Annotated in this window: 64 protein-coding genes and 3 pseudogenes (1 of these 67 only partly in view); 50 read left to right on the top strand and 17 right to left on the bottom strand. The window is 34.5% G+C overall.

Annotation, left to right across the window (positions count from 1 at the left end):
- The 9 genes from moaA to AC1DMU_RS13175 all read left to right on the top strand — a co-directional run.
- On the top strand, nt 1-206 hold the final stretch of the coding sequence (gene moaA / locus AC1DMU_RS13215; RefSeq protein WP_088063157.1) for a GTP 3',8-cyclase MoaA. Its footprint begins 808 nt before the window's first position; only the last 206 of its 1,014 coding nucleotides appear in the window; the start codon falls outside the window, past its left edge; it ends in the stop codon at nt 204-206.
- Between the two features lie 17 nt (nt 207-223).
- Entirely contained in the window at nt 224-1,237 is a 1,014-nt protein-coding gene (locus AC1DMU_RS13210; RefSeq protein WP_088063158.1) for a molybdopterin-synthase adenylyltransferase MoeB, read from the top strand.
- A 44-nt stretch (nt 1,238-1,281) separates the two neighbouring features.
- Complete coding sequence (locus tag AC1DMU_RS13205; protein ID WP_088063159.1) at nt 1,282-2,571, top strand: molybdopterin molybdotransferase MoeA; 1,290 nt, start codon at nt 1,282-1,284, stop codon at nt 2,569-2,571.
- A 44-nt stretch (nt 2,572-2,615) separates the two neighbouring features.
- Complete coding sequence (locus AC1DMU_RS13200; RefSeq protein ID WP_088063160.1) at nt 2,616-3,086, top strand: molybdenum cofactor biosynthesis protein MoaE; 471 nt, start codon at nt 2,616-2,618, stop codon at nt 3,084-3,086.
- On the top strand, nt 3,083-3,316 hold the full coding sequence (gene moaD, locus AC1DMU_RS13195) for a molybdopterin converting factor subunit 1 (RefSeq protein WP_046953625.1): 234 nt from the start codon (nt 3,083-3,085) through the stop codon (nt 3,314-3,316). The genes AC1DMU_RS13200 and moaD overlap by 4 nt, the downstream gene beginning before the upstream one ends.
- 80 nt (nt 3,317-3,396) lie before the next feature.
- Nucleotides 3,397-4,566: a nitrate transporter NarK gene (gene narK / locus AC1DMU_RS13190; RefSeq protein WP_088063161.1), complete on the top strand. Its 1,170-nt coding sequence runs from the start codon at nt 3,397-3,399 to the stop codon at nt 4,564-4,566.
- 271 nt (nt 4,567-4,837) lie between these two features.
- The gene (locus tag AC1DMU_RS13185; protein ID WP_000737851.1) at nt 4,838-5,035 is read left to right on the top strand and encodes a PspC domain-containing protein; all 198 of its coding nucleotides are present in this window, start codon (nt 4,838-4,840) and stop codon (nt 5,033-5,035) included.
- 488 nt (nt 5,036-5,523) lie between these two features.
- Nucleotides 5,524-6,267 carry an amidohydrolase family protein gene (locus tag AC1DMU_RS13180; RefSeq protein WP_088063162.1) on the top strand — a complete coding sequence of 248 codons (744 nt, stop codon included), beginning with the start codon at nt 5,524-5,526 and terminating at the stop codon, nt 6,265-6,267.
- Between the two features lie 85 nt (nt 6,268-6,352).
- Complete coding sequence (locus AC1DMU_RS13175; RefSeq protein ID WP_088063163.1) at nt 6,353-7,270, top strand: AEC family transporter; 918 nt, start codon at nt 6,353-6,355, stop codon at nt 7,268-7,270.
- Nucleotides 7,271-7,493: 223 nt separating this feature from the next.
- Here AC1DMU_RS13175 and AC1DMU_RS13170 read toward each other — a convergent pair whose 3' ends face one another.
- From AC1DMU_RS13170 to AC1DMU_RS13140, 7 genes are all read right to left on the bottom strand, one after another.
- Nucleotides 7,494-7,964 carry a precorrin-2 dehydrogenase gene (locus tag AC1DMU_RS13170; protein WP_088063164.1) on the bottom strand — a complete coding sequence of 157 codons (471 nt, stop codon included), beginning with the start codon at nt 7,962-7,964 and terminating at the stop codon, nt 7,494-7,496.
- Nucleotides 7,957-8,667 carry a sirohydrochlorin chelatase gene (locus AC1DMU_RS13165; RefSeq protein ID WP_088063165.1) on the bottom strand — a complete coding sequence of 237 codons (711 nt, stop codon included), beginning with the start codon at nt 8,665-8,667 and terminating at the stop codon, nt 7,957-7,959. Before AC1DMU_RS13165 ends, AC1DMU_RS13170 begins: the two co-directional genes overlap by 8 nt.
- On the bottom strand, nt 8,664-10,088 hold the full coding sequence (locus AC1DMU_RS13160; protein WP_088063166.1) for a uroporphyrin-III C-methyltransferase: 1,425 nt from the start codon (nt 10,086-10,088) through the stop codon (nt 8,664-8,666). The genes AC1DMU_RS13165 and AC1DMU_RS13160 overlap by 4 nt, the downstream gene beginning before the upstream one ends.
- Nucleotides 10,089-10,146: 58 nt before the next feature.
- Nucleotides 10,147-10,464 (bottom strand): nitrite reductase small subunit NirD, encoded by a 318-nt coding sequence (nirD, locus tag AC1DMU_RS13155; protein ID WP_088063167.1) that lies wholly within the window; start codon nt 10,462-10,464, stop codon nt 10,147-10,149.
- 15 nt (nt 10,465-10,479) lie between these two features.
- The gene (gene nirB / locus AC1DMU_RS13150; protein ID WP_088063168.1) at nt 10,480-12,885 is read right to left on the bottom strand and encodes an NADPH-nitrite reductase large subunit; all 2,406 of its coding nucleotides are present in this window, start codon (nt 12,883-12,885) and stop codon (nt 10,480-10,482) included.
- 208 nt (nt 12,886-13,093) lie between these two features.
- Complete coding sequence (gene ric / locus AC1DMU_RS13145; protein ID WP_088063169.1) at nt 13,094-13,801, bottom strand: iron-sulfur cluster repair di-iron protein; 708 nt, start codon at nt 13,799-13,801, stop codon at nt 13,094-13,096.
- 201 nt (nt 13,802-14,002) lie between these two features.
- Nucleotides 14,003-14,857: an excalibur calcium-binding domain-containing protein gene (locus tag AC1DMU_RS13140; RefSeq protein WP_476941524.1), complete on the bottom strand. Its 855-nt coding sequence runs from the start codon at nt 14,855-14,857 to the stop codon at nt 14,003-14,005.
- 202 nt (nt 14,858-15,059) lie between these two features.
- Here AC1DMU_RS13140 and exsG point away from each other — a divergent pair, with 202 nt between their 5' ends.
- Nucleotides 15,060-15,212 carry an exosporium protein ExsG gene (exsG, locus tag AC1DMU_RS13135; protein WP_088063171.1) on the top strand — a complete coding sequence of 51 codons (153 nt, stop codon included), beginning with the start codon at nt 15,060-15,062 and terminating at the stop codon, nt 15,210-15,212.
- Between the two features lie 216 nt (nt 15,213-15,428).
- Complete coding sequence (locus tag AC1DMU_RS13130; RefSeq protein WP_000830261.1) at nt 15,429-15,638, top strand: hypothetical protein; 210 nt, start codon at nt 15,429-15,431, stop codon at nt 15,636-15,638.
- Nucleotides 15,639-15,731: 93 nt separating this feature from the next.
- Here the strand turns inward: AC1DMU_RS13130 and AC1DMU_RS13125 are convergent, their stop codons facing one another.
- On the bottom strand, nt 15,732-16,571 hold the full coding sequence (locus AC1DMU_RS13125) for an arylamine N-acetyltransferase family protein (protein WP_088063172.1): 840 nt from the start codon (nt 16,569-16,571) through the stop codon (nt 15,732-15,734).
- Nucleotides 16,572-17,121: 550 nt separating this feature from the next.
- Between AC1DMU_RS13125 and AC1DMU_RS13120 the strand changes: the two genes are divergently transcribed.
- The gene (locus AC1DMU_RS13120; protein WP_476941517.1) at nt 17,122-18,723 is read left to right on the top strand and encodes an esterase/lipase family protein; all 1,602 of its coding nucleotides are present in this window, start codon (nt 17,122-17,124) and stop codon (nt 18,721-18,723) included.
- Nucleotides 18,724-18,908: 185 nt separating this feature from the next.
- Here AC1DMU_RS13120 and AC1DMU_RS13115 read toward each other — a convergent pair whose 3' ends face one another.
- Nucleotides 18,909-19,493, bottom strand: coding sequence for a preprotein translocase (locus AC1DMU_RS13115; protein WP_088063174.1), 585 nt, complete (start codon nt 19,491-19,493; stop codon nt 18,909-18,911).
- A 474-nt stretch (nt 19,494-19,967) separates the two neighbouring features.
- Between AC1DMU_RS13115 and spoVS the strand changes: the two genes are divergently transcribed.
- A complete protein-coding gene (gene spoVS, locus AC1DMU_RS13110; RefSeq protein ID WP_000427790.1) occupies nt 19,968-20,240 on the top strand; it encodes a stage V sporulation protein SpoVS in 273 nt (90 codons plus the stop codon).
- A gap of 240 nt (nt 20,241-20,480) precedes the next feature.
- Here the strand turns inward: spoVS and AC1DMU_RS13105 are convergent, their stop codons facing one another.
- Both AC1DMU_RS13105 and AC1DMU_RS13100 read right to left on the bottom strand, forming a co-directional pair.
- Complete coding sequence (locus tag AC1DMU_RS13105; protein ID WP_476941516.1) at nt 20,481-21,617, bottom strand: site-specific integrase; 1,137 nt, start codon at nt 21,615-21,617, stop codon at nt 20,481-20,483.
- Nucleotides 21,618-21,637: 20 nt separating this feature from the next.
- On the bottom strand, nt 21,638-22,156 hold the full coding sequence (locus AC1DMU_RS13100; RefSeq protein WP_048563610.1) for an ImmA/IrrE family metallo-endopeptidase: 519 nt from the start codon (nt 22,154-22,156) through the stop codon (nt 21,638-21,640).
- A 399-nt stretch (nt 22,157-22,555) separates the two neighbouring features.
- Here AC1DMU_RS13100 and avs1a point away from each other — a divergent pair, with 399 nt between their 5' ends.
- The 4 genes from avs1a to AC1DMU_RS13080 are packed head-to-tail and all read left to right on the top strand — an operon-like array spanning nt 22,556 to nt 27,269.
- Nucleotides 22,556-23,785: an AVAST type 1 anti-phage system MBL fold metallo-hydrolase Avs1a gene (gene avs1a, locus AC1DMU_RS13095; RefSeq protein ID WP_431144255.1), complete on the top strand. Its 1,230-nt coding sequence runs from the start codon at nt 22,556-22,558 to the stop codon at nt 23,783-23,785.
- Nucleotides 23,786-23,799: 14 nt separating this feature from the next.
- The gene (locus tag AC1DMU_RS13090; RefSeq protein WP_431144254.1) at nt 23,800-24,885 is read left to right on the top strand and encodes a hypothetical protein; all 1,086 of its coding nucleotides are present in this window, start codon (nt 23,800-23,802) and stop codon (nt 24,883-24,885) included.
- Complete coding sequence (locus tag AC1DMU_RS13085) at nt 24,878-25,357, top strand: ABC-three component system middle component 2 (protein ID WP_016081862.1); 480 nt, start codon at nt 24,878-24,880, stop codon at nt 25,355-25,357. The genes AC1DMU_RS13090 and AC1DMU_RS13085 overlap by 8 nt, the downstream gene beginning before the upstream one ends.
- 13 nt (nt 25,358-25,370) lie before the next feature.
- Nucleotides 25,371-27,269, top strand: a complete 1,899-nt coding sequence (locus tag AC1DMU_RS13080) for an AAA family ATPase (RefSeq protein WP_476941515.1) — start codon at nt 25,371-25,373, stop codon at nt 27,267-27,269.
- A gap of 34 nt (nt 27,270-27,303) precedes the next feature.
- Here AC1DMU_RS13080 and AC1DMU_RS13075 read toward each other — a convergent pair.
- Both AC1DMU_RS13075 and AC1DMU_RS13070 read right to left on the bottom strand, forming a co-directional pair.
- Nucleotides 27,304-27,408: pseudogene (locus tag AC1DMU_RS13075) on the bottom strand (hypothetical protein); the annotation flags it as partial.
- Nucleotides 27,409-27,525: 117 nt separating this feature from the next.
- Nucleotides 27,526-27,894 (bottom strand): helix-turn-helix domain-containing protein, encoded by a 369-nt coding sequence (locus AC1DMU_RS13070; protein ID WP_016081860.1) that lies wholly within the window; start codon nt 27,892-27,894, stop codon nt 27,526-27,528.
- A 172-nt stretch (nt 27,895-28,066) separates the two neighbouring features.
- Here AC1DMU_RS13070 and AC1DMU_RS13065 point away from each other — a divergent pair, with 172 nt between their 5' ends.
- From AC1DMU_RS13065 to AC1DMU_RS13025, 9 genes are all read left to right on the top strand, one after another.
- Entirely contained in the window at nt 28,067-28,285 is a 219-nt protein-coding gene (locus AC1DMU_RS13065) for a helix-turn-helix transcriptional regulator (protein WP_016081859.1), read from the top strand.
- 13 nt (nt 28,286-28,298) lie between these two features.
- Nucleotides 28,299-28,598 (top strand): DNA-binding protein, encoded by a 300-nt coding sequence (locus AC1DMU_RS13060; protein ID WP_431144252.1) that lies wholly within the window; start codon nt 28,299-28,301, stop codon nt 28,596-28,598.
- A 67-nt stretch (nt 28,599-28,665) separates the two neighbouring features.
- The gene (locus tag AC1DMU_RS13055; protein ID WP_431144251.1) at nt 28,666-29,181 is read left to right on the top strand and encodes a helix-turn-helix domain-containing protein; all 516 of its coding nucleotides are present in this window, start codon (nt 28,666-28,668) and stop codon (nt 29,179-29,181) included.
- Nucleotides 29,182-29,211: 30 nt separating this feature from the next.
- Nucleotides 29,212-29,433 (top strand): RNA polymerase subunit sigma, encoded by a 222-nt coding sequence (locus tag AC1DMU_RS13050; protein WP_086392335.1) that lies wholly within the window; start codon nt 29,212-29,214, stop codon nt 29,431-29,433.
- Between the two features lie 177 nt (nt 29,434-29,610).
- The gene (locus tag AC1DMU_RS13045; protein ID WP_431144250.1) at nt 29,611-29,895 is read left to right on the top strand and encodes a hypothetical protein; all 285 of its coding nucleotides are present in this window, start codon (nt 29,611-29,613) and stop codon (nt 29,893-29,895) included.
- A 117-nt stretch (nt 29,896-30,012) separates the two neighbouring features.
- Nucleotides 30,013-30,996 (top strand): DnaD domain-containing protein, encoded by a 984-nt coding sequence (locus tag AC1DMU_RS13040; protein ID WP_088063185.1) that lies wholly within the window; start codon nt 30,013-30,015, stop codon nt 30,994-30,996.
- Between the two features lie 10 nt (nt 30,997-31,006).
- Entirely contained in the window at nt 31,007-31,369 is a 363-nt protein-coding gene (locus AC1DMU_RS13035; RefSeq protein ID WP_088063186.1) for a cell division protein SepF, read from the top strand.
- Nucleotides 31,370-31,440: 71 nt separating this feature from the next.
- Nucleotides 31,441-31,632, top strand: coding sequence for a DUF3954 domain-containing protein (locus tag AC1DMU_RS13030; RefSeq protein WP_000511363.1), 192 nt, complete (start codon nt 31,441-31,443; stop codon nt 31,630-31,632).
- 522 nt (nt 31,633-32,154) lie between these two features.
- Nucleotides 32,155-32,541, top strand: coding sequence for a hypothetical protein (locus tag AC1DMU_RS13025; RefSeq protein WP_000360785.1), 387 nt, complete (start codon nt 32,155-32,157; stop codon nt 32,539-32,541).
- A gap of 864 nt (nt 32,542-33,405) precedes the next feature.
- Here the strand turns inward: AC1DMU_RS13025 and AC1DMU_RS13020 are convergent.
- Together AC1DMU_RS13020 and AC1DMU_RS13015 are read right to left on the bottom strand one after the other, a co-directional pair.
- On the bottom strand, nt 33,406-33,975 hold the full coding sequence (locus AC1DMU_RS13020) for a cupin domain-containing protein (protein ID WP_431144249.1): 570 nt from the start codon (nt 33,973-33,975) through the stop codon (nt 33,406-33,408).
- Between the two features lie 1,119 nt (nt 33,976-35,094).
- Nucleotides 35,095-36,420 (bottom strand): BclA C-terminal domain-containing protein, encoded by a 1,326-nt coding sequence (locus AC1DMU_RS13015; RefSeq protein ID WP_088063188.1) that lies wholly within the window; start codon nt 36,418-36,420, stop codon nt 35,095-35,097.
- Between the two features lie 1,792 nt (nt 36,421-38,212).
- Here AC1DMU_RS13015 and AC1DMU_RS13010 point away from each other — a divergent pair.
- Genes AC1DMU_RS13010 through AC1DMU_RS13000 form a run of 3 tightly spaced genes read left to right on the top strand, consistent with a single transcriptional unit; the run spans nt 38,213 to nt 39,434 of the window.
- On the top strand, nt 38,213-38,383 hold the full coding sequence (locus tag AC1DMU_RS13010; RefSeq protein ID WP_088063189.1) for a hypothetical protein: 171 nt from the start codon (nt 38,213-38,215) through the stop codon (nt 38,381-38,383).
- A gap of 26 nt (nt 38,384-38,409) precedes the next feature.
- Complete coding sequence (locus AC1DMU_RS13005) at nt 38,410-38,892, top strand: ArpU family phage packaging/lysis transcriptional regulator (RefSeq protein ID WP_088063190.1); 483 nt, start codon at nt 38,410-38,412, stop codon at nt 38,890-38,892.
- Complete coding sequence (locus AC1DMU_RS13000) at nt 38,892-39,434, top strand: site-specific integrase (protein ID WP_476941514.1); 543 nt, start codon at nt 38,892-38,894, stop codon at nt 39,432-39,434. The genes AC1DMU_RS13005 and AC1DMU_RS13000 overlap by 1 nt, the downstream gene beginning before the upstream one ends.
- Nucleotides 39,435-39,688: 254 nt before the next feature.
- Here the strand turns inward: AC1DMU_RS13000 and AC1DMU_RS12995 are convergent, their stop codons facing one another.
- Nucleotides 39,689-40,315 carry a hypothetical protein gene (locus tag AC1DMU_RS12995; protein ID WP_000069270.1) on the bottom strand — a complete coding sequence of 209 codons (627 nt, stop codon included), beginning with the start codon at nt 40,313-40,315 and terminating at the stop codon, nt 39,689-39,691.
- Between the two features lie 444 nt (nt 40,316-40,759).
- Here AC1DMU_RS12995 and AC1DMU_RS12990 point away from each other — a divergent pair, with 444 nt between their 5' ends.
- Both AC1DMU_RS12990 and AC1DMU_RS12985 read left to right on the top strand, forming a co-directional pair.
- Nucleotides 40,760-40,978 (top strand): hypothetical protein, encoded by a 219-nt coding sequence (locus AC1DMU_RS12990; protein ID WP_000930974.1) that lies wholly within the window; start codon nt 40,760-40,762, stop codon nt 40,976-40,978.
- A gap of 445 nt (nt 40,979-41,423) precedes the next feature.
- A pseudogene (locus AC1DMU_RS12985) lies at nt 41,424-41,555 on the top strand (DNA translocase FtsK); the annotation flags it as partial.
- Nucleotides 41,556-41,681: 126 nt separating this feature from the next.
- Here the strand turns inward: AC1DMU_RS12985 and AC1DMU_RS12980 are convergent.
- Nucleotides 41,682-41,888 (bottom strand): hypothetical protein, encoded by a 207-nt coding sequence (locus tag AC1DMU_RS12980; protein ID WP_061139386.1) that lies wholly within the window; start codon nt 41,886-41,888, stop codon nt 41,682-41,684.
- 461 nt (nt 41,889-42,349) lie between these two features.
- On the opposite strand from AC1DMU_RS12980, the gene AC1DMU_RS12975 reads away from it, so the two are divergent.
- From AC1DMU_RS12975 to AC1DMU_RS12885, 19 genes and pseudogenes are all read left to right on the top strand, one after another.
- A complete protein-coding gene (locus AC1DMU_RS12975; RefSeq protein ID WP_078186931.1) occupies nt 42,350-42,892 on the top strand; it encodes a site-specific integrase in 543 nt (180 codons plus the stop codon).
- Nucleotides 42,893-42,963: 71 nt separating this feature from the next.
- Nucleotides 42,964-43,143, top strand: a complete 180-nt coding sequence (locus AC1DMU_RS12970) for a hypothetical protein (RefSeq protein ID WP_088063191.1) — start codon at nt 42,964-42,966, stop codon at nt 43,141-43,143.
- Nucleotides 43,144-43,164: 21 nt separating this feature from the next.
- Nucleotides 43,165-43,992 (top strand): phage terminase small subunit, encoded by an 828-nt coding sequence (terS, locus tag AC1DMU_RS12965; protein WP_088063192.1) that lies wholly within the window; start codon nt 43,165-43,167, stop codon nt 43,990-43,992.
- On the top strand, nt 43,985-45,262 hold the full coding sequence (locus AC1DMU_RS12960; RefSeq protein ID WP_088063193.1) for a PBSX family phage terminase large subunit: 1,278 nt from the start codon (nt 43,985-43,987) through the stop codon (nt 45,260-45,262). The genes terS and AC1DMU_RS12960 overlap by 8 nt, the downstream gene beginning before the upstream one ends.
- A 69-nt stretch (nt 45,263-45,331) precedes the next feature.
- Nucleotides 45,332-46,810 (top strand): phage portal protein, encoded by a 1,479-nt coding sequence (locus AC1DMU_RS12955; RefSeq protein ID WP_088063194.1) that lies wholly within the window; start codon nt 45,332-45,334, stop codon nt 46,808-46,810.
- A gap of 113 nt (nt 46,811-46,923) precedes the next feature.
- Complete coding sequence (locus AC1DMU_RS12950; protein WP_215559041.1) at nt 46,924-47,442, top strand: phage head morphogenesis protein; 519 nt, start codon at nt 46,924-46,926, stop codon at nt 47,440-47,442.
- A 114-nt stretch (nt 47,443-47,556) separates the two neighbouring features.
- Complete coding sequence (locus AC1DMU_RS12945; protein WP_476941513.1) at nt 47,557-48,759, top strand: XkdF-like putative serine protease domain-containing protein; 1,203 nt, start codon at nt 47,557-47,559, stop codon at nt 48,757-48,759.
- Nucleotides 48,760-48,779: 20 nt separating this feature from the next.
- Nucleotides 48,780-49,769 carry a major capsid protein gene (locus AC1DMU_RS12940; protein ID WP_215559043.1) on the top strand — a complete coding sequence of 330 codons (990 nt, stop codon included), beginning with the start codon at nt 48,780-48,782 and terminating at the stop codon, nt 49,767-49,769.
- A gap of 170 nt (nt 49,770-49,939) precedes the next feature.
- The gene (locus AC1DMU_RS12935; RefSeq protein ID WP_098885217.1) at nt 49,940-50,104 is read left to right on the top strand and encodes a YqbF domain-containing protein; all 165 of its coding nucleotides are present in this window, start codon (nt 49,940-49,942) and stop codon (nt 50,102-50,104) included.
- On the top strand, nt 50,104-50,640 hold the full coding sequence (locus AC1DMU_RS12930) for a hypothetical protein (protein WP_215559044.1): 537 nt from the start codon (nt 50,104-50,106) through the stop codon (nt 50,638-50,640). The genes AC1DMU_RS12935 and AC1DMU_RS12930 overlap by 1 nt, the downstream gene beginning before the upstream one ends.
- Nucleotides 50,637-51,005, top strand: coding sequence for a hypothetical protein (locus tag AC1DMU_RS12925; protein ID WP_215559045.1), 369 nt, complete (start codon nt 50,637-50,639; stop codon nt 51,003-51,005). The genes AC1DMU_RS12930 and AC1DMU_RS12925 overlap by 4 nt, the downstream gene beginning before the upstream one ends.
- A gap of 6 nt (nt 51,006-51,011) precedes the next feature.
- The gene (locus tag AC1DMU_RS12920; RefSeq protein ID WP_088063201.1) at nt 51,012-51,422 is read left to right on the top strand and encodes an HK97-gp10 family putative phage morphogenesis protein; all 411 of its coding nucleotides are present in this window, start codon (nt 51,012-51,014) and stop codon (nt 51,420-51,422) included.
- Nucleotides 51,423-51,425: 3 nt separating this feature from the next.
- On the top strand, nt 51,426-51,848 hold the full coding sequence (locus AC1DMU_RS12915) for a hypothetical protein (RefSeq protein ID WP_088063202.1): 423 nt from the start codon (nt 51,426-51,428) through the stop codon (nt 51,846-51,848).
- 12 nt (nt 51,849-51,860) lie between these two features.
- A complete protein-coding gene (locus AC1DMU_RS12910) occupies nt 51,861-52,469 on the top strand; it encodes a hypothetical protein (RefSeq protein ID WP_063223235.1) in 609 nt (202 codons plus the stop codon).
- Nucleotides 52,470-52,526: 57 nt separating this feature from the next.
- Nucleotides 52,527-53,045, top strand: a complete 519-nt coding sequence (locus AC1DMU_RS12905; protein ID WP_088063203.1) for a hypothetical protein — start codon at nt 52,527-52,529, stop codon at nt 53,043-53,045.
- Nucleotides 53,009-53,431 carry a hypothetical protein gene (locus tag AC1DMU_RS12900; protein ID WP_088063204.1) on the top strand — a complete coding sequence of 141 codons (423 nt, stop codon included), beginning with the start codon at nt 53,009-53,011 and terminating at the stop codon, nt 53,429-53,431. Before AC1DMU_RS12905 ends, AC1DMU_RS12900 begins: the two co-directional genes overlap by 37 nt.
- A 34-nt stretch (nt 53,432-53,465) precedes the next feature.
- Nucleotides 53,466-54,395, top strand: a pseudogene (locus AC1DMU_RS12895) (phage tail tape measure protein); the annotation flags it as partial.
- Nucleotides 54,396-54,623: 228 nt separating this feature from the next.
- Nucleotides 54,624-56,717, top strand: coding sequence for a phage tail protein (locus AC1DMU_RS12890; protein WP_372471004.1), 2,094 nt, complete (start codon nt 54,624-54,626; stop codon nt 56,715-56,717).
- A complete protein-coding gene (locus AC1DMU_RS12885; RefSeq protein WP_372471003.1) occupies nt 56,714-57,397 on the top strand; it encodes a hypothetical protein in 684 nt (227 codons plus the stop codon). The genes AC1DMU_RS12890 and AC1DMU_RS12885 overlap by 4 nt, the downstream gene beginning before the upstream one ends.
- Nucleotides 57,398-57,528 lie beyond the last annotated feature (131 nt).

Below are 57,528 nucleotides of genomic sequence, written 5' to 3'. Positions count from 1 at the left end.
CGGCAGACGGTAAGTTTTTTACGTGCTTATTTGGAGAAAAAGGAACGGATTTGCGAACGCTTCTTCGAGAAAATATTTCGGATGCCTCACTATTAAAAATTTTACAACATACATGGAGATATAGAACAGATCGATATTCAGATGAAAGAACGGTGGAAAGTACAAATAAACGTCCAAAAGTTGAAATGTCATACATTGGCGGATAGCGAAAGGAGGATTCTCTATGCAAGAGCGATATTCAAGGCAAGTATTGTTTTCTGGAATTGGTGAAATGGGTCAAAGAAAAATAAGAGAAAAGCAAGTGCTCCTAATCGGTGCGGGTGCACTAGGAGCTGCAAATGCGGAAGCGCTCGTTAGGATGGGAATTGGGAAATTGACAATTGCCGATCGTGACTACGTCGAATGGAGTAATTTACAGCGGCAACAGTTATATACAGAAGAAGATGCAAAGCATTGTAAACCGAAAGCAATTGCAGCGGCAGAACATGTAAGAAAGATTAATTCTGAAGTGGAAATTGTACCAGTTGTAACAGATGTCACAATGCAAGAAATAGAAGAGTTAACAAAAGATGTGGACCTTATCATAGATGCGACTGACAATTTCGATACGCGTTTACTTATAAATGACATTTCACAAAAAGAGAATATACCTTGGATATACGGCGGATGCATCGGGAGTTACGGTGTAACGTATACAATTCTTCCTGGGAAAACACCATGTTTTCGCTGCCTAATGGACCATCCTATGAGCGGTGCAACATGCGATATAGCCGGAATCATTCAGCCAGCTGTACAAATGGTTGTTGCTCACCAAGTAACAGAGGCGATGAAAATATTGGTGGATGATTATGAGTCGTTAAGAGGGACGATGTTATCATTTGATATTTGGAACAATCAATATCTCTCATTAAAAGTAAATAGACAGAAAAAAAGTACATGTCCATCTTGCGGAAAATCACGAACGTATCCAAGTTTAACATTTGAAACGCAAATGAAAACGGAAGTGTTATGCGGACGGAATACAGTTCAAATCCGTTCAGGAATAAAGAAAAATCTTAATTTAAACGAAATTCAAAAACGATTACAAAAGAGTGTACATGTCAAAAAAACGCCATACTTACTATCATTTCTAATTGATGAATATCGTTTCGTTTTATTTACAGACGGTAGGGCATTTATTCATGGGACAAATGATGTGAAAATAGCAAAACGATTATACGCAACATATATAGGGTGAACAGAAAAGTGAGTGGCACCTTATTGGAAAGAGGTGAAAAAAGAATGTTAGAAAAACGTATACCAATTCCAGTGGTAGAAGCAGTTGCGCGTGTAATGGAATATGCCTACCAAGGTGAAATAGAAAAGGTTTCTCTTATAGAAAGCTACGGTAGAACGCTTGGAGAAGCTGTTATTGCAGATCATGATGTCCCTCATTTTGATCGCTCTCCATATGACGGGTTTGCGATTCGAGCAGAAGATACAAAAGAAGCAAGTAGCAGTAATCCCATTCTGTTTGAAGTGATTGGTGAAATTGGAGCCGGTTTTGTTTTTACAGAAGAAGTGAAAGCATTTCAAGCTGTCCGTATTATGACAGGAGCCGCAATTCCGAAAGGGTGTAATGCGGTTGTTATGTTAGAGCTAACGGAAGGATTTGAAGAAAAAGAAAAGACGTATATGAAATTAAAACGCTCCTTCGCCGCTGGTGATAACATTTCTTTTAAAGGTGAAGATGTAAAACAAAATACCATCCTTGTGAAAAAAGGGACTGTTATTAACCCTGGAGTAGTGGTGCTTCTTTCAACGTTTGGTTATAGTACCGTTCACGTTGTAAAACAGCCGGTTATTGGAATTGTAACGACAGGAAGTGAACTGCTTGAAGTACATGAACAATTAAAGCCAGGGAAGATTCGAAATAGTAACTCCTATATGATAGCTGCTCAAGTTGAACGAGCGGGCGGAGTTGTACAGTATTATGGACAATTTGCTGACGATTTTGAGACATGTTATAACACTGTGAAAAAAGCGATAAAAGAAGTCAATATTTTAATTACAACTGGTGGTGTTTCGGTAGGAGACTATGACTATTTACCTGCTATTTATGAGAGAGTACGAGCTAATGTACTTTTTAACAAAATAGCGATGCGACCAGGAAGTGTGACAACTGTAGCTGAGCTAGAGGGGAAACTATTATTTGGTCTATCTGGTAATCCTTCTGCTTGTTATGTCGGTTGTGAATTATATGTTCGGCCAGTCATTGGAACATATTTGCATAGAAAAGATTCGCACATATATCGTGCAGAGGCAATATTACAGAAAGACTTTCTGAAAGCAAACCCATTTACTCGTTTTGTACGAGGGAAAGTGGAAATTGTAGATGGAACATTGCAAGCTACACCAGTTGGTTTAGACAAATCTAGTGCAATTTCTTCACTTGCAGAGGCCAACGCATTTATCGTCCTGCCGGGAGGAACGAGAGGATTTGAAGCAGGAATAACTGTTTCGGTACTGTTATTAGAATCAAGCGCCGGAAGTGAGTGGCCGTGGGAAGAACCACTTCGATCATACAAATAATAGAAAAATAGATTGCTAACTTATACAAAGATAAGAGGTGCGAGATGACACATACGTATTATGAAGTAATTGATACACCTATTTCAATTGAAGAAGTTACAAACAAAGTAATTCTTCGTGAATGTGGCGCAGTTGCAACTTTCATTGGTACTGTTAGAGAATTTACGAAAGGCCGTCGTACGCTATATTTAGAGTATGTAGCATATAAGTCAATGGCGGAGAAACAGCTTAAGAAAATTGGCACCGAAGTAGGAGAGAAGTGGCCTGGGACAAATGTCGCCATTACACATCGCATTGGTACATTACAAATTTCTGATCTTGCTGTTGTCATCTCTGTTTCTACACCACACCGGAAAGCAGCCTATGAGGCGAACGAATATATTATGGAGCGTATAAAACAAATCGTTCCAATTTGGAAGAAAGAATTTTGGGAAGATGGTGAATCATGGATAGGTGATCAGTTAGAAAAGGTAGCATATGAGAATGATGAGCCTGGAAAGGGGATGAGAATATGATTGAAGTACTATTATTTGCACATTTACAAGAAGAAGTAAGCAAGCCAGCATTACACATAGATTATGAAAATATTACAGTTGCTGAACTAAAGGAAGTCCTTATCACGAAATACAACGTAGCAATTTCAAATGAGATAATGGTCGCTATAAATGAAGAGTATGCAAATGAGGATGACATCATTCAAACTGGCGATGTCATAGCGATAATTCCGCCAGTAAGTGGTGGTTGATTCTTTTCAGCCTAATCATGTAAGGACGTGATTAGGCTGGAGGGAATGAATATAACTATGCATACATAGGAGGGAACAGGATGAAAAGTCCTAATTTTCAATTAAGTTTACAAACTTCTAATCTAGTTATCGGTTTTATGGTATGGGTCATTTTATCATCATTAATGCCTTATATTAAAGCGGATATTCCATTAACTGCGGGACAAATTTCTATGGTAACGGCAGTACCGGTTATTTTAGGTTCTGTTCTTCGCATTCCGATTGGTTATTGGACAAATCGTTTCGGCGCAAGAAAATTATTCTTTATTAGTTTTATTCTATTATTATTTCCTGTCTTTTATATTAGTGTTGCCAATTCAATGATGGATTTAATTATTGGTGGATTATTTGTAGGGATCGGTGGAGCTGTATTCTCCGTAGGCGTAACTTCTTTACCGAAATACTTTCCGAAAGAGAGTCACGGTTTTGTAAATGGTATTTACGGTGTCGGTAACGCCGGAACAGCAATTACTTCGTTTTTAGCACCTGTCATTGCAACTTCAGTTGGCTGGCGAACGACAGTACAGTGTTATTTAGTTTTACTTGCAGCGTTTGCACTTATGAACTTTTTATTAGGCGATCGTAAGGAGAAAAAGGTGAATACGCCACTAATGGAACAAATAAAAGGTGTATATAAAAATGAAAAACTTTGGTTTCTATGTATCTTTTATTTTTTAACATTCGGATCGTTTGTTGCATTTACCGTATACTTACCAAACTTCTTAGTATCTCACTTCGGATTAGAGAAAGTGGATGCAGGTATGCGGACAGCTGGATTCATCGTATTAGCAACAATTATGCGTCCGATTGGTGGTTGGCTTGGTGATAAGTTTAACCCGTTTAAAATATTAATCTTCGTATTTATCGGTTTAACACTTTCAGGTATTATTTTATCATTTATGCCTAGTATGAACGTGTATACATTTGGTTGCCTACTAGTCGCATTTTGTGCAGGGATTGGTAATGGTACAATCTTCAAACTTGCTCCCATGTACTTCTCAGAACAAGCTGGTATTGTAAATGGACTCGTTTCAGCTTTAGGCGGACTAGGAGGGTTCTTCCCGCCCCTAATTTTAACTTTACTATTCCAACTAACAGGCCATTATGCAATTGGATTTATGGCATTATCAGAAGTCGCACTTGCTTGTTTAATCATTACAGTGTGGATGTATAGTCAAGAAAAGCTGTTAGTGATGTTAAAAAATCATTAATAAAGAAAAAGAACCATCCTAAAGTAATCTAGGATGGTTCTTTTAGTAATAGGCTTCGATATGTTTTTTATTGCTAGCTTAACAAACACTTGTATTCTAAAATAATGTGGTTTAAAAATGAAAAACAGAAGTTTTATGGAATTTTATGTTAAAATATAGATATCAGATGTTATTCAATTAAAGGGCAAGTTAGTTAAAGGGATGTTAAATCTATTCCAAAGATTGAGCTAATTTTTAGAATACAAATATTTAATCGGATCGGGGTGTTTAGATGAAAAAATTATATAAGTCTACTCAAGATAAACAAGTTTCAGGTGTACTAGGTGGCTTAAGTGATAAGTATGGAATTGATGTAAGTATCCTTCGCATAGTAACTGCATTATCCGCTTTTTTTTCTAGCGGATTTACAGTGTTACTTTATATAATAGCTGCAATTGTTTTGCCTACAGATAAAGATATTAAGAGATAAATGTATGAACTTAAATCTAATTCTACAATCGAGAACGCTGTTTTTTGTCTATTGAAAGTTTCCAAAGTAAAAGCTACAGTACGATTGTTATAAGACTGAAATGAACAAACGAAAAATCCTCATAAAACATTCGGAATATATCGAGAACGAAAATAATAACTTTTGAATGAAACGATGACTATTGATCGCTAACGAATCGATAAATAGTCGCTCCTTTCTAAAAACTATATATTAATATATAAAAATTAATATAAATGTATAGGAATATCCCGAAAATTTAAAAATATATGACGGTATTTATAACAAGAAAAAACTTCATATTTTTTAGGGCCAGATTTTTTGGTAAGGCTAATGGATATTATGAAAAAGTACACTTAAAATAAAGTTTAGGTCGATAAGATAAAATTATGAATTTGTATAAATAATCCATAATTTTCTTTATGAGTCATATTTGATATGTTAAAGAAAAGAGAGGGGAGGGAAATGAAATGAGAATTTTTGATGCACATTTTCATATTATTGATTTTAATTTTCCGATTATTGAGAACCAAGGGTATTTTCCACCCAACTTTGTTGTAGAAGATTATCAGAATGAATCTCCTAATTTGAATGTAATTGGTGGAGCGATCGTATCTGGTTCTTTCCAAGGGTTTGATCAAGAATATTTATTAAAGGCACTAAAACAGTTGGGTTCAACATTTTGTGGCGTAACACAATTACCTTTTACAGTGACGGATGAAGAAATACTAAATTTAAATGAAAATGGGGTAAAAGCATTACGCTTTAATATTAAAAGAGGTGGTTCAGAAGATTTATCGAAGCTGGATTACTTTGCTAGAAGAGTTCATGATTTAGTAGGATGGCATAGTGAGCTTTATATGGATGCAAAAGAGTTGCCCGAAATTGCATCCACTATAGAAAAATTACCAGCTATATCAATTGACCATTTAGGGTTATCAGAAGAAGGTTTACCACATTTATTAAAACTAGTTGATAAAGGGGTACATGTGAAAGCTACTGGTTTTGGTCGTGTCGAATTAGATGTTGAGAATGCCTTAAAGTCGATTTATGAAGTTAACCCATATGCACTTATGTTTGGAACAGATTTACCATCTACAAGAGCAAAAAGACCTTTTGAGTATGGAGATATCAAATTGATTCAACAGCTATTTGATGAACAAGCTACCGATAACATCCTGTATACGAATGCTTTTAAATGGTATTTTGGGTAGCGTCATGGTCTACATTTGAATTAAATGTGTCCAAATTTAGTAAAGCGTTTAATCAAACTAAAATATATGTAGAATGAGGTTTTAAATGTTTGTTTTTATTATATTAGACGTAATATTACCAATATTAATATTGATGCTAATTGGTGCAACCTTACAAAGGAAGTTCCAATTTAACTTAAAGCAGCTATCAACACTTATTAATTATTGCTTGATGCCAGCGGCTGTATTTGTGAATATATATGATATTAGTATAGAAACAGGTTTGTTGCTCCAGATAATATACTATTTAATGCTTTACAGTCTGAGTGTGACGATAGTAAGTCATTTCATTTCAAAAACATTAAAGTTAGAAAAAGGAGAAAGTGCAGCTCTAAAAAATAGCATTTCTTTAATGAATTCCGGTAATTATGGATTACCAGTAAGTCAATTGATTTTCAGTCACAATCCAGTGGGGGTTTCCATTCAGATTTTCATTGTTATTTCTCAGAATATTTTAACTTATTCATATGGGATATATAACTTACTATCAGCAACAAAAACAATCGGAAGTATTATTCAATCATTTCTAAGATTGCCTGTATTTCATGCACTCATATTAGGGGTTCTCTTTCAATCTTTTACAATTCCAATACCTAATTCTATCTTTCTACCTCTTAATCAGCTTGCGAATAGTTTTGTTGCAATAGCACTCATATTGCTAGGAGCGCAATTATCCAACATTAAGCTTAATTTTTTCCATCGAGTCATAACATGGGCTTTAATTGGAAGATTATTGATGGGACCATTATTAGCACTTGCCATGATCTACCTACTAAACATTGATGGTATTGTTGCACAATCATTATTTATTGCAAGTTCTTTTCCTACTTCAAGAAATACATCAACGATTGCTATGGAGTATCAAATAGAGCCTGAATTACATGCACAAATCGTTCTATTTTCAACACTTTTTAGCATTATTACAGTAACTGTCGTTATTTATTTGTCATATATTTTGTTTTGAATATACATGCAAAAACGATTAGATTTGAGGCGGTAAATGATGGACAGAAATCCCATCAATATGAGAAGAAAACAGTCTTTGATATATTAGGTGTCGTTTACAATTGTACCATGCCTAATAATCAAGCGGCTTAATTCAAAAAAGGAACCAAAACAAAAAGAACAAACGCTTCTAAAAAACGTTTGTCCAAAGGTAATTACTATTTTAGCTAAGAAATAGATTATTATTTGTGAGTACGAGAAAGCTTTTTTATAAGTTTAGGAAATATAGATGTTAGTGCCTGCTTCAAACGCTTTGTATATGATGGATTTTTACCTGAAGTTGAAATAGTGACAACATATTCATCATGTCGGATGACACCAGGTGTGTGAAACGATGATTTTGTACCATCACTTACAACATTAACCCACTGGAAATCATGGGCGGCCTGTTTGACCATCATATTTACAGCATGTTGATTTGTAGCTGCATAAATAAGATGAGCATCTTTAATATCATCATTACTAAAAGTTTTTTGCTTCCAAGTAATATAAGGTAGTTCCTTCATTTCCTCGCAAATTTCTGGGCTGATAATGGTGACAAAAGCGCCTGTATCTTTTAATCCAGACGCTTTTCGATATGCAATTTTACCTCCACCAACTATAACAACTACTTTTTTATTTAGATTAAGCATAAGAGGGTACATGTTATACATACACACATTCCTCCATTCGTTCTAATAATGTCAATTTCATATATGTATCAAACTGAAGACAGTTACAAGTCGTGATGTGAGCATGTTTTTTTGTATGCAACTTAATTTTTTGAAGCAACAGTCCGGTAAAGAGAAGATAGGGCATGACATATACATGGGAGGCAGTCGATGTTATAGCCTTGAGCTCAGCAGTAAAAGAGGGTGCTCCTTTCGTTAAAAAGGAGCACGATACTGGCATACCGAGTTTTCGTTCGACAGCTGCTCCGATTTGTTGTAACTCATGTATCGGCTGTGGATCACTGCTACCTCTTCCTACGAGTAAAATACTACTATCTTGCATTGGCATAGTTTCACGTATTCTTTTCACTACAAGTTCCACCATATGTGGATGCGTACTAAAGGGTGGTACAACTGAAAATGTTATTTGTGGATATTTCTTTTGTAGTTGCTCTATTTCAAAAGGAATATCAAGTTTATAGTGAGCTGCTGCAAATAATAAAACAGGTACAATCATTATTTCAGTTGCGCCCTCTAGTATCGTTTCTGTAACTGCATCCGAAATGGTAGGTGTTGTTAGTTCTAGAAAAGCCATTTTTTGAATTCTTTCGTTACGTTCTTTCATAACAGATTGAATAAAGTGAATGAATTGCTCATTACCTTCTTGCAGGCGACTCCCGTGTCCAACATATACAATTCCTTTCATCGTACCACCAAATCTTTCTTCATAACCATGTCTTGTAATTGCTCATCTACATGATGAAGTCCGACTTTATTCGCATAGTGTAAAGTTGGAACATCGGTATATGAGAAGGGAAGAGTAAGAATATCGCTAAAGCCAAGGCGTTTTATTTCTGATAGAAATGTATCAATTGAGGCACGCCCTTCAAATACAATACTATCCCATGAGAATTCAGAAAGCATACGAGAATGGACTTCATCGAAGCGATGATCAATTGTATATTCATGAGTCATCATATATGACCCAGCACCAATTGTCTCTTGAATAAAAGCAATTCGGTTAATATTTCGTCCTAAATAAACAGTTGTATCGGAAGAGAACTCTGCTTGTTTACTTAGTAGTCCATATTGTATAAGTTTTTCTTGAGTGGCAACGTTCATATGTTGTAGTTGCGCCTGTAAAGAACGAATATCTTTTTGGTGTTTACTACATGATCGCATCAATATTTCTACACTTTCAGCTGAACAAAATACAAGGCGATCAACGTTAAAAATTTCATTGATTTGTTCAAGTTTTAATGTGTATTCTGCTTTTTTGAAAGTAGGAATTTGATATATTTCTGCACCGGCTTCTTGTAACTTTTGCTTCATTGAACTTGTTTTATTCGTTGCGGATGCAAATAAAACTTTTTTACCATGTAATGGTTTACGTTCTTTCCAAGCGATTTGATTACGTAAGGAAACGACATCACCAACAATTGTCATGGATGGATTTGAAATATTCTCGTTTTTGACGATAGGAACAATGGTTGAAAGTGTTCCTGTGACAACGCGCTGCTTTCCGGTTGTACCCCATTCAATGACGGCTACTGGCGTATCTTTTTTCTTTCCTGCTTGTAGTAAGTTTTCACAAATTGTAGGTAAGTTTTTTATACCCATGTAGTAGGCAATTGTGTCGCTATTGTGGGATGAATTATATTTTCCATGATCGGTTAAAGGGCCTTTCGCATGCCCAGTTAGTAAAGTGACGCTATTACTGTAGTTACGGTGGGTGAGGGGGATACCTGCATAGCTACTAGCGGCGATGCTAGATGTAATACCTGGTACGATTTCATATGGAACGTTCGCTGCTGCTAAAGTTTCTGCTTCTTCACCAACACGGCCGAAAATAGATGGATCTCCGCCCTTTAAGCGGACAACGATTTTTCCTTCTTTCGCAAATTGAAGGAGGTGGGCGTTAATCATTTCTTGTCGCATAGTATGATTCTTTGGTATTTTTCCGCAATAAATAAGTTCACATGTTTCTTTTGTATAACTAAGAAAGAAAGGGTTTAATAAACGGTCATATAAAACGATATCTGCACGCTTTAAACAATCTATTGCTTTCTTTGTAATAAGCCCTTCATCACCTGGTCCTGCACCAACTAAATATACATATCCGTTCATCATCGCACCTCATCAATTTTTATTTAAAAGGAAGCCAGAGGAGGCTTCCTTTCGAAAATTACATGTATAAATAAATGTCACCATCAATAACTTCTACTTCGTATGTTTGAATACAGCCGTCATCAGGTTTTTGAACTTCACCTGTTAGTAATGAAATTTTCCAATCATGCAGTGGACAAAAAACGAATTCACCAGATACAATTCCTTCGGCTAATGGTCCGTTTTTATGAGGACAATGATTTTCTACAGCTTGAATATCGCCATTTGAAAGGCGGAATAGGGCGATAGACATACCTTTCATTTGTACCTCTTTACCGATTTGAATAGGAAGATCTTCTGCACGCATAACTTTTATTTTTTCTTTCGTTTGTATCATATAGATCACAGCTCCTTATTTCACAGTTTCTACTTCATACATCGCTTTTAATGATTTCGTTTCCAGTGCTTGTCCCCAAGCTTCTTTATATGTGCCACGAGCTGTTTGGAAACGTTCATTTAACTTAGTGACCATATTTACATCTTGCAGTATTTCTTTTATGTGATCGAAGCCTAATCGTTCTGTCCAGTAGGCAGTACGCTCTCCGTAAATACCAGTTTCACGATAATATTGCATGTAAGCTGTAGCGATGCGAAGGACATCATCTTCAGTAGAGACAATCATTACAAAATCAGCTTCACGTACTTCTGTACCACCATTTCCGCCAATATAAAGTTGGTATCCATTTTCGACACAAACAACTCCAAAATCTTTCGTCAGTACTTCCGCACAGTTACGCGGACAACCCGTTACACCCATCTTCATTTTATGGGGTGTATCTACCATTTCTAATGATTGTTCAAGGAGCATACCAAGTCCTAATGAATCTTTCGTACCGAAACGGCAGAAGCGAGAACCAACACATGATTTTACATTACGAAGTGATTTTGAATACGCATACCCCGAAGTCATATGTAAGTCAGCCCATACGTTAGGTAAATCTTGTTTCTTAACACCGTATAAGCCAATTCGGCTCGCACCTGTAATTTTCACAAGAGGAACATCATATTTTTTCGCAACTTCAGCAATTTTCATTAAATCATCTGCTGTTGTAACGCCTCCGTACATACGTGGAATAACAGAGAATGTACCATCGTGCTGAATGTTACCGTTCATTCTTTCATTAACGAAGCGGGACGCTTTATCATCTTCATATTCTTCTGGAATCGCCATACGTAAATAGTAGTTCAAAGCAGGACGACATTTCGAACAGCCATCTTCATGTACAAAACCAAGAACATTTCGTACTTCTTTTGGAGATTTTAAACCTTTCTCGTGAATGGCTGCTACGACTTCATCACGTGATAAAGTTGTACATCCGCACATACCAGCAGACTGCGCAGAAGCATCAAAAGCATCTCCGAGTGTATGAGATAAAACTTGTTCCACAAGCGGACGACATTTACCACAAGATCCTGCTGCTTTCGTGCAGCCTTTTACTTCTTCAAAAGTAGTTAACTCTTGTTCTAAAATGGCATGAACGATTGTACCTTTCGTAACACCATTACATCCACAAATCGTGTCATCCGCACTCATTGTAGCAATGTCAAGTTCACTTTCTTCACCAGCTTTGTGAAGAATGGAAGCTGGTGTATATTCTTGTATATCTTCTTCTTTCTTTAACATGCTAAAGAGGCGTGTACCATCAGCTGTGTCACCATATAAAACGATACCAACGACTTTATTGTCGCGAATTAATACTTTTTTATAGGAACGTTTACATTCATCAAAGATCGATATTGCTTTCGTCTGATCATCTTCATATATTTGACCAGCAGAGAATAAATCACAACCAGCAACTTTTAATTGTGTACCGACGATACTGCCCGTATATCCATTCGTTTGTAAATTCGTTATATGTTTCGCTAATATTGCCCCTTGTTCATAAAGAGGAGCAACAAGTCCATAAGCGATACCGTTATGCTCTGCACATTCGCCAACTGCATAAATGGATTCATCATTTGTTAGCATATAGTCATTGACTACAATGCCGCGATTGACAATGAGACCAGCATCTCTTGCTATTTTCGTATTTGGTCGTATTCCGACAGCCATTACGATTAAATCACAATCTACAACTTCACCATCTTCAAATTGAATGCCCTCAACATAGTCTGTACCAAGAATTTTTACAGTTTTCTTTTCCATTAAAAACTTCATGCCTTGTGCTTCTAAATCTTCACGCAGAAGAGAAGCTGCTTTCGTATCTAGTTGTTGCTCCATTAAGTTAGGCATTAAATGAACAACATGTACGTCCATTCCTAAGTCAATTAGACCTCTTGCGGCTTCTAAACCGAGTAACCCGCCACCAATGACAACGGCCTTTTTCTTTTCTTTAGCGGTATCTATCATAAATTGTGTATCTTCAATAGTTCGAAATCCTGTTACACCGGGAAGTGTGGAACCTTCAACAGGTAAAATAAAAGCACTAGAACCTGTTGCAATAATGAGCTTGTCATATGTAAGAGTACGATTCTTTTCTGTAATAATAATTTTTTCTTCTCGGTTAATACTTTGAACTCTTTCGTTTGTATACAAAGTTATTTCGTTTTCATCGTACCAACTATATTCATTCATAATGATATCTTGCATATTTGTTTTGCCTTGTAAAACATGAGAGAGCATAATACGGTTGTAGTTTGGATGCGGTTCATCTCCAAAAATAGTAATCTCATAGGAATCACTATCATGTTTTAATATTTCTTCCATACAGCGTATGCCAGCCATACCATTTCCGATCATAACTAAATGTTTTTTCATTTTTGTTTCCCCTTTTTATGTGAAATGTTGAACAAAGAATTATATTTTTATTATAGAAAATTAAAAAAGGGGGAGATGTGATATTTATCACACTTATATAATGATTCACAAATTGTTAAAATTCGGATTTGTTTGAGGGGGGCGTGGATATTTTTCGCAAAATGAAAAAGCAGGACATAAGTATTTACACTCATGTCCTGCACTTGATTTATGCTCTTGTAATGGCACGCGGAAATAAAATATTATTTTCTAAATGAATATGCTCAAATAAATCAGACTCTAGCGCTTCAAGGCGTTGATAAACAAGTCGATAAGTGCCGCAAGCTCCTTCTGGAGGAGTAAAGTCATTTGTCACTTTACGAAGTTCTTTTATAATATTTCCGGCGTGGCTATGTTCATTTTCCAACTCATCTACTACCTTGCTTAACTTTTCATAGTTTTCATTAGTTGGATTTTGTTCAAATTCTAAAATTAAGGGAAAATCTTCCGTTTCTTCTTTAATTAAATGCTGTTCTAATTCCATTTTAAGTTCATGAAATAGCTTATGAATTTGAGCTAAATGAGGCTGATTTACTCCATGAACACGTAATACTTTCGTCACATATGGACTTAACTGCGGTAATTCTTCATTTAAATAACGATGATGCTTATTAATTACATAATCAATCAATTCACGATAAGAAGCATTTTTCCAATCAATTTCAGATTCATTTAATCGTTTCGTATTATGATAAAGTGTATTTAACTTTGTAATTACTTCAGAAGCCGGTAAATTTCTTTCATGAATTGCATCAATAAGCGGCTTATTACCACCACAACAAAAATCTATTCTATACGATTTAAAAAGATCACTAGCTTTCGGAAATTGCGTAACAATCTCACCAACAATTGAAGTTTCAGTAAATGTATGTTCCATATGAATGCCTCCATAAAGTTTAAATGTAATATCTAAATTAAGAATAGCGATAAATGAAAAACAATGTGGTGATTGAAATCACTTATTATGTGTCTGATTTGAGAATAATAGGAGTGTTATAAATGGAAGAGAGAGAGAAGGTAATTAATCGCAATACTATTTGATAAAAAAAGAAGCTTACTAGAAGCTTCTTTTTTTATACTATTTTTCACATGCAACTCCATCACCATCACGATCAAGTTTAGAGCTATAACCTGGTTGGTCTCTATATAAAGGAGCTTTCCCAGCACTTCTAACTGCGGCACAATTTGCGTAAGTTACATTACTATTGTTACTTGCAGCAGGTTGTGTTTGAGCTTGCTGTGCTTTTTTCTGTTCCTCTTGTTGTTTACGAGCTTGCTCATCAGCTATGCGTTTTTGCTCTTCTTGTTGCTTACGAGCTTGTTCATCAGCGAGACGTTTTTGCTCTTCTTGTTGTTTGCGAGCTTGCTCATCAGCCTGGCGTTTTTGCTCTTCTTGTTGTTTGCGAGCTTGTTCATCGGCTAGACGTTTTTCATCCTCTTGCTTACGAGCTTGTTCATCGGCTAGACGCTTCTCATCTTCTTGCTTTTGAGTTTTCTCATCCGCTTCTTTCTTTTTATCACCTTTTTTCTCTTCATTATTAGAAGCGACTTGTTTATTTGTTGCTGTCGTCTTTTCGGAAGAAGGAGCTGAAATACTTGATAATGCAACAAAAATGACAAATAAAATAGCAGTGATAATAAATTGTTTTTTTGCTACACCTGTCTTTTTAATTACGGATAAGATTGCTAGAACAAGGAAAAAAATAAATAAAATTAAACTTAAAGTAGCAAAAAAATCGATGACTGGGTGTTCAGATTTTGTAGTGCCCATTCCTATTAAGAGAATTGAAATCATAAAAAGAATAACAGTAGGACGACCATATTGTTTTGCTTTTCCATTTTTCTTAAAGAATGAAATGATACATAGTATTAAAAGAATAAAAGCAATGAAAAATAAAGCTACACCAATATTACTCAAAATCGCCATTTTTATACCTCCATTTGTAAGATTTTCACTATTGATTATATAGGAACTTATTGGATATTACACGATTTATATAAATTTAGAAAATTAGTATTTTTAATAGATTTATAAATATTTATTTCGTATATAAGGAAAAACGGATACAATCCCTATTACATTTTCGGATAGAATTCATAAAGTGTAATATAACGATTGAAAGGAGGGGGTTTAAATGGAATTTCAATTATTGGTAACTTGTATATTACAAGAAAGTAATGCTTTCTTTTTAGTAACGAAAGTAGACGATGTTATTACGTTAAAAGTACCGATTACTGCGGGAGTAGCAGGTTTATTCTTAGCTTTAGGTGTACCAAGATGTTCTTAATTTAAGTTTCTAGAGTAAAAGGGAAGGGATATACCTTTCTCTTCTACTTTTACATAATATGATTATGTAAACTGAAATATTGTTTTGTAATAGCACGTTTAAAATGGACATGCATATACTATAATGTTTCATTGGATGTTAGTGATGAAAGGTAGTTTTCACACGTGCATGTAGTGATGTTCATTAAGTTATGAAATTAAAGAGGTGCTATTATATATGAAAAGAAGAACATTGGATATTCCAGTTACATTGCGAAGAGAGTGGTTTTTAATAGAATTAGCCCATTTAACGAAAAAATATGGAATTGAAATTGCAACTAGCAAAATGGAAGCTGCACCGTTTTTAAGAGATCAAGTTACGGAATCAAAAATAGGATCAGGCCTCCAATATGATAAATATGATGATGAGTATATCATTGAAAATTAAAGGATACCAGCAAAAAAATTCTTTATAACAAAATATAAAATAAAGCAGATTCTAAATATGGAATCTGCTTTATTATGAAATACTTCTAGTCAACTATCCTCTTTCTAGTGTTTTTCCTACATATTTTTCTTGTGTTATTCCAAAAGATTCACGAAGAATGCGAGCATAATCTTTTGATTCTATTGGTCGTTTATTTTTTGTGCCTTTAAAGGTTTCTGTATAATTTTTATTTGTTAATGATACGTGACCATAATCAGTTAATTTACAAGTAATAGCCCCTTTATTAAAAGGCGATTCTTTATGCTCTACAATCACTTTTTGAATGTTATTCACTTTTTTCTCATCTATTGGATGTAAAGTGAAAGCATAGCCTATTTTCCATTCGTGTGAAGGTTCAGATTGCAAGAAATTTGTAGATTCCCCGTTAGCTCCTTTTCTCATTTCTAAAATGTGTGTACCTTTTCGGGTAGTTTGTTTGCGAATTCGATATTCTCCCGTTTGAGAAGAAATCACTTCTCCGTTAAAAGGGACGGGATGTAGAGGTAGATGAGATGCAAAACCTGCGTCTATAACATAATCTTTAAAATTATGATTTAATATGATAATGACATGACCATCATCGGGTTTCCATTTATTATCGTAAAGATCATAAACAGTACCAGCTACTTTATATACTTGAAACCCACAATCCATTAAAAAGTAATACAATAAGGAGTTTAATTCATAACAAAGACCGCCTCGTTTTTGAATTAGTAACTTTTCTACTAAGTTATTTTTTGAGATGTTTTTAATAGTACCAGCCATAATATCGAGATTTTCATAGGGGAGAATCAAGCCCATTTTCAAGAGAATTTCATCTAAATCATTAAATGTTATTTCTTTTGCAGGAATTTTTAGTCGTTTAAAAAACTCCTTTTGTAAATTGGTCATCATAAAGCATTCTCCTTTCTTTTTACAGAATTTTCTTCTGCTCACCGATAGGTTAGTACTTATAAAAGTTTAATTCAAGTCTGCGAAAATTATCATAATATATGTTTCTCGAAATATTATTTTCTATTCGGAAATTTCAGTTTAAAATTTAATGGTAGGAAAGTCTTACAGTATAAGCCTCTATTCGTTTGTTTTGTATAAAATTAAATAAAAGTACATATCTTCATTAATCTTTTTTATAACTAGGTGGTAATAAAGTGTTTTTTTCCTAAAGTTTTTTCAAGATTTGTATACTTTATATAGACAATAATGATTTAGAGATATTTGGATTTAGTACGGTTAACAATTATTGAGAAACTTTTTTATAGTGTTCTCTCAAAAGGAAGAGATAGAAACAAAGAGAATAACGTGAGTTAAGAAAGAAGGTGTACTAGTAATCTCTTGCAAATAGGGACAAGATTTTGTTTAAGTAAAAAGATTATCTAGTATTAAGAGAGAAGATAAAAAAATATTACAAAGAGCACCTTCTTTCAAAAAAAGTGGGGGGAGTAACATGCGATTGATGAGAAGATGTGTTGCCTTACTGATTGTATTTTTAATTATGGCTCCAATGATTAGCACAAATGTACGGGCAGAAGTTGTAAAAGAGCTTGGAAAGGGATTTCCTGATACAGAAGTATTTACACCTGGAGAATGGTTTTTAGGTCAAAAACCTGCTAATTATGATGAGAATAAGCCTCCAATTCTTTTTGTACAAGGAAGGAATGGGAATGCTGATAGTTGGTATGGAAAGACAGTGTATCACGATATAAATGATATGTATGACTATGCTTTGAAAGCAGGCTATCAAACAGTATTTATACAATTATATGATGCTGCTGGGAAAGGGTCAGCTAGTCAGTGGGACAACGGAAAATTGTTAGCACAAAAGTTAGAAGAAATATATAATCATTTCGGTAAAAAAGTTAATATTGTAGCACATAGTAAAGGCGGTATCGATACACAGGCTGCATTAGTAGGATATGGTGCAAATCGATTTGTAGGAAATGTTATTACGCTTGCGACGCCACATCATGGCTCAAATTTAGCGGACTTATCATATAGTTGGTGGGCAGGATGGCTTGCTTCTATTTTAGGTCAAAAAGATGATGGTACGTACTCATTACAAATGGGCGAAATGGCAAAATTTCGTTCAACGATTGATAATAATCCAGCAGCTAAATTAAACCGTTACTATACGGCTACTGGGACTAGCTGGGGACCAGTATTTTCTGCGCTATCTATGGGCGGGTTCTATTTGTCATCATACGGTTCAAATGATGGACTAGTAAATGAGTGGAGTGCTAAGTTACCGTATGGAACGCATTTATTTACAGATTCCAGATTTGATCATGATAATATACGAAAAGGATCTGCTGTTTTCTCTCGAATTGAACCATATTTACGTACATCAAATGTAGCTGTACCAGCTTTAGTAGTATCCAGCACTAGTTCAAATGAAAATATAGAACAACTAAATACAACTTCAAATCAAAACATTTTAGGAGGAGAATTGCCACAAAATCAATGGATAGAGCAAACTGTTATGGTTGATAAAAAAGCTGAAGGAATAGTTTCTATCTTAAYAGCGTCTTCTGATGTAGAAGTACAAATGATGTCTCCAAAAGGAAAAATGTATACAAATAAGGATAGCGTTATTACTACTGGTGAAGGTGAATCTTTCTTTGGTGGTGCGACAATTAGAACATTTAAATTTGATAAAATGGATGTAGGAGAATGGAAAGTTAAAATGATGGCGAAGCAGTCGAAAGATGCATTTTTAATTGTAAGCGATTACAATGGTGGTGCACCATTTGTTCTCCAAATGCCTACAAAAGTTAAAGTGAATAAATCTGAGTATAAACTGAAAAAATCACCTGTGGCACCTGAAATGAAAGGGGATCTTTCTATAACAGTAAGAGTAGTTAATAAAGAAGGGAAACTAGTCTCTGAATACAATGAATTACAAAAGGGTAATAACAATACGTTTACTGGTGCTTTGAAGGACATAAAGCAACCAGGAGTATATAACGTTACGATGGATATAAAAGGGACGAATAAAGAAGGACAACCGTATAATCGTACAATTGTTAAGTCGGTTTATGTGGAGAAGTAAGAAAGAATGAGAAGTTTTTAATATAAAAAGTACCGAACTTTTGTAGTAGAAGAGTTCGGTACTTTTTTCATGTTTATTAGATTAACAGAAACGTACAATGAAATTTATGTTTGATTATAGGAATCAAAAGAGCGTTATTCAATAAAAAAAGATGCTGAAATAGCATCTGAATGTGAAGAGGATTATTAACTTAGTTTTATAACTGTTAATTCAACTGAATTAATACCATTATCACAAGTTGCAATACTTTGACGATTAAAACCACTATTATTTTTCAGTTGAAGAGTGGAATTAGCTGTCACTGTAACAATTGTTTCGCCAGCTAGTTGAAGACATTCGTTATTTGATGAAGTATTCATTTGGAAAGCGAAATCACCTTGACTATTAGCAAGTGGATTATTATTTAAAAATATAGTCATGACTGGAATATGTGGAAATACAGGATTTGAAGTAGTGTTAATCGTTGAAATGAAAGAAACTCTATAATCACCAGCTTGGCTAAATTGTATAGTGGTAGGATTTAGTAAGGAAACTCCTCCTGCTATAGGGCCAACGTGATTAAATGGAAAAGGATTTCCAAAAGGAACAGTTATAAACTCAGTTTGCCAAAAAGTGCCGTATGCTGGACAGCTTTTTTTATGTGAATGGTCGTATGAACATTTTTTATAGGAACTAGAAGAGGAGTTGCATGAACATTTTTTATATGAACTGGAAGAAGAGTTACATGAACATTTTTTATTTGAATTTGAAGAATGATAGTATGAACCCAATATATTACCTCCTATTATGAATGAAGTGTATACTCATAGTATTTTATGCTTGTCTTATATAAAAGGTGATAGATTTGGAGTATAAAGTGCTAATACGATGAAATATAGTAATAGAATAGTAGCTGTAACGATTTTGAAGAAGAAAAGGTTGATGTTTTGGTGGAAATATCAGTGGAATATCTTGAAAGATTGAAGTAAAGCGGGCACGCATATTTTACATGTGAAAGTAAAACCATTATCCTCAGTTGTAATGATGTGATCGTTTAAGTGAATGTCTATTTTGTCGTGTTTGTATATTAGAGTTTATGGTTATTATCTTTTATTTACGTAGTGGGGCAGGAAGAAGACGAAAAGTATCGAATGAATGTACATATGTAGCATTGTTTGCTTTTGGTGTGAATAGTAATAAAAGATACGTTGAAATATTTTAAACCGTAACAAAAGAGCGATTAAATAATAGAGGGAGCAACTTACATGGAAAATATATTAAAGGTATCTTCAAAATCAAAACCAAATTCAGTAGCAGGTGCAATAGCTGGTGTACTAAGAACAAGTGGCAATGTGGAAATTCAAGCGATTGGGGCAGGTTCTATAAATCAAGCGATTAAAGCAATTGCAATTGCAAGAGGATTTGTTGCTCCAAGTGGTATTGATTTGGCCTTTGTTCCAGCATTTCAAGAGGTTACTATTAATGATCAAGAAAGAACGGCGATTAAATTAATTGTAGGTCCTAGAAGGAAAAGGTAACTGCAGTAATTCAGTATTGAAATGACATTTAACATAACAAACAAAAAGTGTCACAAATGCTTATGAAATAGGCATTTGTGACACTTTTATAGTTTTGTGAGAATAAAAACCTCTAAAACTGCTCATTCTTCTCCCAAGATTCAACGAGATAGTATGAGAAACCTTATTATAACAGGGTTTCTAAGTGGTGATTTTCCATGATGCTCACATTTTGCTCACATTAATTTTTTTCATTTGTTATCAGGTGTTTTCACTAGATTTTATTATGCTCTCGAAGTTTTCTGCTGCTTGTTGCTGCATGTTCTGTGTGATGTGACTATACTTGTCTAAAGTCATTTGAATAGAGGAATGCCCTAAGCGATCTTGTACGATTTTAGGGTGTTCTCCAGCCTGAAGCATGAGTGTAGCGTGAGTATGTCGTAAGTCGTGTATACGAATTCGAGGAACACCAGCTTTTTTATAGTGATCATTCAAAAAGCGATGAGGAGCATCTATATGTAAGGGCGAATGTATCGTATTGCCAGTGAAAATAAAGGCCTCTTCATTCAAGTGTATACCCCAGCGGAAAAATTCTTTCTTTTTATAGGAGTAGTAGGATTGTAACTTCCGTATAACAAAAGAAGAGATACTAATGCTTCTATTTGAAGACTTAGTTTTTGTAGCAGCTTTAAATAGTCCCTTTTCTGTTTTTACAAGCGATTTATTAACCAGGATACGTTTATTATCAAAGTCAATATCTTTCCACGTTAGTGCAAGCAACTCTCCACGTCTCATACCTGTATAGATCGCAAGTAAAAAGAACATATAGTACTTTTTATTTTTTTCTTTTAAATATTGGAGGAATCGATTACATTCCTCGCTAGACCATGTTTTCATCTCACCTTGCTCTTCGCGTGGTTTTTTTACTTTATTCATTATATTATCATGTAGGATTTCCCATTCTACAGCATGTTTGAATATGCATCTGAAGCAGCGATGGATATTGCTGATTGTACCATTGGACAGACCTTTTTCTTTAAGTTCAGCATAATAGCTTTGAATCATTACAGGCTTAATGCTTTTAATTTTTTTATAGCCAAAAGGGGGAAGGATATAGAGTCTAATTAAGCTCATGTCTTTTTCATAAGATGTAATTTTTAATTCAGCTTTTCGAAGTGGTTTTAGCTTTTCCCATACATCTAAAACAGTTAATTGTTTGTCATCAAAATACATTCCTTTTTCTATCTCTATAATCATAGTTGCAGCAGCATTTTGGGCTTCTTTTTTTGTTCTAAATCCACCCTTACTTTTTTGCTGGCGTTTTCCTGTGGCCGGATCTATACCGATATCTATTGTAAAAGACCACGTATTTCCACGTTTACGAAAACTTCCTTTCATATTCAATACCTCCTAAATCGTTATTTTTGAAAATTACAGTATTGTGATATTTGATTCTGTAATTTACTTGCTAATAATTGATTTTCATAATGTAAAAGCCTTTTTTCAGCAAACTGTATTGTTACATTGAATTTTTCTGAGATTATATATGCTTTTAACTGTAGGGGAGGAAGCTTTCTTAACATAAAAGTAGGTACACAAAATTGTTGTGCGAAGTTTTTAGCCTTTGCTTCTTGATAATCTAGAAACATTTGATGCATTAATAATTGATTACCAGAATGAAATAGAATGTGACAGGTCTCATGGCCAAAATCCTCCCATTGTTCTTGCTGAGAGATACGATTATCAATAACTAAGTTAGCTATTTGATTTCTTTCTATTGCATGGCTTCCAAATGGAGCAAAATACAGCCAAATGTTTAACTTTTTCGCAATCTCCATCATATCAATTTGTTCAGGAACAATTATAGATAAGGATTGGTACAAGTGCTGGATATAGTCTTCAAGTTGTGTTGTGTAGTAGGGTTGCGATTGAAACATATTTTCACTCCATTCGTATTATAGGAACGCACGTTCTTTTTATTATAATATAATAAAAAAGTAAAAGTTGGAAGGTGTGATTCGGAAGTAATAATTCAATCTCTTGTCAGAAATCAAATGTTAAGATACGGTAATAGATGAATGAAATATATGGTAAAATGAAGTGGTAGCAATTGGAATCGAAAAAAATCATAAAAGCCAAAGAGATTATGGAAATATTTTAAGATATCGAGAGAAACCTTTCGAGCTATGGAGAAAAACAGACTTCCAATAGTGAAGAAGGGGGATATGAATTACAACAAGTAATGGACGTTTTTTAACGTGAAAATAATTAGTGTATGAGAAGATTTCATGCAACTAATTCATTAGTTCTATTTACTAAGAAAGTAGGAATTAAATTTGAGTAGTATTAAAGTAGAAATGTTTCCTGCCTTGCAAGGAGATTGTTTTTTAATTAGCTTTAACGATGAAAAAAAGACGCATATTTTAATTGATGGTGGATTTGAAGAAACATACCATCAATTTCTCAAGAATAGATTGATAGAGATTGCGGAAAAAGGAGAAGAAATAGCATTACTTGTAGTTACACATATTGATGCTGATCATATTGAAGGAATAATAGAATTATTTAAGGAAAATCAAACATCTGAAGAGTCACATGTAATTAAAATTAAAGAGGTCTGGCATAATAGTTTTAGGCATTTACAATTAAAAAAACAAGAGAATGTACAAATTAATTCAGTGGAAAAAAATATCTTAAATGGAATAGTTGCTGGTGGAAAAACGATTAGAGAGGTTCAAGAAATTAAACAAAGTAAAGATATTAGTGCTAAACAAGGTTCTACATTAGCGGCATTACTATATCACGGAGAATATAATTGGAATAATTGTTTCAATCAAAGAGCAATTAATTGTGATACCTATAATCAGATCAATTTAACTTCAAATATAAGATTAAGAATCTTGTCTCCAAATTCAGATAAGTTAAAAAAACTAGGGAAATACTGGATGAAAGAATTGAAAAAGAAAAAATATGATTTTACCATAACAGATGATCGATTATTTGATGACGCTTTTGAATTTTTTATGTTAAATCAACAAGAATTATTCGATATAATTCCAAATAAAGATGTATCTGATTCAAAAGTTGAACTAGATTTTGAGGAGTTACTAAAGAAAAAAATGGTTAATGATTATGCAGCGCCAAATGGTTCTTCTATATCGTTCATTATAGAATATAAAGATAAAAAGTTACTGTTTCTTGGGGATTCACACTCAAGTTTAATATATGACGAGTTAAAAAAGCTTGTTAATGACTTGAATTATGATACTAAATTTGATGTTATTAAAGTTTCTCATCATGGTAGTCATAAAAATAATCATTTGAAATTACTAGAACTGATTGATGCACCTCAGTATTTAATATCGACTAATGGTGAAGATTATAACCATCCAGATTTAGAAACTATTGCAAGAATTGTTTGTAGAAAGAGGAATAAAGAATGTAAATTAGTTTTTAATTACAATACTAAAAATACAAGTTTAATAGATAATCATAAATTAAAAGAAAAATATAAGTATGAAGTACAAATTCCATCAGGTATAAATTCTACAATAGTTGAAATTTAGAGGGGTACAATATTATGGTATTTAGTTATGATAATGACTTAGAAAAAATTACTTGTCGTTTAATGTGTGGAGACCAAGATGAAGTTGATCGTGCTACTGCTTTTTTAATTGCTCCTAATAAAGTTATTACAGCTAGGCATGCAATTAAAGATTATTTTGATGAAAATAAGGAAATTACATTAGAATTTTTAAATGTTACTCAACAAAGTAGGATTATACGTGCAAATCCCATTGGAGATATAGCATGTGCAATAAGTATTCTAGAGTTAGAAGAAGTAGTAGAGTGTAATGGTTATCCAAAATTTTATAATTATGAAGTGAGAAAAGATGACTTTTATGAAACATATGGGTATCCAACTGTAAAATGGGATGTAGGACAAAGAATAAAAAGTAACGTGTCTAGGAGGATTTCTGACACGATGACAATGCCTTTTGATTGGGATATTGATTTAAATCATGATTCACCGATTTCTGATTTTAAGGGGCTCTCAGGGTCACCGTTAATAGTTAATGGAATGTTAGTTGGGGTAATATTAACAGAAGCTACAGATGGAAGAAGAGCACTATCTCTCGGATCAATAAGTGTTCAGAGAATTAGAGAGGTTTTAAATAGTTGTGGAATAGTTGTTGAAGAGCCGCCTTTAGATTATATTTTGGATGAAATCTATGAAGTAGACGAAGTTGATTATTCAGATTCTATTTTCATTTCAATGTTAGAATCAGCACAAATATATGATCATGAAGATTGTCAACAAGATTTTTTTAATGCAGAAATAGCGAAGAGTTCTATAGAGAGTCGAAATATTGCTTCAGAAGTAAAAGATTTTAGAATGCTAGTACATGATGTTAAAGGTATATGGAAAACACAACATAGGGGATATAGCGATGAAGAAGATGGAAATTTATTGTTAGCAAATGTTTATCAACGAGTGGAAGATTTAAGTTCAACCACTTTACAGAGTAGTTGCAACTTACCTTTGATGGTAAAAAAGGGTATATTACATCAACTATCAGATGAACGCAAATTAGGATGGGTGAAGGGGTTTGAAAAAAGGTTAGAAGCATATCTAGTAGCAAAAGGGAGGATAGATAATGATTAAAGAAATAAATATCATAAATAGTGACATAGTTTTAAATTCTTTACGTATTTTAATTATGATGGCTAAGTTTGAAACAAAAAAATCTACGAAAATGAATGTAGATACTATAATGCTATATGATTTTTATATGAAATTTCCTCAAACAATGATTAACTCTATGAATATAGATAAACATAAAGAAGAAATGGACTTTAATGAATATTATTCTTACTATCATTGGCATCCAGATAGAGATGAATATTATTTGTTTTTAAAATATTTGCTAGGGAAAGAACTAATTAATAAAAGAAATACAGGAAATGAATTCTGCTATGAGATTAATTCTAGAGGGAAAAATGTAATTAGTAAACTAAGCACTAATTATGCCAAGAAACTTAATCAAAGTGCTGATTATATTAGAAAAGAATTGTCAAAAAAAAGTAATAAACAAATCGAGGAAGCTATTTTAATTTATTGTTTAAATAAAGGGTAGGGATTGATTACATATGAGTAAAAGAATAGTTCTAGAGAAACTTACACTTATAGGATTTAGAAAAGATTATGTGATTAAGTTTAAAAAAGGGTTGAATTACATATCTGGTCCAATGTCCACGGGGAAATCTTCCATAGTAGAAATGATTAATTATGCCTTTGGAAGTGAAAAACATAAAAATTATATTGAGATTAAAAATAGCTGTAGTGATGTTCAATTAGAGTTTTATATTGGAGATGAGAAGTTTAAAATTATTAGGCCATTATTTGATTTTGAACGGCCTATAAAATTATTTTGTTGGGAGAAAGATAAACAAGAATACAAAAAGGAATTTAAGCTTTTAGAAATAGATTCACCCAAAAATGAAAAATCATTATCAGCTTTTTTATTAAAGCAATTGAGTCTGACAAATATTATTGTAGCAAATCAGCCTTTTAGTTTTCGAGATTTGTTTAAATATAGTTATATAAGCCAATCACAAATTGATTCCGAGAATCTTCTGCAAGAAAAAACTTGGGGGCCAAATATTAAAAGAAAACCAACCTTTGAAATAATATTTAACATTTATGACGAATTATTAGGTGCATTAAAGCAAAATGAGAAAGACAAAATAAAAGAGATTAACTTATTAAAGACTAAAGAAAGCGGAGTTTATGAGTTTTTAAAAGAATTAAAGTTTTTAGATTTAGAAGAACCGTATGAAAAAAAAAGGATACTTAAAAATTTATTATCTTCCAAGAAAGAAGAGCTGCAAAAAATAAAAAATGAAGGTAAGTTTGATGATAGTTTTACAATGGAATTGGAGAAGGATATTATAGGATGTAAAGAAAAAATAAGTAAACTAGAAATAAATACCAACGAAAAAACATTATATATTAATAAATTAATTTTACTAAGAAATCAATATACTAGTGAAATTGATAAAATTGAGTTCATTATAGAGGGTGGTATAGCTTTAAGAGGTTATACTTTTCAAGCGTGCCCTTCTTGTCTTAATGAATTGGTAGAAAAAGAAGGCTGTAGTTTATGTGGCAGTGAATTGGATAGTTTATCAGATCAGGAAATAAAGGTTTTTAAAAGTGAACTAAGAAGGTTAAAAATAAAATTTAAAAATATAGTTCACTTCATAGAAAAGCAAAATATTCAATTGGAAAACCTTATTACAGAAAAGGAAAATACAGAGTTAGAATTAAATCGTATGCAAAGAAGGATTGACGATCTTAGAAACCAATATATTAGTCCTTTTGTTGAACAAATTGAATATATTAATTTTCAAATAGGAGATATTAATAATGAGATTGAACAATTAGAAAAGAATCTAATTGTTTATGGGCATTTGGCTAATTTAAGGAAAAAAATATTTGATGAGGGAATTAATTTAGAAAAGATAGGAGATGAAATTGCAAAAAAAGAAGAAGCTTTAGTGACAAAAGAAGATATTATTAAAAGTTTGAACACAAAATTCAATGGAATTTTAGAAGGGTTTTGCTTTCCAAAACTTAGTAATGCTTATATAAAAGAATCGAATTATCTTCCGTATGTTAGAGGTGTAAAATATGATCAAATCGGAAGTCTTGGGGCTGTAACGATGATTACAATAGCTTATTTTCTTGCAATTGTATTACAAGAAACAAATAATAAAAATCATACAGGATTATTAATTATTGATTCACCGAGAAAAAATTTAGGAGCCGATGCTAAAAATGATGATGAATTTAAAGATGAATCAATATTTAATTCAATAATAAAATATTTTATCCAAGTTGGTAAGGATAATGAAGAAGAAATTCAATTAATAGTTATTAATAATGGTTACCCAAAATTTTTAAATAAAAAAGATTTGATAATAGAATTTGATGGTGTGGGTACAGGAAAGCTACCATACGGTTTAATAGATGATATAAAAGGATAAATTGAATTAACGTCAAACGTACCTAATGCTTTTTTTATAAAATATATATAAATGCACCAAATAATAGTGTTTTTCCCGAACCGGCATAGCCAGTTACTAAGTTTAAACCTGTTGATTTAAAAGCCAAAGTACATTCGTTAAAGGACCGAAATTTTTAAAATCTATTTTTTTATAAACATTTTGTTATGCTCTCTTTATTTGGTAAAAGTAATATAAAACCAAACAAATACACGCCGAAGCGTGTTCTTGTTTGGTTTTATTTATTTTCCTTTTGCATTATAAACTCCCAAAAACGTTGTAGCTCCTCACGTTTTTCAGGGGAGGCCTCTTTAATATCTTTGAACCAGAGACCCAGTTCAGGGTCATTTATCATGTTATCTATATCAAATGACTTAGTTTGCTTACAATCAGATACTCTGCCTAATAAAAAATCAGTAGAAACAGAAAAAAGATTAGCTATCTTTAAGATAGTCTCCATAGGTGGTTGTTTTGTGTCATTTTCATATGCAGTATATGTAGTACGAGCGACACCTAGTTGATTAGCTACATATGTTTGGGTCCATTCAACGTTTTCTTTCTTTTTTTCTTCTCGTAAACACTTCAGTTTTTTACCAAATGTATTCAAAGTAGTCACCACCATAATATTTAAATCTTCCTTTTTATTATAAACGAATTTTTGTGTTACTAATAGTAACTAAATTAATTGTTCCTTTTAGTAACTTTTTTGTTGATTTGTTCCTTTGGGTAACTTATAATCTTGTTAAGATGTTCTTTAAAGTAACAAGGAGGTTATAATCTTGAGAGAATGGTTAAAAGAATTTAGATATGTAAAAGGTTACACACAAGAGGATATTGCAAATAAATGCAAAATATCTAGAAGTTATTACACTCACATTGAAAATGGAAGAAAAACACCTTCAGTAGAAATAGCTAAAAAAATAGGTGGGAGTTTAAATTTCAATTGGACAATTTTTTTTGGGAATTTATGTTCCTTAGAGGAACATAAAATTAAGTAACGAGGTGATATGCATGATAAACTTTGACATCGAATCATTCCGACAAATTATCCGGGAAGAAGTACAAAACGCAACTGAACATCTTCAACCAATGAAAGAATTACCACCATTTTTAACTATTACAGAATTAATGGACCTGTTACATATTAAACGCACCAAAGCATCTGAGCTATTAAACCGTTCTGATTTTCCAGTATGTCGTGAAGCGGGAGTTCTTATTCCTACACACCTTCTTTTTAAGTGGATGGAGAATCACACTGAATGGGTAGAAAACAATACGGAGTATTACAATCCATTCAAAGAATCCGTCTAATAACAAATTACCATAGTAAGTTGTCACAAATAAATAATGCTTTAGGTACGAATGGGGGAAGTAAACGATGTCCATAGGAAAAGAAGTTGCTATGGCACGCAAACGAAAGGGAATCACCCAAGAACAACTCTCCTTAGAAATCCCCGTGAGTCGTGAGTCACTAGCAAAATATGAAACTGAACAACGACGCTTACCAGAAGATTTGCGAAAATGCATTACTGAAGGAATTAATGATCCGCAGTTGTTTTTTAAGATGTGGAGTGAAGCAACAGGGGATGTAAGTATTCCTTTCTTCAATGGAGATCAAATAGATCTTCATCCTACAAGCATGAGGTACATGGTCAATCAAGAAATAAATGAAGCTTTGAAACAACTCGATACGGTATGTTGGTTTAAGCCTTCACAAACTTGGTCCGAAGGTGAGAAAGAAGACTTGAAAAAGGTAATGCATGAAATCTTGGATGCTACAGGTTCGATGATGAGCCTCGTAGCGGTCCTCTGTGATCAATATGGTATTTCAATGAAAGAAGTCTTTAAGTACTGGAAAGTATCATTACGAGCTAGGAAGTATATAAAAGCTTAATTTAATTATTTTATTGGGGAGGTTTAAGTTATGACGATTGATTATGCAAGTCCAACTTTAAATCAATATAAAACGCTAATTCGTAAGGAAGCAAATTTATATGGTGATATTCGAATTGCATCAGTTTGTGGAGACTATAGGAAAGCAAAAAACTTAAAGCAAGAGAAGAAGTTGATGGAGATAAGAATTCGAATTATAGAAGCAGCGTTCGTTTTGAAAAACAAAAATAAAAAAGAAAAGACTACCGCATAGCCCGCGATAGCCAATCATGACAATAGATAAATTATATCATATAACAATTTAATGCGACAAGCTGCTGTGCTTGTCGTTATGACCAGGAGGATTTGTTATCTCTAATCTTTCATATACAATACTTTCTGGTCATAACGATGCGTACAGTATCAAATTATTAAAAATGGGGAGCAAATTATGAAAGTAGAATGTAATCGTCTGTTCGACTTAGTTCTACCAGGGGATTTTGCTTTTGCAAATGAATTACATAACTGCATGGTGACATGTATTCATAACATGTTCAATGCTGGTTCATTAGATGAAGCAAATCATTGGGAGAAGGAATTAAATAGATGCGCAAAAGAATTCAAGAGCCTTCGTAATGAAAAAGAGGATCACGATGTATCAAAGAGTTATGGTGTAGTTGTTAAAAGCCTTCAAGGGCAGGGGATCAATGCATCAGTAGTTAGTCGAAGAAAATAAAAAATCTATCACTTGGCAGAGTGATAGATTTTAGACTCTTATAGAGAGTCTTTCTAAAAATAGAATTGGATTAAGTATATCAAAGCAAATCAAGTAAAACAATGGAGGATGAATAATATGGCAGTTTATAGACCTGTTCAAGTTTCATATTGGCAAGATGCTTTCGTTTTAGATCTTACACCGGAGGAAAAATACTTCTACTTATACTTAATGACTAATAGCAAAACTTCTCAGAGTGGTATCTATGAGCTTCCATTACGAGTGATAGAAATGGATACAGGGTATAACCGTGAGACGGTTGAGAAGCTGCTAGAGCGGTTTGCTGATTACGGGAAAATTCATTACAACAAAAAGACGAAAGAAATTATGTTGATTAATTGGCTTAAATTCAATGCTATTACAAATATGAATATTGAAAAGTGTGTGTTAAAAGAAATCCAGAATATTAAGTGTGAAGATTTTTTAATTGATTTTTATGAGACATGTTTAGATTTAGAACAGCAGCAAGATTTTAAAATTCCCCGTATTAAGGAATACTTCCAAGCGCGTTTTGAGTGGCTTATAAGGGGCTTCGAAGACCCTATGAAGGAAAAAGAAGAAACAAAAACAGAAACAAAAGAAAAAGAAAAAGAAGAAACAAAAACAAAAGAAGAAGCAGCAAGCTGCTCAAGAGATAAAAAAATTGCAGAAGAAAATCCAATAACATTTTATGAGCAAAACTTTGGAGTTCTTAAACCATTTGTGGCTGAAGGGATTAATGCGTGGATTGAAGATTTGAATGCACAGCTTGTTATCAAAGCAATGAAAATAGCTTTAGAAAAGAATGCACCTAATATGTCTTATGTACAAGGTATTTTAAGAGATTGGCATGCTAAGGGGTATAAGAGTATTACTGATGTTGAAGCTGCACAAGCTCAATTCCGTAAGAAATACCAGTCTCGTGGTGGGAGAAGTAATGCTCGAAAAGAAATTGTTCCTGATTGGTTACATACTCAAGATACGGAAACACATCCTCAGTCAGTAGAGCATAGTGAAATCGAATTAGAAGCTGAACGGAAACGTTTAGAACAAGTGTTATCTAAATATAAAAAAGAGGCTTAGGAGGATTGTAATGCCAAAGCAGTTAACAATATTTGATGTTGAGCCTGTAGTAGTATTCGATACTGAGAAAGCACACATTCATCGATTAAATTCTAAAGTTCGTTTTACGGATGTAGTTGTTCAAGTACCAAAGCAACTAAGAGCTACTGATGAATTAAAACCAACAACAGCGCCAAATGATCAGTATGAATTATTTGAGGAATATACAATTGGAATTTGGAGATTTAAGCGAGTGGAAGATAAGCAGTTCGATTGGGAAGAAGCGGAGGAGCTTTGCAAGTCTGCGAGAGATAATAAAGAACCGATTTCAATACGACTTTATTTATCATTAGAACAATCATTTATTCCCGATAATGTTGTGGAATATCTATAACAAAATAAAAAAGTCGAGATTGCTCCCGACTTGCTTCGACAAAATAATCATAACATACGGGAGTGGTCTTAATGGGAATTATTAAAGAAAATCTTGTAGAAATGAAAGCTGAAATAGATTTGAAAATAAACGGAATATATGTTGTTAAAAATGGTCAGGTCCAACTAATAGAACCACCCCAAGGTGGATTTGGTGAACAATCATTTGTATATCAAAGTGGAAAAGTAATTCGTATGGAAGAACGAAAAACACAGTTATTATAATCGAATTTGAATTTTATAAAAATAAATATTGAGGATAACCCTTATAAATAAGGGCTCCACTCTCAAAAGGATGAGAGTGGAGCCTGTGGATGAAATTACTGAGTTCTTGGGATGGTGAACACCAGCACATAAATAATATCATGAGTATTCAGAAAAAACATTGAGTAAATGTTTACGATTATTCAAATAATAGTAAACTAGTTTGAAACGAACAAAAGCGTTATTTTAATCGAAAAAGAGAATACGAACATGAAATAAGACCGTCCCCTTTATAGGAACGGCTGTACAAATATCATGTGCTGGAGGTTGCTCCAAATGGCATAAGACGTTTTCTCTAAACATTATAGACAAGAATATTTACGATTATACGCAAAAACGGCAGGCAACCGATTAAGTTACCTGCCATGTCCTGAAAATATACGGAGGAGAGAGCTCCGATTTGAAAGAGTGAAGCCGGTGGGAAGTCGGCTTGCAGGTAGTATGTGTAATATAAAAAGGATTATTCGTAAAGGAGAATGGGAGATGGACAAACAAAAACGCATTGAAATCGTGAATTCACTTATTAAGTATCTTGCAGATTATGAGAGGGAGTTCTTTCGTTACAAGGATAGAACAGCACATTTTAAGCATGATGGTAGAAATCTATGGTTCATTGATCATGGCACGAATGTTCCGATGCGTATGACAAGAAGTTCTTACATGAACAAGAAACAGGAACATAATTTCTCTGGTGGCGGAACAATGTGGGGATTAATCAGAGATTTCACGGACTTTATATTTGGTAATGACAATTCGAACGGTAGAAATGGTTATGGAGGATTGTACTGTACTCATTGGGGTTGGTCAGAAGAAGGAATGGAAAAGATGCGTGAATATGCACGGGAAATCGGATATTTAAAAGCTTCATAAAATAGTTAATTTAATAAAAAAAGCAGTTCACTTTTTGAACTGCTTCCTAATAGAGTTCTGGTTATGTAATTTAGATGAAGATGCTACTTACTAGGAATAGAGCTCCTAGCAAAATTAGAGAATCAACTAAAATCAAGAACTGGTTTTTCTGTGGCTTTTTCAATTCCTTTATTAAGCTAAAAACTGCACTCAATCCGAAACAAATGTATAACAAAATCATTATTGTTTCTGACATAATTAACACTCCTAATATATTGATAATTTAATTATATAACGAAAAACATTTGTATGTAAGTTTTTAACAAAATTCTTATTTTAAAGCTAAAGAGTGCCTTGTAGTGCGCTCCTTATGCCTACTAATTATAAATGTTTATATTTGATCTTAGATTTCTTGCTTGGAAATAAAATACTCTTAAACAAAGTTTAGATAGACAATACAGCCCATAATTACAATATAAAACAATGCACAAAAGAAGATTAAAATGTATTTTAATGTCTTGTTCATATTAGTACCGTTCTAAAAGAGGATTATTTGGATTTTAATATGGTATGTAAAAAAGGTGCATTTATACAAGGGAAGGGTAGCTAGCAAAAGTAAATAAAATCTTTATTTAAATAAAAAGAGCGCTAATCGTGAGCGCTCCTTATACCTCATTATAACGACAGTGACGAACTCACATTATATAGAAAGGCACTATTATTGTATGTCAGAGTATGAGATTAGTGAATAGATATAGATAAAATCTTTATTCAAAAATTAAAGAGTGGTTTTTAAGTGGCTCTATGACTAAGAGTTATTTTAAATTTTTTATGGTTTTGAAGTATTTAAGAAATAATTTTGTTTAAGACTAAGATATTTTCTCATTAGTAATACCGATTTGCTTCAGTAGACATGGCAATCGCTTTTGTTTCATGAACTGTACCATAGGGATGTTCTGGAGGTGCATATATAGAGTAAATTTTAAGTGGTTTATTCCCCATATTAATTACATTATGCCATTTTCCAGCAGGTATCATAATTGCATAGTCATCATAGACCATTTCTTGAAAATCTAATTTATCTTTGTTATCACCCATTTGAACGAGTCCTTGACCCTCTTCAATACGTATGAATTGATCGGTTGTAGGGTGTACTTCTAAACCTATGTCATCACCAACATTAATACTCATTAAAGTTACTTGTAAGTTTTTTCCTGTCCAGATAGCGGTTCGGTAAGTATTGTTTTGTTTGGTGGCTTGATTAATATTCAATACAAATGGTCTAGCTCCATAATCTGTTAATCTAACATTTTCACAACAAGGATTCCGGTTGTGGTCCCAAGCATTATTGTTGTAACTGTAATAATAAGGATTCCAACCGTAAATCCAATTATTGTTATTCCAGATGCTATCCATTGAGCTTTGACATTGATAATAATGTGGATTATATTGCATATCCAAGCTCCTCTCATGATTTTATCATTTACTGTTTATCCTATGCTGTTGTCTATTTATAGGAATGCAGAATAAGAGGAAATGGGCAGTAATAAAAAATATAATCAAACGTTTTTATTTTTTCAGGAAAAATAAAAGAACCCGTCTTTTATAAACGGATTCTTCCCACAAGGTCTGCAAGAAATTCAAGGTAACTGGACCAGAGCAACCTGTGGAATTCCTTGTGATAATATTGTATGCCAAAGAATCAGTAAGGTTAATGAAATCTAAACAAAATCTTATTTTAAAGCTAAAGAATGCCTTGTAGAGCGTTACTTATGCCTAATTATAAATGGTTATGTTCGATCTTAGATTTCTTGCTTGGAGGAATAAAATGCTCTGAAACAAAGTTTAGATAAATAATACAGCTAATTATGGCAATATAAAACACTACACAAAAGAAGGTTAAAATGTATTTTAATGTCTTGTTCATATTAGTACCGTCCTAAAAGAGGATTATTTGGATTTTAATATGGTATGTAAAAAGGTGCATTTATACAAGGGACGGATAGCTAGTACAAGTAAAACAAAATCCTTATTTAACAACAAATAAAAAGAGTGCATTTTTATATGCGCCCTTAGTAAGGTAGGTGAATGTTTCATGAGATATAGAAAATCTAAAAAATCGTAATCAGATTTTCACGAGTAAATTTTTAATATTGTATGCCTTACATGGAATTATGGAGCCTGTCATTAAATAATAAAGAGCGCCTTGAGAGAAAGGCGCTCTGACTAAAACTAATGTTGAAAAAGAATACCCATAATATTGTATGTATGTTTTTGATTTAGGTGCGAGATTAAATAAAATCTTTATTTAAATATAAAGAGCGCTTTAAAAAGCGCTCTCTGACCAAGATTTTTAATAGAAAATAGGTGTCAGCTCACAAGGCCTAATTTGTAAGCATGAATACATGTGCAGCCCATATTAATATATGTATTTTCTTATGAAGTGTGAAAAAACATATATAACAAAATCGTTATTTTAATTAAAAGAGCAGCTAGCAAAAGCTAACTGCTTGTTAAAAAAAGAATCCACTCTAGGTTATTAACTGCTAGAGTTTCAAGAAATAAATGATTAAATTAATTTAATTTTTCAATTACAATCGAAGCATTTATATTYGTTTGTGTTCCACCTGCCAAAGTCTGCAAAGTAACYGCAGCAGCRGAAGTATGATTATTAAGGGTAATAATATCGCCTGCAGCTAAAGTGAGGATTGTTTGGCCGTTGTTTGGTTGAGTCCCTGCGCCTGATCCATAAACTGCGCTGGTAACCGGAGCACCATTTAAAAAAAGTGTGAATTGATTAGGCTCAACTCCTGATACAGAAAAAGAAATTTTATAATCTCCTGCATTAAGAACCATTAATTGAGAAGTTCCCAGCGTATGAGTAAAACCAGATGTCATTCTACCATGTGAATTAAAAAGAATAGGTGCTTCTAAGGCAACAACTTGAGCTGCTGTATTGAAAACATAAGCATAATGAGATAACCCAGATAATGTAAGTCCGGTAGGTCCGGTAGCTCCAGCGGTTCCTGGTAATCCAGTAGGCCCAGGAATGCCTTGGATGCCTTGGATACCTTGAAGCCCAGTTGGGCCAGTCGGGCCGATAGGTCCAATAAGTCCTGGATTACCTTGAATACCTTGGATACCCTGAATTCCAGTCGCCCCAGTTATTCCAGTGGGTCCAATAGGACCAATAGGCCCCGGATTACCTTGAATCCCCTGAATCCCTTGACTTCCTTGAGGTCCAGTGGGGCCAGGAATGCCTTGGATCCCTTGGATCCCTTGAAGTCCGGTTGGTCCTGGTGACCCAGTTGGTCCAGTGGGTCCAGTCACTCCGGTTGGTCCTGGTGGTCCCCCAGAAGGTCCAGTCGGGCCCGTTGGTCCTGGCGGTCCCCCGGAAGGGCCGGTAGGTCCAACAGCTCCAGAAGGTCCAGTTGGACCTACAGAACCAGGAATGCCAGGAATCCCTTGAGGGCCGGTCGGACCAGGAATTCCTTGAATCCCTTGAATGCCAGGAATCCCTTGAATGCCAGGAATCCCTTGAATTCCAGTGACCCCTGTTATTCCAGTGGGTCCAATAGGACCTTGAATGCCAGGAATGCCTTGGATACCTTGGATACCTTGAATTCCAGAAGGTCCAGTTGGACCAATAGATCCAGAAATCCCAGGAATCCCTTGAGGTCCAGAAATACCTTGAGGCCCAGTAGGTCCCAGGCTACCTTGAATTCCAGTAGGTCCGGTAGCACCAGTAGGCCCGGTAGGTCTCGGAGGTCCACCAGAAGGTCCGGTTGCTCCGGTTATCCCGGTAGGTCCTGTCGCTCCAGTTATTCCAGTAGGCCCTATTTGAGGTAAAGGAAAGGAACATGGAAAGGGTATGTGACAATTCTTTTTAAATTTACTCATGTTTACACCTCCCTTATAAATTAACTAACAATTTATATTTATACTTTAACAACTTATGAGTAAACAGACACACTGGTGTAAGGACCCCCCCACAATAATTACATAAAAGGTTTTAAGAGCAAGCCTTTATTTCACATTCCATACCAAAAAGAGCACTATATTATATATAAGTGCTCTTCGGATCAAAGCTCTTAGTGTAAAAGAGTACGTAATACCAAATGTAATTTTTTCATGGGCGTGAAGTATTTGAAAAAAAGCTATTTTAGTAGGGAACAAGTTTAAAAGGCCCTGGTTGACACAGGACCTTTTAAAAGGGAACAACACTTGACATGTTAATAATTTTGACTGAAAGTTACTTTCATATTAACATTATTGGGATTTTAATTCCAATAATGGTTGTTGAGAAATAAAAAATTATTTGGCACAACAAAGCAGCTAGCTGAAGTAGCTAACTGCTCCATTGTACGCTTTTAGAAGTAGCATAGGATACAACTATAGTATAAACGGATATCGAAATATTATGCAGGAAAGAAAACTAAACAAAAATTTCATTTTGTATAAAAACACCAAAGTAAAACGAGCACTTGTTCCAGAGTGCTCGCATAAAAACATTCCATGTATTGGGGTTATGTTTGTAAGTCATGAACCAGTGAATGGATGAAAAGTAAGGTTCAAGATAGTTTATTCATTTTAAAGCAAATAGGAACTTGTACGGCAAAAAGAGCAGCTAGTAAAAGCTAACTGCTCCATTACGAAAAAAGAGCACCTTCGAACAGTGCTCTTCCTCAGAGTGTATAGTGCATGATACTTCATGAAGGTTTTTAAGAAATAAAATGAATGAGCTCACAACTGAAAAGATGCGGCTACAAAATAACATATGAAAATGCCGTATTAGGAGTGACAATGAAATTTAAATAAAAAAGAGCAGCTAGCAAAAGTTAACTGCTCGGTACTCCAAGGGAGAAAGTGATTATTTACTATGTAAATTACATCAATTTCTTTGTTAACAAATATGTAAACCCTATGAAAATCAAAAAATTGAACGAAATCAAAAAGATATTTTTTTGAGGCTTTTTAAACTCTTTTATCAAAGTAGCGGATGCACCAACTACTACAATGATATAAATAATGATTCTTAATGTATCAGGCATATTTAGCACTCCTATTAATTAATAAATTGTATTATACAGGAATTCGTTTGTGTATTAAGAAGTAACAATAAGATTTAAGGAAGATTTAAACAAAATAATCCTTTTGTAGTGAAGGTGAAATTCAAAAAGGGCCTGATGTGAGAGAACAGGCCCTTTACAAAAATTGCATATGAGGAAAATCAATGTCAACAGTATAGTACCAACAAATGAGACTTAATTCCAGATGTTAAGTATTGAGAAATAAAAAATATTTAACGTAACAAAGTGGTTAACTTTATGAGCTAACCACTTGTTACACAAAAGAAAATTAGGCCCTACAAGTAATAGTTGTGTAACTTAAAGTTACAGTTATAGTGTAAGCAAGATTGGAAATGTTATATGAAAGTAATTCGGTTAAAAAGTTTCATTTGGTCATAAATAAAAGAGCAGCTAACAAAAGCTAGCCGCTCTAAACAGGGATGTGTCTCTAGATGTAGTTTTAATATAAACAGAATGTTGAGTTTTATTCATGGGGAGAGAGAAATGGGCTTGAAAACAGAATATAGTCCGGCTAGAAAACTAGAGGACACCAATTTTTAGAGCAGCGATAAAGCTGTTTTAAGATTTGGTGTCCTCTTTATTTTTGAAAGGGGATGTGGGGAATGAAGGTATTAAAAGATCAATTACGTGAATGGAAAAAGCAATCGAACCAATCGAAAAAGAAAAATAAGAAAAAAGGAAAAGAGAAATTTAGTACTCGTGAAATTGAAGATTTAATGGGGATACATAGACCTTGCTATGAACGTAGACGTGGAGCGTTAAGACAAAAGTAATAAAAAATAAAAAGGAGTGGTCTTACATGACTAAACATTTATCTTTCTTACCAAAAATCGATAGAACGGCAACACAAGAGGAATTAGAAGGCTTGTTGGAAAGTGTACGTATATATAGACAATTCGGGATGATGCGTAAAGAAATGAAGGTCACTCCTTCTTATGAAATGCGTGAGCACGGTCCTACACATGCAGTTGGTAAACCGTTAGAAGATGTTGCAATAGCAAACATTCAACAAAGCAAACGAGAAGAGTGGCTTGAAAGAATATCATTACGTATAGATCAATTTTTAAATCGATTAGGGAACGGACGTGCAGGAAGCATTCAAAGAGATATTATTTATAAACGCTATTTAGAAGAAGAGGACGTATGTGATTACATGGTTTATAACGAAATAGGGATGTCAGAGCGTACTTATCGACGTTGGAAGTCCAAAGCGTTTTATAAACTTGCTTTTGCACTTGGATTAGAAGTTTACGAGACAGAAGAAACGGTAGGTAATAAATAATGAATTTTGTTCAACCGATACGTGATCCAGAGCAAATACAACAGCTAAAAGAGTACTTTAAGGAAAAAAGCTTACGTAATTACATTCTCTTCATTATGGGTATTAATACAGGTCTTAGAATCTCAGATATTTTGAAACTAAAAGTAGGGGGTGTCAAAGGCAGTCATATATCTATGAGGGAAAAGAAAACAGGGAAACAAAAACGAATACAAATTACTGCAGCACTGAAAAGAGAACTTAAATGGTTTATTGAAGAAAGAGAAGACAATGAGTATTTATTACAAAGTAGACAAGGGAAGAATCGTCCAATTGGTCGTAGCATGGCATATAAGATATTAAGTATAGCCGCAGCAGAGTTCGGATTAGATGAAATAGGAACACATACGCTAAGAAAGACGTACGGGTATCATATGTACATGCAAACGAAAAATATAGCATTACTCATGGAGATATTCAATCACTCGTCAGAGAAGGTCACATTACGTTATATAGGTGTAAATCAAGATGCAATGGATAAAGCAATGATTAGGTTTAAAATCTAATCATTGCTTTTTTCTTTTTAAATCTAGGGGTATTGCCAGCATTTTTGATAACCCCCACGTAAAGAGCATACAAAAATTTATACAGTTTTCGACTAATCCAGTAACAAACGAGAACCCGAAAACCCGCACCAGGATTAGGTTCCCTTGTCAGAGTAAGGGGCCACTTTTTCCTTGCTACCGATAATAGGACGTTATATTAACTAGTTTTGTATAGAATATTCATGTGTTCCTTAGAAAACTAAAGGGCCAGTTTATCATTCACAACTGTACTTGAACTTAGGTTCTGTCTGAATATAAAAAGCATTTCTTACTTGTGCACTCCAATTTGCAAAAGCTGATCTCCATTCAGGAGTGTTAAAGAATTGGTCTACAGTTTGAGTTTCAGAATGCCAAACTATAAATAGGTTAAGTGGGGCAATTCCTCCTGCCCAAATTCCATTATTTACGTCAGTATCTTCTTCTCTTACTAATAATAAGGGTAGACCAAATTGAAAAGCCATTGAAGGTTCTACTTGTGAATAAACTGATCCTACCCAGAATGGAGTTGATGGTGGAAGAGGTCCTACATTGACGTCAACTGTTTGAATTTTAAAACGACGAAGGTTTACTGCCAACATTCCATAGCTTGATGAAACTAGACGACGAATATCAGTTAAAATGGATTCGGGATAACTTTCACTTAAAGGCAATGTACGTGGAAAAAGCAAAGCATACTCAATTTCTAAAATTAGACGGTTTAGAAATCTTTGTTGGTTGTCATTTAAATGCGTTGTCGTACTTAAAAATATGGGAATACGATAAGCGCGGTCAATACACTCTTGATGTGCCGATTCTATTTTCACTTTATTTTTACTTAAAGATTTATGCTCATTATTACTCATTTTCTCACCTCCTTTTTTAATACTATATAGAAAAGGAATTAGTTAGTTTGGACATAATTGCCTTTATGGGAACCTAAAGGGTTTTTCTTACTTAAAAAAACAAGTTATAAAAATTAATACAGGTACTCAAAGAAGGAAAAACTGATAAAATTTAACTTTCAATAACGAGAAATATGTAAACAAGCTGTCCGTATGGGCAGCTTATTTTATTTTTCCGTATAGTGTAGGTTGTTTTGCAAAATGCTGGTGGTATCCCTATACAGTTACTCATAATTTTCGTACTGTGTAACTCAAAAGAGAAAGTTAAATGAAATCAATGATACCAAGGGATTCAGCGAAGGGGTCAGTTACACACAATATAAGATAAGGGTAAGTGGTAGTATCAAGGAATTGAATGGTGTATATACATAAATATAAAATGTAAGGGGGAGGTAATTGTAATTCATGTTAAATGAAGAACTATTAGAAGTAATAATTAGATACAAAAGGAATACTGGAAGAAATCCTGATGTGTTAAAGCTAAATCCAACTTATTTTAGAAATATTCTAGAAGAATTGAATTATCCACAGTGGATTATAAAAAAGAAAATGACAGAAATGAAAAAAAGTATTTTCGGTGTATCAGTGGAATTAACAGATGCAGTGGAAAAATTTGAACTATGAAAAAGTTGGCAGAGTCGTGACCGCTTTTTGGCAGGAAATGTGCCGGTTATTTTGGAATTAACGTGTTATATTTGTATTGTGGGAAGTGGCGGGAAACACAACTCATTATGTTGTTTTTAAAATTCTAAACGGTTCGTAATGATGGCACATAAAATCCGAAACCAGCAGATGGTAACGATTGAATGATACCGTTATTAAGGAGAGCTTTTGCTCTTCTTCCAGTTACTTAATAGTGTATTAATAGATTGATACTTAATATTAGGTGATTGGAAGAAGGATAAAACTTCATTTACCGTAATTGAAGTACAAATTAATAATTTATATCAAAGCGTCCATTCGTGCGCTTTTTATTATTTGTGTGGGAGGTAGAATTTATATGACGGAAACACATTTAAGTGATGAAATTGCAGGGAAACATTATAGAAGAAGCTAACAAGCTGCATAAGTAACTCGGATTCAATGTAGATTTAGAGTTGCTTATACTAGTGCAGAAAAGATTATTGATCGTCTTGAAGAGAATAGAGTTATTGGTCCGTATGAAGGAAGTAAACCAAGAATAGTATTAATTAAAGAGTAGCATCCAAAACGGGTGCTTTTTTCTTTGTTATATAGAAATTACACATTAAACGTATTTAAATACTGTTTTAGGTATAACATGAATTGACCATCAATGGTACAGATAACGGATATTTTTCTATTTAGATTAGATGTTAAATGTACCGTGAAACTCTTGGAAATACAATGCTGGAAAAATATAATGATATTGGTATATTACAGGAGAAGGCGCAATTGTAGGAGTAAAGGGGATATGCCCAGGTTGCATACCATATTGACCATATGAAGGATGGTGAATTAAATGTTGCCAAGTCGAAGCTGGAGCTACAACAATCCTCATCGGGAAAGGATTCATAATATAATCACTCCTAAAGTAGTATTCATGTAATAGGGTATGCGCTTACTGAATATAGATGTGCATAATCTAGGTCTATAGACATAATAATCAACGGACAGAAAATAGGGTTACTAATCTTATGATGTGTCCATTATGGGTGTTTTATTTTACTATGTAGATAGAACAAACATGTGTATAGCAATTATCGTAGGCGCTGCCGTGATCTGGGTGGTGCCTTGTTTGTTGTTAAGGAAAGATAAGGAGTAACAAAACAAACTCAACTCAACCCATTTAATGGTAATTGATTGAAAATATAGTCTAATGTAACACATCATATATTTTGTTACATTAGATTTCAGAAGAGAAATGCTGTTATATCAACGTTTTTGTCTATTTATAAAAATAACTACCATATTTTATGTAACATATTGTATAATAAAGATACATCTAATGTAACATAACGTATGGAGGGGTAAGGAATGAAGTTTGTGCAACCAATTCGAGATAAGAAAAAATTAGAAGAAGTGAAAGAGGTTTTACGTCGCCAATCTTATCGTGATTTGTTTTTATTTGAAATGGGAATCAATACAGGTCTAAGAATTAGTGACTTATTAAAGTTACATGTAAATGATGTGAAAGAAAGAACTCACATTGTAATTAAAGAACAGAAGACCGGGAAAGAGAAACGTTTCATTATCAATACAGCGTTAAGAGAAAAAATAAATGAGTATGTAAGTGGAATGAATGAAACAGATTGCTTATTTGCTTCTAAAAAGACAGGAAAACCAATCACGAGAATTCAAGCTTATCGAATTATGAACGCTGCTGCTGAAAAAGTAGGGCTTGATGAAATTGGAACGCATACTCTTAGAAAAACTTTTGGCTATCATTATTATCAGAAGACAAAAGATGTAGTAATGCTACAAACAATCTTTAATCATTCTGCTCCATCGATTACATTACGTTATATAGGAATCCAACAAGATGAGATAGATAAATCATTAGAAGATTTCAGTTTATAAATTAGAAACCACAAAAGTAGCGATTACGCTGCTTTTTTATTTTGTAAAGCAATTAACGTGAGGTGGTGTAAATGGAAGATGAAACTATAAACGTTCCTACATGCTCTGTTTGTAATGAACCCTGCATGTGGACATTAAAAATGCCATTAACTATTACTCATTTTGATAAAACATATATCCGTGAAGCAAATACGGATAATGCTCATATATGCATTGAGTGTTTAGAGAAGGAAGTGCAAACAATTGGATAAGGGGGCAGGTGTTATGTAATTATGGCCAGACAACGAAGTCCAGACCGTAACAAAGCGTATGAAATATTTAAAGATCATAATGGTGATATTACGAATCGTAAAATCGCCGAATTGTTGTCTACATCCGAAAAAACTGTAAGTGAAAAAACGGTTGGCGGATGGAAATCCAAAGATGAATGGATAGACAAATTAAATGGAGTACTCCATAAAAATGAACGGAGTACTCCAAAGAAAGATACGGAGTACTCCAAAAAGAAACCAGGAGCACCCAAAGGGAATAAGAATGCTGTAAACAATCGTGGTGGAGCCAAAAAGGGCAATAAAAATGCTACCGGTAATCCCGGAGGTTCTGCTCCGCTACGTAATGGTAATGCTGCTACACATGGTTTGTATAGAAAGTATTTACCACAAGAATTATATGCTTTAAAAGAAGAGCTAGAGGAAGCCATTAACAATGATCCATTATCAATTCTATGGGAAAGTATAATGCTGCAGCACGCTCAAATCATTCATGCTCAACGTATTATGTTCGTTAATAATAAAGAGGACATGACGAAGGAACTACGAAAGAAAAAACTTAGTGAAAGTGGATTTGAAGAAGAGTGGGAAATTCAATTTGCTTGGGATAAACAAGCGAGCTTCTTAAACGCTCAATCTAAGGCACTTTCTACTTTGTCTGCTCTTATTAAGGATTTTGATAGATTAGCTAATATAGACGATGAGCGAAGGGCAAAACTTGAATTTATACAGGTTCAAATCGACAAAATTAAATCTAATACTAATAATGATGATAACAATATTGAGCCAGTTGTCATTGTAGATAATATTAGTGGTGATTTAAATGTCTAAAAAGCAAATCGCTGAAATACTTCCACCAGCTTTTCATCAAGTTTGGTTAGCTCGTAAATGTGAATCGATATTAAAAATTGTTTGTAAAGGCGGGCGTGGTTCGGGTAAATCTACGGATATATCCATTTGTATTGTTATGGATCTTATTCAGTTTCCTATTACAGTGCTTTGCATACGTAAAGTAAAGGATACAATACGGGAATCCTGCTATGAGCAAATAAAAGAAGCGATAGAAATCTTAGGTGTAGAGCATTTATTTCGTTTTAAAGAAAGTCCGATGGAAATCATTTATAAACCGCGTGGAAACAAAATGATATTCCGTGGTGCTGATGACCCTGCAAAAATCAAATCTATTAAAATAGCGAAGTATCCAGTTGCTATTGCATGGTTTGAAGAGTTGGCCGAATTTAAATTAGAAGAAGATGTTTCTACAATAGAGAAGTCTATTTTGCGTAAAGAATTACCGAATGGACTGCGATATAAAATGTATTACTCGTATAACCCACCGAAGAGAAAACAGTCCTGGGTTAATAAGAAGTTTGAAACGCAATTCAAGCCAAAGAATACATTTGTACATCATAGTACATATCATGATAATCCTCATATTTCTAAGCAGTTCGTGGAAGAAGCAGAAGAAACAAAAAGACTTAAACCACAGCAATATGAACACGAATATGAAGGGAAACCGACAGGCAGCGGCGTTGTTCCATTTAGTAATCTCAAATTCAAACGTATTACAGATAAAGAAATTAAAACATTTGATAATATACGTCAAGGGATTGACTGGGGTTATGGGAATGACCCGCTGTCTTTTGGTCGTATGCATTATGATAAAACGCGCAGAAAGCTTTATATATTCGGCGAAATACATGGCGTTAAAATCAGTAATCGCTTATTAGCTGAAAAGATTAAACAACTTGGTTGGGATGACGTCGAGATAATCGCGGATTCATCGGAACCAAAGTCAATTGATGAAATGAAAAATGATCATGACATTAAGAGAATCAAAGGTGCTGTTAAAGGGCCTGGTTCTGTTGAATACGGAGAAAAATGGTTGGATGATTTAGAAGAAATTATAATTGACCCCGAACGTTGTCCAAAAACTGCAGGCGAATTCGAAAATATTGATTATGAGATTGATAAAGACGGTAATCCGAAAAACAGATTGCAAGATAAGGATAACCATAGTATCGATATGACTCGTTATGCATGTGAGGATGATATGAGTAAACGTAAAGTAGTTATGGGTGGAAAGGTTAAAAGAGTGTAGTCGGACATTAATTGTTCGGCTATTTCTTTTGCTCTCTATTAATAGAAGAAAGGAGGATATACAAACGATATGAGCGATAAGAAGACAATTAAGAATGTAAAAGTATTTGGTATTAATAAAGCTGCAGATGATCCGAAGAATAAGGAAGACAACAGCAAGCAAATGGCAGTTGATCCATTCGCTCAATCATATAGTGATAAAGGATTAATTAAACCTCCTTATGATATGGCAACTCTACTGGATATAAAGGAAAGTAATCCTATTCATTCTGCTTGTATTAGCGCAAAAGTCGATGATATTGCTGGTGTTGGTTTTGACTTTGCCCCTTTTGAAGAAGTAAAAGAAGCAGCGAGCCAGGAGCAGTATAAAAGGTTAAAAGAATTCATGCGTAATTGTAATCCAGAAATGACAAGCTCAGAAATCATAAGAGCCGTATGGGATGATTATGAGACAGTTGGCTGGGGAATTATTGAAGTTGTTCGTAATAACAAAGGTGAACCGTCAGAACTATACCACATTCCAGCTCACACAGTTCGTGCTCATAAAGATAAAATTCGCTTTGCTCAAATCGTAAGTAACAAAGAACGATGGTTTAAAAAGTTCGGTTATCCTGATGAGTTTCGTCTTGTTGATGGTCAACCTTTAGGAGCAGAAGACATTGCAGAAAACGGAACAGAAAAAGCCGGGGAAGTAATTGTTATTCGCAAATTCGGTTCACGTTCTTCTTATTATGGGATACCTAATTACGTTAGTTCTATTGGCTCAATAGTTGGCTCTCAAGCAGTGCGAGATTACAATATTAACTTTTTTACGGGCAAGACTATTCCAGATGCTCTGCTATTTATTGAGGGAATCGATGAGATAGATGAGGGAACGGAAAATGAATTAAAAGCGTTCTTCTCTGCAGAAACAAAGGGAGAACATCATAAGTTGGCCGTAGTTCCTGTTCCACCAGGAGCAAAAGCTAGATTGGAAAAAATCAGCCCTGATGTAAAAGAAGGTAGTTTCCGTTTGTATAAGCAGGATAGCGCAATGGAGATATGTGTGGCCCATCGTGTACCACCTTATCGTATCGGTTGGGCTATGACAGGTTCATTAGGACAAACAACTGCTAAAGAAATGAATGAGATGTACAAGCGTTCTATTATTGAACCTGGCCAAGAAATATTAGAACATCGATTAAACAATCAATTGTTCCGTGTATTTTCTGAAATACTAGGCGGTTTAGATTGGCATTTTAAATTAAATGAAATCGATACGGATGATCGTGAAGCAGATTTGAAGTATGCAAAAGACAGTTATGAAGGTGGAATATTAAAACTGAATGAGTCTCGTAAGGTAGTAGGTTATGAACCTGTACCAGGAGGAGATAAATTCTTTGATGGTACAACTGAATCTTCTCCACCAGAACCAATTGCAAAATCTGCAGATGATGAACAAGATAACTTAATTGCTATTAATGCATTTAGGGAAAAGCATGAAGAAATAGAGAAAGCTATGCAAAAGAAGGTAGCTGATTTTTTTCCAAGCAGGGAAAACGGCTCTTAAACCTGCTTCCCGTAATTCGTATTAATAAAGCAGATGAAGAGATTGATCTTGTAATTGCAGAAGCAGAAGTTGATGAATTTCTGGATAATGTTGATTGGGATGAGGAACGACAAATGTTTGTCGATGAAGTCACTGCTACGCTACAGGATGATGTAACAGAATTTGTACAAAGTACCCTTGCATCAAATGGTTTAACCTGGATGGTATTAGATCCAATTGGTGACGTTGCTGCAAAATGGGTTGCTGCTTATGCATTTGAATTAGCAAAAGAAATCCATGAAACCACTAAAGATAGATTAAGAGAGACAATGTTAAAGAATCTTAGTGAAGGAATGGGTGTCGATGCATTAAGTGTTTCTATTGCAGATGTGATGTCAGAAGCAAGTAACTATAGAGCAATGATGATTGCACGTACAGAAACAACATATGCAATGAATTACGGCAATTTAATCGCTTATAAGGGTGCAAATAGAAACAAGAAAACATGGCTTACAGGTAATGATGAACGTGTTTGTAAAGAATGTGGTGGTTTACATGGGGAAACGGTAGATATTGATGATCTATTTAGTAATGGAAAGATGTGTCCGCCAGCTCATCCGCATTGTCGCTGCACTATGATTTCAGAAGAGTAATAAAATACACCTATTTAATTGGGGTTTCATCGTCAAAACGTATACGGCTTTAAATTAGCTGCTATGCGTTTTGACAGTGGAACCCCAATATTTATAGGGAAGGAGGTAAAAACGATGGGATACGAACTAAAAAACGCCAATATCAGTTATGTTTCATTAGTTACAAAGGGCGCAAACGGTCGTCAATTTGCCATTATGAAAAGCGAATCTGCTAAACAACCAAATATATCAAAACAGGTTCCAATCCTTAAAACAGAGGAAGATAAGCAGCTTGTTACAGGTGTGGTATATGAACCAGATGTAGAAGATACACATGGGGATACAATGACCGCAGAAGAAATTGAAAAGGCTGCATATACCTTTATGGATAATTACCAACACATCGATAAACAACACGATGAAATCGCTGGTAAAGGGACAGTAGTTGAAAACTGGATTGCTAAAAGTGATATGACAGTAGGCGAACAAGAAGTAAAAGCAGGAACATGGCTTATGACTGTTCGTGTTGATGATGCAGACACCTGGGAAGAAATTAAAAAGGGTGAAGTTACCGGTTTTTCAATGGGTGGATTTGGTAAACGTGTAGAAATCGCGAAAGCAGATGACCTTACCCATGAAGAGAAAGGCATTATTCGTAAAATGGTTGGTTTCTTCAAAGGTGAAAAACATGCTATTAAAAAAGGTGAAGTAAAAGATCGTTTTGTTGATGAAAGACAAAACCGCGATTTACGTGCCGTTTTTAATTTATTCGAAGATGTGTTCTATTGGGAGATTTGGGAGAATAATCCCGATATTGACCGAATGCTGACTGCTCTTGAAGACATGAAGGAAATCCTTTCTTCTATTAAAGGCGGTTATACCATTGCGAAATCAGAAGATAGTGTACAAGCAGAAAACATTGTATTAGAAAGTATTAAAAAAGCGGGGAAAGTATTATCCCAAAAGAATCATGCAAAATTAGATGAAGCATTAGCTTTAATTAGTGAAATAAAAGAAGCTGCTTCACCAGAGGAGGAAGAAGAAATGAAAGCAAAGGATATTGCAGAGATTGTTAAACAAGCAGTAGAGCCACTAGCTACTAAGTTAGAGAAGATTGAAAAGCAGGTGAATGGTGAAGAAGTAGAACCAACACCAGAAGAGCAAACGGATGAAGAGAAAGTTGCAGCAGTTATTCAAAAAGCATTAGAGCCATTTGCTGAACGTCTTGAAAACATCGAAAACGCTGCTTCTATTCGTAAAGGTTTAGATCCTGATGGTGATCCAGTACCTGGACAACAACCAATTAAAAAATCTATATGGACAGGCGTTAACCTGTAATATAAGGAGGAAATATTAATATGGGAACAACATACAACAATCAGCAATTATTAAATCGTCTATCTAAAATTGAAAAGACAATTACTACAGGTTCAGTTTCTTCTGGTTTATTAAATCCAGAGCAAAGTAAAGAATTCTTTAGAATGGCTTTTGACGCAACACCATTCTCTCAATTACATCGAAAAGAAATGCGTAAAGCAAAACAAGGTGTACTTGATAAAGTTGGTATTGGCGGCCGTATTCTACGTAAGAAAACAGAGAATAAAGATGAGGATTACCGTGCAGGTGTTACTACATCAACTATTCCATACAATACAAAAGCACTTCGCCTACCTTGGGAAATTACAGAAGAAACGCTGCGTGAAAATATTGAAGGGGAAGGCTTTGAAGATACTGTAATGGCACTTATGTCAAGTCAAACAGGTGTTGATTTAGAGGATTTACACTGGAATGGTGATGCTGAATCATCTGATCCATTTTTATCAATTAACGATGGTTGGTTGAAGAAGCTTTTAAAATCAAAAGAATCTCATATTATTGACCACGCTAAATTAGTAACTGGTACAGGAGAAGAAGCAAAAGCTAATGGATTTGGTAAAGGATCGATCTTTGCTCTATCTGGTGTAATGCCGAATAAATATAAAAATAGTAATCTACGTTGGATTATGTCACCAAATCGTAGGGAAAAATGGATTGAATATTTAACAAACCGTCCTACAGGTGCAGGTGATGCTGCATTACTAGGAGCAGGAGACCAAGTTAATAAACCGATGGGATACGGAATTGTTACAGTTCCTACTTTATCAGATGACATTATTATTCTTGCAGATCCACGTAACTTTATTGCTGTTAACACATATGAAACTCGTATTCGTAAAACAACAGAAGGTAAATCTGCAGTAATGGAAGATAAACGATTCTATGTAATTCATTTTGATGATGATGCTGTAATTCAAGAATTGGATGCAGTAGCAATTCTGACGAATATTCCTGATACATTCGACGCCTAATAACCAGGCGTATTTTTTATGGGAATAAACCCTTTGTTATCAGGGTTTTGAATGTATACTTTTTTAATGTTTTCTTGTTTTTAATAGAAAATGAGATAGAACCAATAAAACCAACAATACGAATGTAAACTTTCATGCAATAGTTTACATTCGAGAAAGGGGTGCTAATTATGAAAGTAGTTAAGCTGCGATACGGTGGTACTTACACCGCTTATGGACAAAAGTTTAAGAATGGCCAAGAAGAAACAGTTGCAAATGATAAAGCTGATTACCTTGTAAGTACTGGACATTTTGAACTTGTAAAAGAAGTCGATAAGAAGGAGAAAGAAACATAATGGATATTAACATACAGGACATTAAAGACCGCGTAAATGTGCAGAAAATGCCTGATACAGTTATTCAAGAACTAATAGATTACTATACGGTTATTACTAAAAAGTATTTAAGAGTCAAGCCGGAGAATCCAATGAAAGAAATCATCCAAACAAGCAAACTAGCTTGGCTTACTTTTCCTGCTGAATCTATAGCAAAAGTAACACATGTTAGTTCAAAACAAGATATGTCCGATTCTATTACAGTAAATGGGCGTATTGTTTATGGTTTATCCGAAAATCAATTGTATGAATTCGAATATAAGATACAAGATTATGATGATCTGCAGGTACTTATGAGGAAATGTATTATTGATTTGGTTATTTCTGCAGTAGGTCGTGCTAAATTACAACGGAAAGGTATGAAGACATCCGAAAGTATAGGGGATTATTCGTACCAGATTAGCCCAGAAGCGTTAGATGAACCTGCTACAAATAATAAGATACTTAATGGTTTAAAAGCGTTTAGAGCAAGAGTTAAGCCAGTGATGGCCACATGAGTATGTACTTTGACGATGGTGATATGGATGATTTATATATTCATGAAGTAGTTGTAAAACGAAAAGAGAGAAAGAAACAATCCTCTGGTAATTATACAGAAACAGAAGAGGAAATTTACGAGAATATGATTTGCCGTGTAACTACTAATTCTGCTGCTGATAATGAAAGATTTAAGCGTGACAAACAAAATTTCGATACAACTTTTAAGATTTATGCACCTGCTTCTTACAAAATTAAGCCTAATGATCGTATTCATTTCAAAAATGAAGAATTAGGTGTTGATTATACGTTCGAAGTAAAAGGCGAACCACGTAATCCTGCATTTATGAATCACCACATCGAGATTTATTGTGAAAAGGTGTGATTCTATATGGCTAATTCAGTAGAAATTGAGTTTTCTAGCAATATGGAGCAAGTAAAGACGCATATTAACGCTATGTGTGTTGAAAAAGTCACAGCAGCATCTATTCATTTACAAAATGAAGTTAAAAAAAATCTCACAGGTAGCCGTAGCGGTAAACAATACAAGATACCACATACAAGTCGTAAATATACTGCTTCTAAACCAGGGGAAGCTCCTGCTGTTCGTACAGGTGATTTGCTAAATTCGATTAAATATAATATTAAACGATCACAATCAGAAGTATTGGGTGCAGTAGGAAGTGACTTGCAAAAAGCAATATGGCTTGAAAATGGTACAAGTAATATGGAAGCCCGTCCATTCTTATTAAAGTCATTCGAAAGACAACGCAGAGAACTTAAAAGAATGATGGGAGGATAATGTATGTCTACTGCTATTGCAGCTATTAGAATGCTTGTAGAGAACGATGAAATAATAAAAGCCAATCTATCAGAATACGGTGAAGGCGAGGACAAAGGCCCTGCTCTTACATTCCAAACTGCACAAGATGATATGGAAATGCCCTATGTAGTTATGAGAATTGAAGCAAATAATCCGGATGACGTTGAAATTATAGATCGTATGATTCTTAATTTCGATGTGTATTGTGATAACGGTGATTATGATAAGGCGAATTTGGTCGCTACACGTATTGAAAAATTGCTAGATAGAGAAGTTGGTTTAAAAGATGACGGGATACTTTCTATCCATCGTGCAGGTAGTCTTCCTGTACCAGATGAAGACCCATCTATCATTCATATAAATGTAAAATTTCTTGTCCGAACCATACGAACGGACTTGTATTAGGGGGTAGAACAAATGAGCTGGAAATTAATTAACGGTGTTCGGGAAGGAACTACTGATAATTTCGTTATTGGCCCTGGTGTTATGTACAAAGGATTTAAAAGTGTAAAAGAACTCGGGGAAATGGTTGGAGCAACTACTGGTGGTACGAAAGTGGGCTTTGATCGTGAGTACTATGATGCAGATATTGATGGTGTGCTAGGTAAAATGGTGCGCGGTAAATGGTTATTAAAAGATGAACCGCATATTGAACTTACATTAGTAGAATTTACAAAAGAAAACCTGCAGTTAGCTTTACCTGGAATGACAGTAGATTCTACAACAGAAACTGATTACGATATTATGAAGCCTTCAAATGAAATTCCTGACTCAAGTTATCACGATATTGCTTTGATTGGGATGGTTTCGGGAAGCACCTTGCCGGTTATTTTCGTTGTTCGAAATGCATTAGTAGTTTCATCTATTGAAGTTGATTTGAAAGATGGAAAGGGAACGGTTGGTTTGAAATGTAAATTCATCGGCCATTACAGTGAATCTGCACCAAATACACCACCTTATGAAATCTATTTACCGAAGAAAAAGAAAGTAGCAGGAGCACCTGCTAAAGCGCCGGCTACCGCATAAATGGTAGTCGGTTTTCTATTACATAAAACTAGCTAAACGCTAAAAGGAGAGAGCAAAATGGCTTCTATTTTAGAAAAAATGATGAACAATGGTACAGACATTACAATCATGGGTGAGACAGTAGCAATGCGACGATTAAACGTAACGGACGTTTGGCGATTCGCTAAGATTATTTCGAAGGTTGGACGCAGTGCGATAGCTAACTTTGCTGATTTCGGTAAGGATAAGCAAGAAATGGATGAATTAACTAAAGTAGCTGAATCTCTTCCAGAAGAGGAAAAACAAGCGCAATTAGCTGCACTTAAAGAGAAGCAGCAACAAAAAGGATTAGAATTTGCTTTCCGTGTTTTAACAATGATTCCTGCTTGTGAGGATGACTTTACAGAGTTCTTTGCTAGTCTATTAAAAGTAAAAGCAGAAGAGTTTCGCCAGTTCCCTCCGGAAGCAATGGTTGCTGTTATACAAGGGTTATTAGAAAGTGAGGACTTAATGACTTTTTTCAACCAGGTCAAGGGACTAGTGAAAGTGCAGAGCGAGAAATGGAGCAAACCAGCAGCGGCTCAGATCCAAGCGTAAACGAGAATACAAATGAATATTTAGAGGAAGCAGAACAAAATATGTTACGTGCTTTCGATAAAATCCAAAAACGGTATGGGTGGACAGATGAATATGTCTTATCCATACCTTATTCGCGTTTAATGGATTTATTTTCTTTCATTGCACAAGAAGAGCAACAAGAGGATTTAAACGAATGGAAGAAGATGGCGTTCATCGGATTTCAAACCCGTCAATTAGAAGAAGGAACTACTTTTAATGATTACCTTCAAGCGTTTGGGCTTGCTGGTTCTCAAGATGATACAGAGTCATCTTATGAGATGGGCGATGTATGGACACAAGAAGAATGTGAAGCACACGTTGAGCAAATCATGGCTCAATTCCAAGATGACGACGATGAGGAATAAAAGGGTAATAAACCCCAGCGAAGGGGGTGCGTAAATGCTCGCTGAAATGTTCCAGTTGTTCGGGACAATTGGTATTAAAGCAGATGGTGCTTATAAAGATTTACAACAATTTGAAGATCGAGTACAAAAGACTGCAAACGGAATGCATGATAAGTTCCAAAAAGCAGGGGAATCCATTAGTCATGTAGGTAACAAAATGAAAGATGTTGGTACTAACATGACTGCTGGTGTCTCATTACCTCTAGCTGGTATTGGTGCTGCTGCTGTTAAAGTGGCATCCGATTTCGATACTTCACAAAGGAACATCCAATCTTCTTTAGGTCTTACTGAAAAAGGTGCTGAAAACCTTGGTAAAATCGCAAAAGAAACTTGGAAAGATGGATTTGGCCAAAGTATTGAAGAAGTAGATCAGTCGCTCGTAAAAGTGTATCAGAACATGAAAGAAGTTCCTCACGAAGAATTAGAGCAAGCGACCAAAAGTGCTATGACACTAGGGAAAACTTTCGATTCTGATATCAATGAAGTTACTCGTGGTGCAGGACAATTGATGAACCAGTTTGGTATTGAATCAAAAGAAGCATTTGATTTATTTGCAGCTGGTGGGCAAGAGGGATTGAACTATTCGAATGAAATGTTTGATAATGTGGCCGAATATGCGCCGCTTTATAAACAAGCTGGTTTCTCTGCTAACGAGATGTTTACCATTATGGCAAACGGGACTCGTGATGGCAGTTATAATCTCGATTACATTAACGACCTTGTAAAAGAGTTCGGTATTCGTGTACAGGATGGTTCTAAAGGTGTATCTGATGCCTTTGCTGAAATGTCTCCCGAAACACAAAAAGTATGGGATAACTTCAATAAAGGTAAAGGAACTTCTGCAGATGTATTTAACGCTGTCTTAGGTGATTTAGGTAAGATGGACGATAAAGTAAAAGCAAACCAACTTGGTGTTGCTGTATTCGGTAGATGATAAATTGTGCCGAAGTAAAATTGCGGTATTAAGCAAGAAGGGTGAGATTCCTAACTTGAACCGAAGGCTATATAAAATATAGTCAGGGGCAGAGCATAGAGGATGAAAAGATATAATTCCTCCACGAGACCGCGACACTTATTAGTGAAAACGTATGCCGAACTTGCATTAATATGAAGTGCAAGAAGTAGAGGATAAAAAGCTTTTACGATAACAAAGTTGACAAAATGGGAAGACATGGGCGCACAAGCCGTCTTAGGGCTTAATAATGCAAGTGGTGCATTAGGTGATGTTGAGGGCGCAATGGGCAAAATGCAGAAGACGCAGCAAGAAGCCTTTGGTGTTCGTTGGCAAAAGTTAGTTCGTACTACTATGGCATCACTAGAACCGCTAGGACAAGCCATCTTAGATATTGCAGAAGTAGCCCTTCCTCCAATTATTAAAGCGGTGGAATTAGCAGCAAAAGCCTTTAGTTCTATACCGAAGCCAATTCAAATTGGTATCGTAGCAATTTTAGGTATGGTTGCTGTATTAGGTCCACTAATTGCCATGATGGGATTCATGACAAGTGGGGTTGGTGCATTTGTCGGTTCATTTAGATTCCTAGTACCAGTATTATCTAAGGTTCCTTTGTTATTTACAGGTATATTAAAACTCGGACCTAGATTGATAGGGATGTTCGGAATGATAGGAAGAGCAGTAGCTTTCCTAGGTAGTACTGCTTTTGCTGGACTTCTAAAGGTAGGACCTAAACTTATCGGAATGTTTGGCGCGATAGGTAAGGCACTCGCTATACTTGGACGATCTGCAATGACATTACTCATGAATCCCTGGACGATTGCAATACTCGCTGTTGTTGGATTAGTGTATTTAATTTATAAGAATTGGGATGACGTTGTTAAATACACAAAACAAGCCGTGAAATGGATAGGTGATGTATGTTCTAAGGGGTGGGATGCTACTGTAAAAGGGGCAAAAGCTGCATGGAATGGGCTAACTAAGTTCTTTTCTAGTTTCTGGGAAGGTACAAAGAAGGTCTTCCATACATCCGTATCATTTCTAGGTAAACTCCTGGAAGGAGCATGGAAAGGTATTACTGCAGCAATTAAATGGTATATCAATACTTGGAAGAAAATATTCGAAGTTGGATGGAATGTCATTAAATTTCTGTTTAATACTGCTTTAAATGCTATAAAAGGCGTAGTTAAATTCGCCTTAGAATTCATTAAGAATGTAATTTCATTTTATATAAAAGCGTATCAAACGATTTTTAGAGTTGGGTGGAATGTCATTAAGACAATTTTTACTACTGTCCTCAACTTTTTGAAATCGTTTGTTCGTGCTGCATTCGAATTTATAAAAAGTGCCATTTCTACAGTGATGAATGCGATTAAAACAATTATTTCTGCAGCATGGAATTTTATAAAAACAGTATTTGTTACTGTATTGAATTTCATTAAAACCACTGTTCAAAATGCATTCAACTTTATTAAAAATATAATCATTACCGTAATGAATGCGATTAAGAATTTCATTCAAGCGGCATGGAATTTTATTAAGGATACGATTATTGGAGCAGTTCGAGCCTTTGTTAATTTCGTAGTAGATAATTTCAATAAGATTAAAAATACAATTTTTAGCGTTGTTGGAGCTATTAAAGATTTCATAGTAAATAATTTCGCTACGATTAAGAAAGTTATTACTGGAACTTTTACAGGGATTGTAGATACTGTAAAAGATGTATTCAGTAAAGTAGGATCCATTATAAAAAATGTAGCAAAAGATGCACTTAGTTGGGGAAAAGATATCATTGCTGGTGTCGGTGAAGGTATGGCTTCAATGGGTGGTTGGATCGCTGATAAAGCAAAAGGAGTAGTTAGCGGAATTCCAAAAGCAGTTAAAAAGTTCTTTGGTATTCGTAGTCCTTCACGCCTAATGATGGAATTCGGTGGATTTATTACAGAAGGTTTAGGTGTAGGTATGGAAAATATGATTCCTGCAGTAGATAGAGCTTCTGAATTGCTAAACAAAGCCGTTGTTCCACCTAAACCAATGAAACTAGTAACTGATGTATCTACTCAAATCGGACAAATGGGAGCACGTTCTGCTGATATGATTGGTAAGACTGCACATCCATATGCTGGACAAACCCACGTCGAAAAGAAAACGGATAAGGGCGTAACAATTCAAAATGCTACATTTAGAGTCGCTGTTGAAAAACTACAATCTGCAGACGACTTTGTAAAAATGAGAAAGCTGCTACAAAACGTAGTCGCTGATGATCTAATGGGAATGGCGGTACGAAATGTATGAGTATATTAAAAACATTGCATAGAAAAGCAGGTTCATATTTTCTTTTTGAAGATATAGTAGAATTAAAAAACACAATAAAATATACCATTACTTTTGGGTGGCCAGGGACATATAACTTTCATTTTATGTCCCGAGTTCCTATTGGTTCTGATGGTATGCTACCAGATAAATACTTTATTGTTCGGGTAAATGGTATTGAAAGATTTAGAGCACGAGGACCTTACGCCTGGGAAGCAAGAGAAATATTTGTTGGTGCAGGACCACAAACAATTGAATTTACAACAATCGGTTATGGTTCTTCTGATGTAGCCTACGTAAGTCAAGCTTCTTATCATGCATTTGGGCATATTCCTAATATTGCAATGATCGAGCAAACAAAGATGCCAAAATCATTAGACGGCTTAAAAACTCACAATGTTATGCATGGATATCCGCGTTTTCAAAGTGCTGGTAATAAAGGATGCGAAGTAGAATTCACTCTGCTATTTAGAGATATAAAATATTGGCGTGATTTCATGAGGGAAATATATCGTACTCATATTATCACCGGTGATTACGGTACCTACGGGGGTATTATACCACCTAATGAAGTGGATACAATACGAAAAGGCACATTAGTAATAGCAAAATGTAAATTAATATCTACAGCACAAGCAGGCGTTGGAGTTGATGGCATATGAGGGAAGGTTCTGTATCTTTAATTAGAATGTTGGGGAGTCATTTCCAATTAGGGAATAACTCCCCTAATTTAATTGTTTTTATGAAAAAAAGGGACTCTTCTTCTTACGTCCAAATTCAACACCGTGTAACG

The sequence above is a fragment of the Bacillus sp. 01N45 genome, from assembly GCF_056399205.1.
Note: the sequence above shows the minus strand (reverse complement) of the source record. Positions and strands in the feature narration are given on the sequence as shown.

Coding starts and splice junctions, on each gene's coding strand:
- AC1DMU_RS13185 (WP_000737851.1), top strand. CDS start 4,838: ATGAAAAAATTATATAAGTCTACTCAAGATAAACAAGTTTCAGGTGTA.
- AC1DMU_RS13000 (WP_476941514.1), top strand. CDS start 38,892: ATGAATTTTGTTCAACCGATACGTGATCCAGAGCAAATACAACAGCTA.
- AC1DMU_RS12885 (WP_372471003.1), top strand. CDS start 56,714: ATGAGTATATTAAAAACATTGCATAGAAAAGCAGGTTCATATTTTCTT.
- AC1DMU_RS12980 (WP_061139386.1), bottom strand. CDS start 41,888: ATGAATCCTTTCCCGATGAGGATTGTTGTAGCTCCAGCTTCGACTTGG.
- AC1DMU_RS13200 (WP_088063160.1), top strand. CDS start 2,616: ATGACACATACGTATTATGAAGTAATTGATACACCTATTTCAATTGAA.
- AC1DMU_RS12955 (WP_088063194.1), top strand. CDS start 45,332: ATGAGCGATAAGAAGACAATTAAGAATGTAAAAGTATTTGGTATTAAT.
- AC1DMU_RS13060 (WP_431144252.1), top strand. CDS start 28,299: ATGATAAACTTTGACATCGAATCATTCCGACAAATTATCCGGGAAGAA.
- AC1DMU_RS12930 (WP_215559044.1), top strand. CDS start 50,104: ATGGATATTAACATACAGGACATTAAAGACCGCGTAAATGTGCAGAAA.
- terS (WP_088063192.1), top strand. CDS start 43,165: ATGGCCAGACAACGAAGTCCAGACCGTAACAAAGCGTATGAAATATTT.
- AC1DMU_RS13210 (WP_088063158.1), top strand. CDS start 224: ATGCAAGAGCGATATTCAAGGCAAGTATTGTTTTCTGGAATTGGTGAA.
- AC1DMU_RS12975 (WP_078186931.1), top strand. CDS start 42,350: ATGAAGTTTGTGCAACCAATTCGAGATAAGAAAAAATTAGAAGAAGTG.
- AC1DMU_RS12935 (WP_098885217.1), top strand. CDS start 49,940: ATGAAAGTAGTTAAGCTGCGATACGGTGGTACTTACACCGCTTATGGA.
- AC1DMU_RS12945 (WP_476941513.1), top strand. CDS start 47,557: ATGGGATACGAACTAAAAAACGCCAATATCAGTTATGTTTCATTAGTT.
- nirD (WP_088063167.1), bottom strand. CDS start 10,464: ATGATACAAACGAAAGAAAAAATAAAAGTTATGCGTGCAGAAGATCTT.
- AC1DMU_RS13160 (WP_088063166.1), bottom strand. CDS start 10,088: ATGAACGGATATGTATATTTAGTTGGTGCAGGACCAGGTGATGAAGGG.
- AC1DMU_RS12915 (WP_088063202.1), top strand. CDS start 51,426: ATGTCTACTGCTATTGCAGCTATTAGAATGCTTGTAGAGAACGATGAA.
- nirB (WP_088063168.1), bottom strand. CDS start 12,885: ATGAAAAAACATTTAGTTATGATCGGAAATGGTATGGCTGGCATACGC.
- AC1DMU_RS13130 (WP_000830261.1), top strand. CDS start 15,429: ATGAAAAGAAGAACATTGGATATTCCAGTTACATTGCGAAGAGAGTGG.
- AC1DMU_RS13055 (WP_431144251.1), top strand. CDS start 28,666: ATGTCCATAGGAAAAGAAGTTGCTATGGCACGCAAACGAAAGGGAATC.
- AC1DMU_RS13085 (WP_016081862.1), top strand. CDS start 24,878: ATGATTAAAGAAATAAATATCATAAATAGTGACATAGTTTTAAATTCT.
- narK (WP_088063161.1), top strand. CDS start 3,397: ATGAAAAGTCCTAATTTTCAATTAAGTTTACAAACTTCTAATCTAGTT.
- exsG (WP_088063171.1), top strand. CDS start 15,060: ATGGAATTTCAATTATTGGTAACTTGTATATTACAAGAAAGTAATGCT.
- AC1DMU_RS13040 (WP_088063185.1), top strand. CDS start 30,013: ATGGCAGTTTATAGACCTGTTCAAGTTTCATATTGGCAAGATGCTTTC.
- AC1DMU_RS13020 (WP_431144249.1), bottom strand. CDS start 33,975: ATGCAATATAATCCACATTATTATCAATGTCAAAGCTCAATGGATAGC.
- AC1DMU_RS12940 (WP_215559043.1), top strand. CDS start 48,780: ATGGGAACAACATACAACAATCAGCAATTATTAAATCGTCTATCTAAA.
- AC1DMU_RS13025 (WP_000360785.1), top strand. CDS start 32,155: ATGGACAAACAAAAACGCATTGAAATCGTGAATTCACTTATTAAGTAT.
- AC1DMU_RS13010 (WP_088063189.1), top strand. CDS start 38,213: ATGAAGGTATTAAAAGATCAATTACGTGAATGGAAAAAGCAATCGAAC.
- AC1DMU_RS12960 (WP_088063193.1), top strand. CDS start 43,985: ATGTCTAAAAAGCAAATCGCTGAAATACTTCCACCAGCTTTTCATCAA.
- AC1DMU_RS13205 (WP_088063159.1), top strand. CDS start 1,282: ATGTTAGAAAAACGTATACCAATTCCAGTGGTAGAAGCAGTTGCGCGT.
- AC1DMU_RS13165 (WP_088063165.1), bottom strand. CDS start 8,667: ATGAAAGGAATTGTATATGTTGGACACGGGAGTCGCCTGCAAGAAGGT.
- ric (WP_088063169.1), bottom strand. CDS start 13,801: ATGGAACATACATTTACTGAAACTTCAATTGTTGGTGAGATTGTTACG.
- AC1DMU_RS12970 (WP_088063191.1), top strand. CDS start 42,964: ATGGAAGATGAAACTATAAACGTTCCTACATGCTCTGTTTGTAATGAA.
- AC1DMU_RS12920 (WP_088063201.1), top strand. CDS start 51,012: ATGGCTAATTCAGTAGAAATTGAGTTTTCTAGCAATATGGAGCAAGTA.
- AC1DMU_RS13090 (WP_431144254.1), top strand. CDS start 23,800: ATGGTATTTAGTTATGATAATGACTTAGAAAAAATTACTTGTCGTTTA.
- AC1DMU_RS13100 (WP_048563610.1), bottom strand. CDS start 22,156: ATGTTTCAATCGCAACCCTACTACACAACACAACTTGAAGACTATATC.
- AC1DMU_RS13035 (WP_088063186.1), top strand. CDS start 31,007: ATGCCAAAGCAGTTAACAATATTTGATGTTGAGCCTGTAGTAGTATTC.
- AC1DMU_RS12925 (WP_215559045.1), top strand. CDS start 50,637: ATGAGTATGTACTTTGACGATGGTGATATGGATGATTTATATATTCAT.
- AC1DMU_RS13175 (WP_088063163.1), top strand. CDS start 6,353: ATGTTTGTTTTTATTATATTAGACGTAATATTACCAATATTAATATTG.
- spoVS (WP_000427790.1), top strand. CDS start 19,968: ATGGAAAATATATTAAAGGTATCTTCAAAATCAAAACCAAATTCAGTA.
- moaD (WP_046953625.1), top strand. CDS start 3,083: ATGATTGAAGTACTATTATTTGCACATTTACAAGAAGAAGTAAGCAAG.
- AC1DMU_RS13180 (WP_088063162.1), top strand. CDS start 5,524: ATGAGAATTTTTGATGCACATTTTCATATTATTGATTTTAATTTTCCG.
- AC1DMU_RS12995 (WP_000069270.1), bottom strand. CDS start 40,315: ATGAGTAATAATGAGCATAAATCTTTAAGTAAAAATAAAGTGAAAATA.
- AC1DMU_RS12910 (WP_063223235.1), top strand. CDS start 51,861: ATGAGCTGGAAATTAATTAACGGTGTTCGGGAAGGAACTACTGATAAT.
- AC1DMU_RS12900 (WP_088063204.1), top strand. CDS start 53,009: ATGGAGCAAACCAGCAGCGGCTCAGATCCAAGCGTAAACGAGAATACA.
- AC1DMU_RS13105 (WP_476941516.1), bottom strand. CDS start 21,617: ATGAAAGGAAGTTTTCGTAAACGTGGAAATACGTGGTCTTTTACAATA.
- AC1DMU_RS13005 (WP_088063190.1), top strand. CDS start 38,410: ATGACTAAACATTTATCTTTCTTACCAAAAATCGATAGAACGGCAACA.
- AC1DMU_RS13170 (WP_088063164.1), bottom strand. CDS start 7,964: ATGTATAACATGTACCCTCTTATGCTTAATCTAAATAAAAAAGTAGTT.
- AC1DMU_RS13080 (WP_476941515.1), top strand. CDS start 25,371: ATGAGTAAAAGAATAGTTCTAGAGAAACTTACACTTATAGGATTTAGA.
- AC1DMU_RS13045 (WP_431144250.1), top strand. CDS start 29,611: ATGAAAGTAGAATGTAATCGTCTGTTCGACTTAGTTCTACCAGGGGAT.
- AC1DMU_RS12950 (WP_215559041.1), top strand. CDS start 46,924: ATGTTTGTCGATGAAGTCACTGCTACGCTACAGGATGATGTAACAGAA.
- AC1DMU_RS13125 (WP_088063172.1), bottom strand. CDS start 16,571: ATGATGACCAATTTACAAAAGGAGTTTTTTAAACGACTAAAAATTCCT.
- AC1DMU_RS12905 (WP_088063203.1), top strand. CDS start 52,527: ATGGCTTCTATTTTAGAAAAAATGATGAACAATGGTACAGACATTACA.
- AC1DMU_RS13030 (WP_000511363.1), top strand. CDS start 31,441: ATGGGAATTATTAAAGAAAATCTTGTAGAAATGAAAGCTGAAATAGAT.
- AC1DMU_RS12990 (WP_000930974.1), top strand. CDS start 40,760: ATGTTAAATGAAGAACTATTAGAAGTAATAATTAGATACAAAAGGAAT.
- AC1DMU_RS13050 (WP_086392335.1), top strand. CDS start 29,212: ATGACGATTGATTATGCAAGTCCAACTTTAAATCAATATAAAACGCTA.